We start from the raw sequence: 56,239 nt of genomic DNA on the forward strand, positions 1-56,239 counted from the left end.
TGATTTTGATTGAGAAAGGATTCTAATTCATTTAAATTCATGATTTATTCTAAAAAAATAATTTGATTACTAATAATTTATTAAAACACTTGATATCTTATATTTTAAATTTCCGAATTCTAATTAAATAAAAACTCACTGAAAATCAACACTTTAAATGCTTTTACTAAAAGAGAATTAAATACATATATTCAAATTTCCGAATTGAAATTAAATAAGTATATATTGATTTTGAGTGTGTTATAACTTTTTTCCGTTTTCTAATTAAATAAACTCTTATGCCCAATATGGTACATATAAACTAAACTTTTTAGATATATTATCGGCATCTTTAGCCTTTATTTTACCCGATTCAATAGCGTCTTTAATAAGTAAAGAAATTTGTGGCGCTTGTTTATCATGCATACCAAAACGCTTTCTTAATGATGTATTATTGAAACCACCATTACCATAATATTCTATGATACTATGCTGATAACAAGCTTCTATTCGCTCTTCATTTGTCATATCTGCATACTTTTTAGGCGCATACATTGTAACTTTAAACGAATTTTCTAATTCTTCGAACTTTAAAGGCGGCAAACCAAATAACTCAATAGCTATTACTGCTTTTTCAAAGCCAGATCCTCTTTCTTCACAAATATTATATCTTCTAAATGCTGATGCTAAAATTTCGTTTCTTGATTCTGGTGTTGTTCGTATAAGTCTGTCTATTCTTTTTGATGGTAATAATTTTCCAGGATTACTAAATACAATTCTATCTTCAAATATTTCTATCATTGGCCCAGAACCTCTTATTGTAAAATCTTGGTGAATAAGAATATTTGCTATTAATTCTCTAAGTGCAGTTTCAGGATAAATAGATGTATTTACTCTAAGTGCATTTTTTATAACTTCACTATCTTGTAAAATACCTTGAATAAAAACAATTAAAGATTCAAAACCCACTGCATACCCTTTTCTGCCGGGGTATTCTTTACTTGCACCTGCTTTATTTTTCCCATCATATTTAATAAGCCTTACCACTTTTCTTGCCAAGCCATCAAACTTATTTAAATCTTTGGCTGCAGCAACAGCTCCAAAATTTGTAATATAATAGCCTTTTCCATCTACATCTACCAACATTTTTTCATCTTCTAACCATTTTAGAATTTCTTTAATGTCTGTTGGTATGGGTTTACCAAGTAATTCTAAAATTTTATCGTATTCTAAAAGTGTAATAACTTCTATTTCGTTAAGTAGTTTAGAAGCGTGTAATTCTTCCCAAGTGGGTGTTTTACTGTTTAACATTAAAGCACCTACATCTGTTCTTGATGCTTTGCGTGTTGTGCCACCGCTTCTTATAAAACTATCTTCTATGGTTTTACCTGCTAAATGAACAGGTTTTACTGCACTTTCTAAAATATATACAAATAACAATTCTTCGCCCCTAAAAGTTTCTATACTATGGTCTATTTTAACTAACGGATCTACACCATCTCTACAAAGTGATGCCAAACGCTCTACAATATTATCTGCTTCCTTTCTTTGAATGCCTATAATATTTGCTGTATTATCATTAACACCAAATACTAAAAAACCACCTCCGGGCATATTTGCAAAAGCAGAAATATGCTGACATAATTTTGCGTTTTTAGGCGAAAGTGTTTCTTTCCAATCTATTTCATTGAGTTCTGATGGTACTTTACCTAAAGATTTATCTAAATAGCTTATGGCTTTTGGTATCCAGTTTTTCATAAAAATCTATTTTCTATTTTGTAATATACAATGCTTTGTAATTTAAACTATTACTGTTTTAGTTTCTACTTTTGACATTTTGGAAAGGATTATATTTTTAGTTTTTTCTAATTTTTCTGTAGTTAATTTTATTTGATTAGAATAACCATTAATTTTTTCTATCATATTTCCAAAATTTGATTGAATGCTAAAATTTGGAACTAAAATATTATGAGCTCCCAAATCTCCTGTAGTAATTTGCGATTGTGCTGAACCACTATCTAAAGAACGTAAATTGTCATTCCTTAAATAATAATAACAAAATTCTTTATTTAATAATTTTTCATTTAACCTGACTACGATACTCAAATTTGTTATGTATGAAAAAGGTGGTGACATTTCCACTCGACCTGTTCCACTTACACCTCTACATAGAACTAGAATCTGAGACAATTCATACATAAATTCAGAATAATAACCCCTTATTCCATATCCTGAAAATACAGGATAACCTGAGTCTAAAAATAACTTAGAGTCTAACATTTTCCCATAGGTCAATTTTGAAACCTCATCTATAGTCTGCACTTCCCAACCCTCAGGAATCTCCATATCCAATTCCTCATTATAAACCATCTCACCACCAGAAGATTTGTAGCCGCTTGGTAAATTCCCCTCCTTAGGAGGGGTGCCTGAAAGGCGGGGTGGTAAAAATGCCTCATGCTCTTCTAACCACCTCATAGTTGCTTCCATTTGCTGTTTTACATCATTAGTAGAGATATGAATTACCTGTAAACCCAAACTTATAAGGTAATTGGTACGTTTTGCATCATATTCCTGCTTGTTATCATGGCTGCTGCCATCTATTTCAATAACTGTTTGTGTATTTGCGCAATAAAAATCGACTATATAATTGCCAATTATTTTTTGACGGTCAAAATCTAACCCCTTAAACTGTTTATTTTTTACTTGCTTCCAAAGCAATACTTCGGCAAGATTACCAGCTTTGCGTAATGCTTTTGCTCTTTCTTTTAGTTTTGGATTGTAAGGCAATGATTTGTAATTCTGAGTGTTTCGTTTATGGAATGGATTGGAAGAATTTTCCTTTGACGAGGAAACGACCACCCCGTCCTGCGGACACCCCTCCGAAGGAGGGGAATTAAATGGAAAGTCAAAATCTACAAACCAATGTTTATACAAGGCTTGTGCTGTATCTTCTAGTTTTTGGTTTAGGGTTTCGTTTAATTTAATACGGTTTACAATAGTGTTGTATTCTTTAACTATTTCTCGTTGTTTTTCTATGGATGGGATGGGTAGTTCTATATCACAAACTTCATCCCAATCAAAAATTTCTCTAACTGTTCCATGCGATTTAAAACGTGCATATCTATCAAACTCTGGTCGTCTAAACCACATCATTAAATATTCGGCATTTAAAGCTTCGTCATCAATAATTTCAAAAACAGTATAAGCTTGAGAAACTAATGCCTTGTCATGTGAATCTAACATTGCAATACCAATTTTCTCTCCACGCCTTGAAGTATCAGGTATGTAAACAAACTGATGTTTTTTTACAATTTTGTATTTTTTAAAATCTGTTCCAACAGTATTGGCTATTGAGGGAATAAAGATTTTCTTAACACTAACTCCTAATAAAGTTTTAACTTCAAGATTGATATTCCTTTCGTTTACAACTTGTATGTATTTACCTAAACGTTTATAGTTTAATCTCATAACCTAAGTCTTTAAACACGTTTAGTAATTCGGATTTAGATTTTGCTTCTTCTTTTAATAAGTCTACAAATTCTGTTTGTAAGCTCTTCATTTTATCATCAAAATTGATGTTCTCATCTCTGTTTACAAACTCTACATATTTACTTGGTACTAAAGAGTAATCTTTTTTACGCACTTCCTCAAGGTTTGCAGAATAACAAAGTTCTGGAACATCTTCATAACCTCCTGAGCTTAATTGCCATTTGTGAAACGTTTCACTAATATCTTTTATATTTTCATCTGAAAACTGCGTGTACTTCTTTTCAAAAGGGATACCTGATTGCCTTAAATCCATAAACAGAATTTCATCTTCTCTGTTTCTGTAGTTTTTTTCTACGTCATTCAGTTTTATTTGACGTTCCTTTTTATTGTTATTTATAATCCAAAGTGTTACCGAAATATCTGTAGTATAAAACAAGTTACGTGGTAAAATTAAAATGGCTTCTACCAATTTATTTTCAATTAGTTTTTTACGTATTTCATATTCGGTTCCACCACCAGATAATGCACCATTAGATAATATAAAACCTGCTACTCCATTGTCTGAGAGTTTAGACACCATATTAAGTATCCAACCGTAATTGGCATTTCCTGTTTGTGGCACATCGTAACCTCGCCAACGTGGGTCGTCTAATAACTCGTCTGTAGCTCTCCAATCCTTCTGGTTAAAAGGTGGATTTGCCATAATATAATCTGCCTTTAAATCTGGATGTTGGTCTTTACCAAAAGTGTCTGCAGGTACATCACCTAAATTGGCTGCAATACCACGAATGGCAAGGTTCATTTTTGCTAACTTATAAGTGGTTGCTGTGTATTCTTGCCCATAAATAGAAACGTCTTTTTTGTTACCGTTATGGCTGTCTATAAATTTCATAGACTGTACAAACATACCACCAGAACCACAAGCAGGATCGTAAATTTTACCTTTGTACGGTTCTATTAACTCTGCTATAAGGTTTACAATACTTTTTGGCGTGTAAAATTCTCCTTTTCCTTTTCCTTCTGCTATTGCAAATTTGCTTAAAAAATACTCGTAAACTCTACCAACAATATCTTGTTGTTGGTCTTTTAGCGTGTCTATATTGTTAATGGTGTCTAGTAAAGCTGCTAGTTTACTTACGTCCATATTTAGACGTGAAAAGTAATTGTCTGGTAAAGCGCCTTTAAGTGAGGGGTTGTTTTTTTCTACGGTAAATAAAGCAGTATCTATTTTTAGTGCAATATCGTCTTGTTTGGCATTGGCTATAATGTAGCTCCAACGGGATTCTTCGGTTAAGTAGAATACATTGTCTTGTGCATAAAACTCTACCATGTCTAGAAACTTTTCTTTGCCATCGTCTATTAATTCTTGACGGCGTTTCTGAAATTTATCGCTTGCAAATTTTAGGAATATTAAACCTAGAACGACGTGTTTGTATTCTGAAGATTCAACGGTTCCGCGCAGTTTGTTTGCAGAATCCCACAGCGTTTCTTCTATTGATTTTTGCTTTTTAGCAGTTGCTTTTTTAGCCATATATTAAATATTGTCTTTAATAGTAACGAATTGTGATAGTTTCATCCCTTTACTAATTTCTGTTGCAAAAGATTCTGGAACATTTGCTGCTTTAGCTATTTCTTTTTTATTGAATCCACATTGTTTAATTTCAGAAGCGTATTTAATACCAAATAGATGAATCATAGCAACTGCTTCTCCTTTTGAAGCGTTGTGATACATATCGTTTAAGGTTGAGCCAAGTTCATTGATTGTCATTATAGTTTGTATGTGTAAGTTTTAAAAATTTATTGAATAGGTATTTCATTAACCGAATTCTTATAAAAGTAAACGGAAATAGCATTTTTTTTGTTAAAAATACACAATAAAAAACCTCCAACAAATTTGTTGGAGGTTTAAATTATATGAGTTTTTATTTTTAATAAATTATTTCTTAATAAATATCTGAGACCAATTTTTGTTATCTCCTATTAGGTGTAATAGATATACTCCTTTTGCTAATTTTTCTACATTTATTTGTACTGAATTTTCTTTAATTTCTGTTCGGTGATTAGTAATTACTTTACCATTTATATCATAAAGTTTAAAAACAACATTCTTTTTGTTAATAGTTTCGGGTAGTTTTATGTTTAAAAAATTATCTGTTGGGTTTGGGTATACTGTAATTGTATTTTTAAGTGTTTCACTACTAATACTTAGGGTTTCTATGTTTAAACCAATTCTGTTGCCAAGGTCATCATAAACATAGTTTGTTTCTTTTATGTCATTAAAAACAACCTTTATTAAGCGGTTTAGATTGTCGTACTCGTAGTCATTGGTTATTGTTTCTTGGGCAAAGGTTGTTATACCAAAGAAGATGATGAGGCATTTAAATGTTTTTTTCATATTATTTTTTTGGAAAAGTTTTGTTAATTTCATATTGCAATTGATAGTATGTTAGTGAAAATTCATCTACATTATCAAACAAACTATTTACAAAATAAGTACCTGTTTTTTTCGCTATTTTCCCAACCCAAGATAAATTCTCATTATATTCATCAGAGTTATAACCATATTTGATTCCATAATAATGATCATTTGCTGATTCACCTATGAAATACAATGGAACAGCTACACCAGATGCACCGGCTACACCAGCTGCTGATAATGCTGCAGCATAAGCAGAAACACTTGCTGACCCCGCAAATATTGCTGTAGAAACAGTAATTGATTCCCCTTTTTGATAAAAACTTAAGTTTTGATCAGTAGCTGTAATAAGAGAGGATACTAATAAGAATTGACTACCAGAAATTAGAGATAAATGACCTCCTGCCTGTAGACCTTCAAACGCTAAATCTGTTAATAATGCAGCTCCGTTTACAATTTTTTTAGCTTGTTTCCCATCAGAATCAATATTACTAATCGGATTATTATCAGCATAAGGGTATAAATTTGTAGACCAAACAGGGTCTTCTGTCAAGAATCTACCTGTACTAGGAGTATAATACCTTGCTCGCATATAGTAAAGGTCAGGATCATCAGTTTCTACGCCATTAGTACCTACATATTTATATCTATTAGGTACTGTTTCTGGTTCTTCTTGTTTGGTAACTTTACCAAAATCACTATATCTATATTTGTGAGTTATATCTGCATCTTCATTGGTAATAGCAACAGTACTTCCTCTTACATCTGAATGATAATATGAGAGGTCTCCGCTTGGAGTCATTCTTGCAACTAACTTTCCTGATGGAGTATAGATATAGTAATACTCAACATTGCCATCTACAACATCGATAAGTACATTATCAGTTCTGACATCACGTATGTATTTATGAGATACACCATCCTTAACTTGTTCTACTCTTTGACCATAAGCGTTATATTTATAATAAAAAACTTTCGCATAATTTCGATATTTGGTAAGTCTATCATTAATATCATATTCAATTTCAATATTATTGCTTATTTCAGTTGTATTTCCATCATTATTTACAGTATGGTTTAATCCTGCAATTGTTTCTGCGTGATTAGTGTTGTTATAAGAATAAATACTAGTATCAGTAGGACCCGAAGGATTTCCTCCATAAGTACCTTCAGTTTCTATTTCTGGAACTATTTCTTCAGATCTAATAATATTTCCTCTAATATCTAGGGTAAGATCGTTTCTATAAATAACATCACTTGTATTTCTGTTAAAAATGAGGACTCTATCTAACCTTCCCGCATCATCATAAAAAAGAGAACGTTTAATTTGGTTGTTATAAATAATATCTTCTAATCTGTCATCATCTTTGTAATCATAAACCGCAATTTGTTTACCATCATTTACATCATTGGTATGCAATTCTATAGAACTTACTCTATTTTTTTTATCATAATTATACTCAACAGCGAATTCAACACCATTAATTGTTGGGTACTCTATTTCTTCAATAAGCCCTGTTTTCTCATAGTCATATTTAATTTCATAATTATGGACTGTTGTTACTTCATCTAAACGATTTAAATTATCGTATTTAAACTCCATAGTACCAGTATCATTGGTAATTTCATCAACAAGATTTTTGTTGTTATATTCAATATTTGATATAGTTCCTATTTTTTCTAATCTACCATCGTTATCATATTCGTAATCAATTCTATCTCCAGAAGGTTTGGTAAACCTTTCTAAAGAACCATCATCATTGTAACGGTAATTTTTTTCTAAACCGCCAAAGGTTTCTGAGATAACTTGGTCTTTGTCATTGTAATCAAAAGAAGTCTTAACTCCTTTTGTGTTTTTTATTTCTTTAATATTATCATTCTTATTATAGTTATAACTTGTGGTAAGATTACCCGAATTAGTAAAAGATGTAAGGTTGTCGTTTTTGTCATAGGTATATTCTGATGTTAACCCATTCACTGTTTTAGAAAGTAATCTATTAATACCATCATAATCAAAAGTACTTGAAATTCCTTCAGGTGCTGTAATGGTTGCGACTGCTCCATCATTCTCATAGGTGTATTCTATAGCAATTCCCTCTTGATTTGTAACCGAAAGTAATTGTCCATAGGCATCATAAGTGTAGTAAATTTTATTACCAAGTGCATCTTCTATTTCAATGAGATTTTCATTAGAATCATACGAAAATTTGGTAATATTTCCTTCAGGATCTGTGTATTGTGTAAGATTGTTATCATTATCGTATTCATATTTTTTTACTGAATCTCCGTTTTCAATATCTACCTCTTCTAAGTTACCATCGCTGTCATAGTCATAGTCAATATCAAGACCATTAATAGTTGTACTTGTTGGTAGAAGAGGCACGTTACTTGAAGAAGAAGTTGGGTAGCTTATTGAAACATCATCAACATCGTTTTTATAATTCGTAAGCACTCCGTTTTCGTTATAATCATATTTATATTTTTGGGTTCCTCCTTGTGGCATCGGCATAATTACTTCTGAATGTAGTGGAGTATCAGATCCAAAATCAAAATCAGTTTCTATTTCTATTTCATCATTGTTATTTACTTTATATGATTCTAATTTCCCATTATTATTATCATCATATTCTGCTTTTATTTCATTTCCCTCAGGAAGTTCTATTCTTTTTAAGAGATGGCTATCAAAAGCATTATTTACACCATAATTATAGACAGTACTATTTCCCTTTGCATCATCAAATTCTATTAACACAGGATATTTGTATACCCAACTTCCTGAAACACCAGAGTAATCAAAATAAATTTTTCTTCCTATTGGGTCTTCAATTCTTTCTATTAAATCCGTATCATCTCGATATCTAAATTCAAGTTTTTTTCCTGAAGGAGATTCTACTGTTTCTATTCTTTTTGTATCGTCTTCTTCTGCGTTTTCATACTCAATATTTATTTCGTTATAATTTGAATCTCTAATCTCTACGAGGTAATATATTTGTCTGTCGCTATCGAGTTTTTGATATTTATATCTAACTTGATTTTTTTTAGTAATATAAATTCTAGTTGAACTATCTTCATCAAACTCATCATATACTCCTTTAGTAATATATTCATCTTCGTCTTTATTAAAGATATGAATGGAACCATCAGGCCATACCACATAAAATAAATCATCTTCACCAATAACGTCATCTTCTCGTATAATGTAAGAATTATAGGTATGAGTCCAACCACGACCAAGTGGTTTTATAGGAAAATAAGTCTGTGGCAACTCCACCATTTGAGTCGAGTAGTAGTGTGAGAAATTTAGATTCAGTTTCCTGTCGGGAATTACAAAGCTATTTTTTGCATAATGGCTAAAAACAGCTTGTTCTAATCCCCTAGAAATACCAATATTGTATGGAGAATACGTATTTGGTTCAAAATAATTATTACTATTATTAAGTATTGATGTAGAAATGGGGTGGTAAGATGTATTGTTTATCAGATTTGCCATCCAAAGAACAAATTGATCTTGAGTAATTTCTTCAGCTATTGAAAAAACTGAATTTGAGTTACTAATTATACCAAGGTCAACTGCTTTTTTTGCATATCCAAAAAAAGGACTATTAGTAGGAATATCAGTGAACGGAGAAGAACCTGTCGTTGCAGGCGGAATATTCCATGCTTCCATAATAGCAACAAGTGCTTCTCCTTTGGTAGAATTTATATCTGGAAAGAAAGCTGTTGAATTGTTGGTGTAAAGAAGAGGAGCAATTCCATCACCATAATCTAAATGCGAAATAATTCTTAGTTTTATAAATAAATCACTGTTTTCTTGTAAATCGACAAATGGATTCGGGTAATTTATTGCAGGGTTATCATTTAGGTTATAATTACTTCCATACAAGACTTCAAAAATTAATCCTGCTAAAACACCTTTTGGTACATTTTGGGCAGAAGATAATATTGTAAATGAAAGAAACAGTGTAAGTATAATTTTTCTCATAGCTTTTTATATTAGTAAAGTTTAAGAAGCTAAAAAAAATCAATAAATAATTAAGTTAGTTGTTGTAAACATTTACTCAATTCTCTATTTTTATGATAATAATTTTGTGAAGCAATTTTTAAACTTTCTTTTTCCTGTTAAAAATAAAGAAAAAAAAGATAACCCCAAAATAATTAACAGATAAATAGTTGTAAATTAGTTGACTAGTCAAAAAAAACATCTTTCTTAGTATTGTTAGTTAACTTTTTCTTTTTAAAAAATCCTCCAAATCACAATTGTAATATCCTTTTTCTTTCAATTCGTCATCATTCATTCCTTTTGAAAGATCCCAAATTGATGCATCAATATTAAGACTACTTAATTCTTCAATCTTTTTTTCTGCAATATCTCTTGCATTTTCACTTAAATCAGGTACTATTAAAATTGTTTTCTCAGACAATACTTTCATTTTATTATTTGTCATGCCATTTATTTTTCTGTAATACAGTCAATTATAATCAGGAAAGTTTGCAACACTTACTCTTTATTTAAGGAAGGAAATCTCTTTTAATTATTGCTTGTAGGCCAACAAAAGCAACTTTTAATTCCTTTTAAACTTTATTGTTTGAAAGGAATTTTTTTTTAGCACACTTCCGTGTACCCTTAACTGTACTTTTTAAGTAAATAATTGAATTCTGGAGATTGTTAGAGGGTTAAATTCTATTTGTAATTGATTAGAATTATTAGTGTTTAAGAGCTAGTTGAGGTTACATGAAGTGGCGTAGAAGTTTGTTAAATGAACCTGAGTTGGAGGTAAAATATTCTTAATTTTTATAAAATAAAAGCAGAAAATTTAGTAAATGAAGATATTGATATTCAATTCACTACAATTATTCTGCTTCTGTTTTCTGACGCTAAAATTAGTTTGGGCTGTTAAGTGTTTCTTGTAAAATTGATTTTTATAAAAAGATTTTACATCTCAAAACGGACTAAATAGGCTTCTCCTTTTTTTACTTTCATCGCAATTCCCCAACCGGGTGTTTCAGTATTTACATTGTTTCCTTCCAAATCTGGTCTGTATAAACCTGGTGCTTTGGGTATTTTAGTCAAACTATCTACCAACATGGAAAAATGAACACCATCTTTCGCATAATTTATGGTTTTACTAATAGATGCAAGTGATGCAACTCCATTGTCTTTTTTCCAGATTAAAACTTCATGACTTTTATCTAAGAGAGATCCTTTATGTTTCACAAAAGGACCGTTAGGAGTATCTGCATAAGCGACACTCATTTCTGTAAATTTGGGTCCTTTTGAACCATGAATTATTGATCTTCCTTTATAATACAACCATATTTTGTTGTCTTTTTTTAACATACTAGCATCGTCTATTCTGTAGCTATCAAAATCTTCAGCAGTTTTACTAATAGTTAAAACAGGATTATTTTCAGCTCTCACAAAAGGACCATTAGGGCTATCTGAAACAGCAAGTCCAATGGCTGTAATATCTGTAGTATGGTTGCCTTCAAATTCTGCTTTTGGGTTTCCAGGGGTTGGTTTTACTCCTGTATAATACAAATAATATTTTCCATCTTGAGCTATGATATTTGGTGTAAAAACAGAATGGCTATCAAACGCTCCTTTTTCTCCTAAACCTAATGCCATTCCTTGCTCTTGCCATGTGTAACCTTCATCTGTTGAGGTTGCATACCAAATGGTTGCCCAATATCCTGAAGTTATTGGACTGTCCATTCTTGAATACCAGACATAATACGTGTTGTTAACTTTTATAATATCACTATTGTCTCGTCTGTTGTAAAGACTGTCTTTTCCAATTCCTTTTACATCTTGATAAGTAAATTTTAAAGAAGATTTTTTTACAAGACTAGTTTCTTCTTCTTTTTTATCTTCTTTGTTTTTATAAGCACTACAACTAGTTAAAAAACCAAGAATAATTAATAGGAATAAACTCTGGACTTGAAAATTATGATTCATTATTTTTTTCATTTTTTATTGATAAATTTGTTAAAAACAATACTAATATCTATAGGGTCTTTCATATTGTCTTGAACTATTTTATACTCCTTAAATAAGGTTTCTAAAATTTCTTGATGTTTTTCTTTATCCTCTGCCAAATCATTCATTTCCATAGGATCTTTTTTCATGTCATACAATCTTACCACATTAGCGGTTGGATAGATAATCATTTTATAATCTTTTGTTCTATACATTCTTTGAGAACCAAAATATGCTCCGTAAACAATAGGATAATTACTGGTTTTAACTTTGTCTAATACCAATGGCAACAAACTATTAAAGTCTATATTTGTTGGTTTTTCTATACCTGCAAGTTCTAAAGTAGTGGGCATAATATCTTGTAAGTAAACAAATTCATCTATCACTTTTCCTTTTGGCACGTTAGGACCACAAACAATCATGGGAACTCTCATGCTACTTTCATACATGTTTTGTTTTCCCATAAATCCATGATCTCCTATAGCCAATCCATGATCGGCAGTAAAAAAGATATACGTATTTTCTGCTTTTCCTGAAGCTTCCAAAGCCGCTAAAATCTTACCAACTTGTTCATCCATGTGACTTATACTAGCATAATACTCTTGTCTGTTTACCTGAACTGAATAGGGAGTTCTAGGAAAAGGGGCTAATTTTTCATCTCGCAATCCTCTACCTGCTCCTGCTTGCTGATTATAGGGATATTCAGGAAGAAAATTTGCAGGAACTTTTATTTCATCTGCATCATATAAATCTACAAAACGTTTAGGTGCTTGTTTAGGATCGTGTGGTGCATTAAAAGCCAAATACATAAAAAATGGATTTTCCTTATTCTTTGCTTGTTCTATAAAAGCAACTCCATTATCTGCCAATACTTCGCTCCAATGTTTTCCACCTTTCCAAAAACCACCCAGTTCTTTATTGTATGGAGACCAAGTATCTGGTTTATCTTTTTCAAAAGTACGTGCATATCTTTTTGCTGTTTGCTTTGGCATTCCTGCACGAATATCTTTCGTAAAATCGAAAATGTCTTTTGGAGCTACTTCTCCTACATGCCATTTCCCAGACATATAAGTATCATATCCAACTTTTTTTAGATATTGAGGCCAGTATTGATTTGGCATTTTAAAAGATATCTTGTATTTAGGATTGTTTTTAGGTGCATTAGGATCGTGATTATTATTTCCTTTTTTGGAATAAGAAGCAGCCCTCCAAATATTACCACCTGTAACCAACATAGTTCTACTGGCTACACAAACTGCAGGAGTAAAAGAACCTTGATTGTAAGTATGAGAAAAGGAAACTCCATTGTCCATTAATCTATCTAAATTAGGTGTTTTTACAGGACAATTCTCTAGTGCTCCAATGGTATTAAATGTTTGATCATCGGCAAAAATAAAAAGGATGTTTGGTTTTTTTTCTTGAGCAGAAGTACTAACCAACCAACAGCAAAAACATATATAAATTACTTTTTTAATCATTTCCATCTAAGTCTACTTTTTTTGTTCCCTCTAGAGCTTTGCTAGCATCTGTTTGAATAACATTTGGTTTGTGTTGTTCTTTATTAGTTTCAATTTCAAAAGACCATGCATAATTACTCTTTCCTAAATCTGTTGGAGGAATAATTTCTAATCCATCTATTGTCATTTCCCATTCAATTACAGTTTCAGATCCTAAAAGATTTACCGATTTCACCTCATTTTTAGCCCATCCTTTAGTTCCTTCAATTACTAAAGATTCTATGGGTTTATCTAATGCAATTACATAAAGTTTTGTTCCCTTGGTTGTAAAAGCCAAATTTCCTTTTTCTTGATGATTTATTTTCCAATAACGTGTTGCATATATAGCTTTTCCATTTATGTTTAACCAATCTCCCATACTATGAAGTAAATCTACTTGTAATTCTGGTATCGTTCCATCGGCTTTAGGGCCAATATTTACTAAAAAATTTCCGTTTCTTGAAACCACCTCAACCATTTCAGAAATAATTTCTTTAGCAGTTTTGTATGTATCATTTTCTAAATAGCCAAAAGAGGTTCCGAAAGTGGTACAACTTTGCCATTTAGGACCTATTACTTTTAGTTTTAAATTGTCTTTTTCTAAACAACCAATACCATCTGGCCAATTACGATTTTTCCCTTTATTATTCAAATACACTTCTTGATTTTTCTGACTTCCAGAATTCATAAAATCAGTAATCATAAATTTACATTGATCGTAAAAATATTGAATTTCTGGTTTAAAAACCTTTGGTTCTACTTGGGTATTATTTCCATCTCTAGTAAAAATGGGAATGTCATCAATCCATAAAAAGTCTGGTTCATATTTGTTCTGAATTTCTTTCCATCTTGCTACATATTCATCTACAGCTGTTTTATCAAATCCAAATGGTCCATATAAAGATGCTGCTTCTGGATTTCTTTTGATTTCCTCCAAAATATCGGCATGTGGTTTTGCATTCACAACATATTGTTTTGAAGTAAAAAAGCTCGAATGTCTTTCTCTATGATATGAGGGAGCATATTTTAATCCTTGTTTTTTAACCGCTATTCCTAAATCTCCTACTAAATCTCTTTTAGGTCCCATATTTTTAGCATTCCAAGGAGTTAATTCTGAATCCCAATTGGCCCAGCCATCATGATGTTCAGCAGTTAACACCACATACTTTGCACCAACTTCAGCAAAAAGTTTAGCCCATTTATCCGGATTCCAGTTTTCAGCTTTAAATTCAGGTACAATATCTTTATAACCAAATTCTGGTGGTGCTGCTCCCCAACGTTCTCTCAAATATGGATAATAATAAGTAGTATCTTTATAAATCAATTTAGGAACATGTTCTGCATAACCTCTTCCTCCTTTTTTATGACCTATAACACTATAAGGTCCCCAATGGATAAATATTCCTACTTTGCCATTGTTAAACCAATCTGGAATTGGCATTTTTTGCAAAGCCTCCCAACTACCGTCATAAGGTAATTTTACATTCTCATTTATATTTTGCTTTGTAATACAAGCTCCTAAAGACAATGCTATAACAATATATAATAGATTAGTAATTCTCATTTTTTTTATTTAAATGCCGTTTTTATATCCTTAACAGTTGTTCCAAAAAGTTGTTTAATAATTGGATTTAAACTAGCTTCGTCTCCTTCTATATGATAGGTTAGTTGAATGTGGGTTGCGCTTTTTCCTGCATTTAAAGCCAAAGCTGGTGATGATGTTTCTAATTCATAAAAAGGGCCTAATGGTTTTGCTCCTGGTTCTGGTGCTCCATCATTATAAGCATTTATTACATCACCTTCAAATGGGTTGTCTTGAATTTCCCACATAGAATTTACATAATCTGTTGCACTTTCAGGTTTATTGTATTTTACAATAGTTAAAATGCCTTTTTCAGAATCATAAGAACCTGCAATGTCTTTGGCTCTAGCCGGAGATAATCCTATTTTACTACGATATTCTCCATCACCTTTGAAATAGATAACATTATCATTAACTACTAATCTATCTGAAGGAACTTTACCAAAATAAGTGTCATTAACTACTTTACCTAACTCAGAATCATTACCTTGAACATAAGGAATTAAAATAGTGGTGTTTGGTGAATGATTGTACATGCCTAACATCCAAATAGAAAGCAAACCTGATTCTTTTTTCCAATCAGATTCTCCTAAATTAGTCATGATATTTGTTGTTTGATAGGCTACCGTTTTAATAGTTTCTGAAAGCGAATCAAGCCCCAACGTTTTTTGAATTTCTTGTTTTGAAAGAATACTAACTTCCCGCTGAATACCCATATCAAAAGTAAAACCTGAAAAATTTGTTAACGATGCTTCTTTTGTAAATACAGCTTTATTTGATGACACGCTTTTTACATTAAAAGGTTCTAAATCGATAAGATTTGGTGTGTACCAATCGTCTAAGGTAAATTTTGCTCCTTTTTTAAAGAATATTGAATATTGGCCACCTTCTGGCCCAAGCCAAAAACGTTCTTCACCACCAAATACATTAATATGTTCTAAGGTATCTTTAGATTTGAATAATTCTTTATTAATCCAACCATAGCTTCTTCCTTTTGCACCAAAAGCACTAGAGGTCATTACTCTACCTTGTAAAGCTGCTGCTATTGCTACTTTTGAGTTGTTTGATTGGTCTGTAAGTTCTATGACTTCTATATATTCTTTCATAAAAGCAACATCGTTTGCATAATTTGATGTGCTCTCATTTGCAGGATTAGAATTTAAGGTGTTATTGTCTTTTTCCATTTCAGATTTCTTTTTTGAATTACAGGATATAGTTAATAAAATAATGCATACAAGGATTGTATTTCTTACAAATATAAGTGATTGTTTTTGTTTCATATATTGTTGTTTTTACTTGATATTGAATGTTTTTTACTTCAATTTATTTTCAGAATCTGTTCTAAAAGGATAGGCTGGTAAACCTTCACCATTTATTAAATTTACAGATGGCTTACCTGAAAAGGCGTAACGTATATATAGTGGTTTTTTTATTTCATTTGAATTTAAAATCACTGTTTTTCCTTTAATATTTGCTGTAGCAGGTTTCCATTGCAAAGTGTTGTCTGCTATCCAAAAACCAGAAGGAGATTTACCATCAGTTGTTTTTAATCCATCAGCATTGGTATATTTTACAACTAAACATTCATTTTTAACAACTACTTTTTTCATTATTGGACCTTCAGAAACTATGTTTTTACCCAACGTTTCTTTGGCGGCTTCAAGTGCCAAACGTTGTCCAATAGGAAGTTTATCTTTTGGATGAATATTTTTTATATCACCCAAATCAATCGTATTAATAACACTTGTATGTTTAAGTTTTAAGACTTTAAGCTGCGATTCTCTCATCCAAGCCCATGATTCTTCAGTGGGATCTTGTGGGTCTATGTTTGGCTTTTTTTCTGTGCCCTTTCCATAACCTGGTAACATAACAACCATAAAATGCATGTCTTCTTTATTCCATTCTTTTCGATAGTTTTGAACCCAAGAACTTAGTACATCACCATATTCTTTTATCCCAATAACCTTATGAAACCAATTCTTCTCAGTAACTTCTGGTACTCCAGATAAATACCTTGCATTTCGCTCTCCTTGATACCAAACTAGTCCTCTTACTGCAAAAGGAATCAAAGGTTTCATCATAGCATTGTACAAAATATTGGGTTGTCTGCGTAAAAAAACATCTTCTTTTTTAGTTCGCTTTTCCCCTTTTTCAATAATGGTTTTAATGTTATTTTGAGTATCAGAATCTGCATCAAAATCTTGCATTATGGTTTTATAATAATCAAATTCGGTTGTCATATTTCTGGGCATCCAAGCTTCTATTGATGAACTTCCCCAAGAAGAATGAATAATACCAATAGGCACATCACTCATTTCTTCTAAATGATATGCAAAAGAAAAGGCAACTGCACTAATTGGAGTTTGATTTGTCCAAGTACCTTTAACATTTTCTTCTTCCTTTAATGAAACTGTTCTTTTTACTTCAAAACTTCGTATGTTTTTTGCTTTGGAAACTAATGCTTGAATATTTGGCACTATCTTAACATTCATTTGCATATTCGATTGCCCTGAGCAAATCCAAACTTCACCCACCAAAACATCAGAAATAACAACTTCGTTTTTTCCTTTAACAATTAAATTACTTCCTGTTTTTGAAGTTTTCAAAGGATCTAATTGAATTTTCCATTTTCCAGATTCATCTGCAGTTGTCCTTTTTTGTTGTCCTGCAAATGACACCAAAATTTCTTGACCTGCAGTTTCAGTTCCCCAAACAGGAACTTGCATACCACGTTGTAGTACCATCTGATTACTAAAAATAGGAGAAAGTTTTAATTCAGAATTATTAAATAGAGCTTTTACAAAGGCGTAGCTTTTATCCATTAATTCGTTATAAACTATTTTATCTGCTTTTTTAGCACGAAAAAAAGGCCCATTAAAAAAACCATGATCTTTTCCTGCATAAGATTCTAACTGACAGGTATTTCCAGCTGCATTCATTAACAAATTGAAACGTTCTGCATTTTCAAAAGGTACTGTTTTATCTGCTTTTCCATGAAAAACTAAAGTAGGCACAATGCCTTTTTTTATATGATGATTTGGTGAAATATCTGTTTTTCGTTCTTCACCAACTTTCGCAATTCCATATCCTTTTTCAGTTGTATCTAATACAGGATTGTACAGTATCATAAGATTAGGTTTAGAACTGAAAGACAAATCTTCATTTTCTTCTTCATACCCTTCAATAACACCTGTACATGCTGCAACATGGCCACCTGCAGAACCACCTGCAGCAACTATTTTATTTGGATTGATTCCTAATTTTTTGGCATGTTTACGAACCCATCTAATTGCTGATTTTGCATCAGAAACTGCATCAAAAGGTGTTGTATTGTGTTTATTCTTAACTCTATATTCTGCTGAAATGGCAACAATTCCTTTTTGAGCAAAAAAACGTGATTGCTCGTAAAATTGTTTTGGAGTTCCACTAGTCCAACCACCACCAAAGAAAAACACGATTACTGGAACCTGGTCCGTAACTTTATGTCCTTCAGGATTAAAAATATGAAGTGACAACTTCTTGTTATCCAAAGTTTTGTAAACAACAGATGAATCAGGTTTCATTTTTTCCTTAAAAGCAACTGATTCTGCATGAGCTATGATGTTAGAAAACAATAAAAAAAATGTTACTAAGAAAATCTTCATATATTTTAATTTTAGACGTTTTAAGGCTCTTATATATAGTTTTTATTGTTGTTTATTACTGTTCACTATTTCTTTTAATTTAGTTTCCATAGTTTTCACAACTTCAGGATATTGGTTAAATACATTTGTGGTTTGATTTTTATCATCATCTAAATTATACAATTGTACTAAAGGTGCATCTTTTTTTATTTCACCATTCTCAATATCACTGTTTTTACTACCTACAAAAGCTGTTGCAGGTGCACCTCCCCAAGCATGATGATTTGGTTTGGATCCTTTAAATCCACCACTTCCTTGTGCAGGAATATACATCCATTTTCCTTTTCTTAGAGATAAATGACCTTCTTTTCTTGGCGCTAAAATCAATTCTTCTCTAATTGGTTCTATTGGATTTCCTAATAATGTTGGTAAAATATTTTTACTATCAGTATCATCTAATTCTTTCGAATTTTGATTCGTAATTGCCTTAAATGTAGCCAACATATCTACATTGCAAATCAGTTGATTTGATGTAGTTCCTGCCTCTATTTTTCCTGGCCATTTTGCAATAAAAGGAATTCGATGACCACCTTCCCAAACTCCAAATTTAAAGCCTAATAAATCACCATTTATTTTGTGTCCTGCTTTTATAGCATTTCTTCCTCCTAAATTTAACATTGCTCCATTATCACTGGTGAAAATGACCAAAGTATTGTCACTTACTCCCTGTTTTTTTAGTGTTGATATTATCTCACCAACCATCCAATCTAATTCCTGAATAAAATCGCCATACAATTCTGCATCACTTTTTCCTTGGAAATTTTTACCAGGAGTAAATGGGTGATGAATATGTGTAGTTGCCATATATAAAAAGAACGGATCTTTTTTGTTCTTGGTAGTTTTATCTGTAATCCAATTTACTGCTTTTTCAGCTAAAACAGTTCCTACGGTATAATCATTGTATAATTTATGCGCTTTTACAGCACCTTTAAACCTATTTGTAGTTCTCTGAGAAGCTTCTTTAGGAATTGGTGTAATTGGAGTTACTTCATTGGGTTTTCCTTTACCTATATATATCAAAGGATCATTAGGATCTGACCCTACAATACTCGTATTTTCAACATATACATAAGGAGGTGCACTGTTTACAATTGGCACTCCATAATAATAATCAAACCCTAAATCATTTGGTCCAGGACTTAGTGGTTGTTTCCAATCATTTTCACCTGTTCCAAAGCCTAAATGCCACTTACCAAGCACTGCTGTTGCATAACCTTTGTTCTTTAAAACATCTGCAATTGTTACTTGTTTTGTATCAATAATTAATTCTGAAGTTATAGGTGCAGGTCCCCAAATTCCTTTTCCATTATTTGCTCTTATAGGATATTGACCTGTCATCAATGCATATCTTGAAGGTGTACAAACTGCTGAGGCAGAATGTGCATCTGTAAATCGTTTTCCTTCTTGAGCTAGTTTATCAATATTTGGTGTTTTTACTTTGGTTGCTCCATAACAACCTAAATCTCCATACCCCAAATCATCAGCATTAATTAGAACAATGTTGGGTAATTCTTGTGCCACCGACGTTGATGAGTCACAACTGTAAAACAACATAGATAATAGACCTATTTTAAGAGTAGTTATCGAAATATATTTCAATTTTTTATACATTTTTTTAGTTTTTAACTTGAATATTATTAAAAGGTGGTAGTCTTTGATCTGTGCCTACAATATTTACATCACCCAATTCTTTTTTTATTCTTTCTGATTCTAGCAATAGCTCTTTTACAACATCAGGATGTTTTTTGGAAATATCTGTCAATTCTCCCATATCTGTATCTAAATTAAATAAAAGTGGACGTGTTAATACTTCTAAGCCTTTACAGGAAATATTTTTAAGATTTTTCCCTCCAAAAGGTTTACCCATCATTTTTTTAGACCAAAAAGGTTGATCTTCTAAGGTTCTTGGCAAGTGTAATTTCCATTTACCTTTTCTTACTGCTTGTAGGTTTGCACCATTATAATAATATGCAAATTTATGTGGAGATTTTCCTTTTCCTTGTTCTAAAATAGCAGTGATATTTTTTCCATCTATAACTCTGTCTTTTGGTATTTCTGCCCCTGCTAAGGTGGCTATGGTTGGTAATAAATCCATTGAAGACAAAAAAGTATCATTTACTCCTATAGCAAATTTTCCTTTCCATTTGATAATGGCTGGAATACGAAAACCGCCTTCCATAGTTGTATATTTTCCTCCGTTTAAAGGGCCTGCAGAGCCTCCAAAATAACATAAAGCTGGTCCATTATCTGACAAAAAGATTACAATAGTGTTTTCATCTAATTTATTTTTTGAAAGAGCAGTTGTTAGTTTCCCAACAAAATGATCTAATTCCTGAACATAATCTCCATACAAACTTCCTTTAGATGTGCCAATAAATTCCTTATTTACAATTATTGGTGAATGAACAGAATTATAAGCTAGATACAAAAAAAACGGATTTTTTTTGTTGGTTTCTATAAACTCAATAGCTTTTAGAGTATAATTTTTTATTAGAGATTCATAAGGAACATTTTTTTGAACAATTTCTCTATTATTATACAATTGCATTGATTCTGGATTTTTTTTAGACCAATTAGATTTCAATCCATAAAACTGTTGAAAACCTTTATCCAAAGGCTGTGTGCCTGTATTAAAACCTAAATGCCATTTTCCTATTGCCATAGTTGCATATTGTTGTTTTAAAAGTAAATCTGCAATGGTAATTTCATCAGAATGTAAACCGTAATTTTTATGTTTTTCTCCATTATGTTGTGCTACAGGAAATCCATTTCTCATTGGATAACGTCCTGTTAATAATGCAGCTCTAGAAGGACTACAAACTGATGATGGAACTTGAAAATCGGTAAACCTTATTCCTTGATTTGCCAATTCATCAATATTGGGTGTATTTACATCTTGTGCACCATAACAACTTAAATCTCCATAACCTAAATCATCAGCAAAAAGAATGATGATGTTGGGTTTTTCTTGAGCCTCTAATTTTGATGTACAACTACTAAATAGCAAAGAAATAATACTCCATTTGAGCATTCTAATAAAAATATTTTTATTTATAAAAACCATAGTTAATCTCTTTTCGTTTTTTCTTTTATACTTTCTGGTAAATTCTCCCAATCTCTTGGGTGGCTTATTATTGGAACTTCTGGAAATAAAGTTCCTGTAGAACGTTGCCCTTTTCCTCTTTTATTAAATTCTCCTAATTCTTTACGCGCATTTTTTGCGATCCTTAATAATTTTCGAACAATTTTAGGATGTTCTTTTGATACATCTTTCGATTCTGAAATATCATTTGAAAGATTGTATAATACAGGACATTCTATATCAATAAATTCTGTTTTACTTTTGTCCCAAAAAGGAATTTGTTCTGCGGAACGAGGTAAATGTAATTTCCAGTTTTGGTAAGAAACCGCTTGTAAATTTTCGCAATTGTAATAATAGTAGATTTCTGAATCTCTTTTAATAACCTCATTTTTTAAAAGAGGTAAAATACTTACTCCATCATAAACTCTGTCTTTAGGAATGTCTGCTCCAATTATTTTAGAAAGTGTTGGAAAAACATCCATAGCAAATATGGGTGTATCTAAAATTGCACTTTTTTCAATCCCTTTTGGCCAAGAAATGATAAAAGGAACTTTATGTCCTCCTTCAAGAGAAACAAATTTTGTGCCTCTGTAAGGTTTCGCATATTCGTTTTTTAATGGGCCATTATCGGATGTAAAAATAATGATGGTATTGTCTAATTTCCCTGATTTTTCTAATGATTTTACAATCTCACCAATACTCCAATCAAACTCCTGAATAACATCACCTCTTACACCATCTTTTGAAGAACCAACAAATTTTTTTCCTGCTTTAAATGGCGTGTGTGGATAATTGTGTGAATAGAATAAAAAGAAGGGTTTTTCTGAACTTTCTTCAATATAATGTGTGATTTTTTCTGTGTAAAGACTTGTTAATTTGTCAAGAGGAGTCACTTCATAAACCAACTTTTTACCATCAAAAAATTGTTTACTATGGTGATAATTACAAGGCATTCCATAATAATCATCAAATCCTTGATTGAAATATGAAAACTTTTCTTCTGTTCCTAAATGCCATTTACCAACCATAAAGGTTGCATAATCTTGTTTTTTGAATTGTTCTGGAATGATAATTTCATCAGGATTTAATCCTAAAAACCAATGGGCATCACGCTTTGGATTAATCCCCAAATATAAACCTGTTCTTTGTGGATAAGCTCCTGTTAACAAAGCAGCTCTAGAAGGTGAACAAATAGAAGCACCTGTATGATAATTTGTAAAACGTAAACCTTGGTTAGCTAACTGATCTAAATTTGGTGTTTTTACATTTTTAGATCCATAAGAACTGATATCACTATAGCCCAAATCGTCTGCAAAAATTAAAATAACATTGGGTTTTACTACTTCCTTCTTTTGAAAAGCATTGCAAGAACTTATTAAAAAAATATAACCTGCTATTAAAATGAACTTCATCGTTTTTCTTTTATAATTTTATTTGTAATGATTTAGAACTATCTATTATTTTATTTTTTAGTTTTTTTGTGCCAACACCTTCCAATGAAAACCTATTTAATTCTAATTTTCCTGAAAGAACAGTTAAAACAACAGCCTTTTTCTTAACCTCACAAGTGCCCCAACTGTACCCATTACTCCAGAAATAAGTTCCTGTTTTTGAGGTAAAACGCATAGACTTTTCTACTGCTGAATAATGAAACCCAGAAGTTGCCAAAACACCTCCCCAAGCCATCATACTTCTTGCATAATGATGTCCATATTCTGCCTCATTAAAAGGATTTCGTTTTTTACCATCATAACGATTTCTAACATCTTGAATGGTTTTTAATCCTTCTTTTTCCTGACCTTCATACAACATTCCAACTGCTGCAGTATGCTCAAAACCTGTCATTACCTCAGTAAAATAAGGAAATGGTTGTTTTGGTCTTTTATTAGGATATGCAGCCATTAACAATGCTGATTCATTTCCATAAGCATAGGATCTCATAAAATTTGGATGCTTCATTAAATTTTCTCTGTAATTGTATTTTAAGATTGCATTGTTTGTTTTTTTGATGTTGTCTTTATTTACCAAATAGCCTAAATCTAAAATATGCGCCATCACTTGACCTACTAATTGATCTATAAGTACACCTTCTCCTAATTGATATTGAGGATCATCTGCAACCAATCTTCTTTTTACACGAATTAGTCCTTTTGCAATGCTATCCAAATGCATTGGCGGAACTATTTTTTGAACATAATATTCACCATTAAACAAGTTTTTATCCATCCAACTAGAACCATTTTTATATAAAGTTCTACAAGTATTCGCAAACTTTTTTTCGCCTAAATAGTTCGCCATTTCTTCAGTTGCACGCAAAGCACCTAAGTACCATAAACCCATTTGCGGATTTGGCCCATAATATTCTACATCCATAGTATTGTGTTGACTGCCTTCCATAACACCATCTTTATTAGCATCCCAACCGTTTTTAATCCAACAAAATTCTAGTGCTTTTTTAACATTTTTCCAATTCTTTTTTAGGAATTCATCATCACCAGAAAGTTGCCATTCACGATAATATTTCATAATACTACCCATTTGTCCATCAGCAGCTGCCAACCCAAAACTGGTTGATTTAGTAGCTAAAGGCAAGTGAATTCTGTAAGACATTAATCCATTTTCATCTGTTCCATATCCAAATTCTACTTCGCGCATATTTTGGGCAACATCACCAAATAAAAACGGAATGGTTTGTTCATAATTCCAAACATGGGTACACATTCCAGACCCACTTCCTTCATTATCCTTAATACCTTCCCAACCTAAATAATAACCAGATTTGGTTTTAAATGCGAGTTGTGTTCTAAAATGCGCTAAATTGAACAAAGCAGCTTCTTTTATCACTTCAGGAAAATCACTTTGGATAAAAGCATCCACAAATGTTTTTGTTTGATTTTCTAATTCAGGAATTCTAGCAATATGTTTTTGTGCTACTTCCCAAGAATCTTTAAATTGAGTAGCATAATAGTTACCTACATTTGCTTTTTCTTGAAAACCAAGACGATTTGGGAAATTCCAAGTAATAAAAAAACGAATATCTTTTTCTTCATTTGGCGCTAAAGTTGTTTTAACTGCTAAAGAACCCATATTGTTTTTTTGTACAGAAACACGTTCTTCTAACAATCCATCATCAGTATAATCATCCCAGAATTCAAGTGTACTGTTACCCCAATCTCCGGGTTTCCATGCAGTTCTGTGAGAAATTTCACCTTGATTATTTGTAGCTAAACTAAACGAACCCCATTGAGCACTCTCTTTGTCAATTTTTTCATTCGCTGTAAAGTGTATTCCTTTAAAACCATTTTCTTCTTTATAGGTATTTGTGTTTTTATAAGCTTTCCCTTCTTTACCATCAAAACCTATAAAATTAGGAATGTTACCTGCTATAGAAATTGTAATTGCCTTGTTACTGGTATTTTTAACTTTATAACTCAATATTGCCATTGGAAGACTACTATCTTCTGTGTTTCCTGGAATTAAAGGATTAAATGCACCTACAGTTACTTCTACAGGAACTTTAGAATCACTCAATAAAACTTGTCCAAAAGGATACGCTGTTTGAAAACTAGCTTTATCAAAACGAGGTAATCCGTGATTTGGCGCTTTTGATCCATAATAACCTTCATCGTATTTTACAGGAACTGGACCTTCTAAAAGTAATGCTTGTGCTTCTTTTTGATTTTCCTTAATATAAATTGAAAAAAATGGCGCACGATTTATAACTGCCACTCCTGCATAAATAGGGTTGTATCCTTTTGCAGGACGACTCATAATTTCCCAATCTTCTAATGCACCACGTCCTGTAAGTGAAATGGTTCCTGTTCCAATTCCTCCAACAGGCATTGCTATTCTATCTAGGTGGTTTTGATCGTACCTTTTAAGTACTGGCCAATCATCATTTTTGGTTTGAGAATTTGCTATTCCAACCATTAAAAACAACAAGATAAATGAGTTTATTAATTTTAATGAAGTCTTCATAAATCTTATAATTTAATAATTAATTTTTCGTTTGAAAGAACCTTTTTTCCTTTTAACTTTTTTGATCCTATACCTTTTAAGGTAAAACGATTCAACTCTAAAAATCCTGAAATTACGGTAAGTTCTGCTTGTTTATTTTGTACCAAACAAGTTCCATAACTATAGCCATTGCTCCAAAAATAAGTCCCTGGTTTAGACGTAAAACTCATTGATTTTTCTACAGCAGAATAATGAAATTCTGTGGTTGCTAAAATTCCTGCCCAAGCCATCATACTTCTTGCATAATGATGCCCAGCTTCGGCTTCATTAAAAGGACTTCTTTTTTTGCCATCGTAACGTGCTCTAATATTTCTAATACATAATAATCCGTCTTCAGTTAGTCCTTCTTGTAACATCCCAATAGCTGCAGTGTACTCAAAACCAGTCATTACTTCTGTATAATAAGGAAATGGTTTTTCTGGTCTTCCATTTGGATACGCAGCCATCAATAATGCTGATTCATCTCCCAAAGCATAAGATCTATGAAAATTGGCATGAGAAGCCATATTATCAACATAATTATATTTCTTAATAGACTTCATCGTTTTTTTAATATTTTCTTCTTTTCCTAAATACCCTAAACCTACAATGTGCGAAAAAACCTGTCCTACTAATTGATCTACTAAAACGCCATTTCCTAATTGAAAATCTGGAGATGTTAAGTCAGTTTCTCCTTTTTTAGTAGCAACATCCATCAAACTAGGAGCTACATTATCTCTAGACATTGGTGGTTGAATATGTTGCACATAATATTCGCCATTGAACAAATTTTCATCCATCCAAGTAGACCCTTGATTGTATAGGTTTTTACAAGTTTTTGCAAATTTTTGATCACCTACATAATTTGCCATTTCTGCTGATGCTTTTAATGCCCCTAAATACCAAAATCCCATTTGAGGATTAGGTCCAAAATACTCTACATCCATTGTATTGTGTTGAGAACCTTCCATAACTCCGTTTTTGTCGGCATCCCAACCTCCAGGAATCCAGCAAAATTCTAGTGATTTTTTTACTTTTGCCCAATGTTGTTTTAAAAAGGCATCATCACCAGATAATTGCCAGTCTCGATAAAATTTCATGATACTTCCCATTTGTCCATCTGCAGCAGCTTTTCCCCATTTTTGTCCTTCAGAAAGTGGTAAATACACTCTAAAACTCATCAATCCATCATCATCTGTTGCATATCCATATTCTACATCACGCATTGTTTTAGATAATTCTCCGAATAAAAACGCCAATGTTTGCTCATAGTTCCAAACATGTGTACAAGAACCAAAACAAGAACCACGTGTATCAAACAAACCTTCCCAACCTAATAAGTGTCCACTTTTAATTCGAAAAGCCAATTGTGTTCTTAAATGAGCCAAATTAAATAATGCAGCTTCTTTTACTTCTTCTGCAATATCACTTTCAATAAAAGTAGTAACGAAAGATTTTGTTTCTTTTTCTAATACCTCTAATCTTGGTAAGGTTTTAGAAATCACGTCCCAAGAATCTTTATACTTAGTTGTATAATAATTTCCTACTGTCGCTTTTATTAACTTTTGAAACCCTGGTTTGTCCCAAGTTTGTCTGTTTGGAAAATGCCAACTGATTAAAAATTTAAAATTCTTTTCTTCTCCAGCCTTTAAAGTAGTTTTCACAGCCAAGGATCCCATAGGCGCATTGGCTTTTTTATTTTCTCTTTTTTCTAAAACCCCATCAGCACTAAAATCATCCCAAAAATCCAATCTTTTTTTGTCCCATCTACTGGTTTTAGGTTGCCATGCAGTTCTATAGCTTGTTTCCCCATCATTTAAAGAAACAAAACTCATTGTACCCCATTGTTCACTTTTAGGATCTACGCCATTGCTTGTATAATGAATTCCTTTTACGCCATTTTTTTCAACAATAGTATTTGCATTTTTGATAGCTTTTCCTCTTACACCATCAAAACCTATAAAGTTTTGAATTGTACCTGCAAGTGCTATTTTAATATCTTTATTACTGGTATTCTTTACCTTGTAATTTAAAATTACCATTGGAATACTGCTTTCATCAACTTTACCAGGAATCAAAGGATTAAAAGCACCAACAACAACTTCTACAGGAAGATTTTTATCACTTAAAAAAGTTTGACCAAATGGATAAGCAGTTTTAAATTCTGCCTTACCAAAACGTGGCAAACCATGGTTATTTGAGGTTGCTCCCCATGCACCTTCATAATAAGATTCATCTGGTGTACCTTCCAATAAACGAGTTTGTTTTTCTCCATTTTTATCTTCCATAAAAATGACAAAAAAAGGTCCTTTTACTTTTGCAGGTCCCCAATTTTCTAGAGTAGGATTAAAGCCTTTTGCAGGGCGATTCATAATTTCCCAATCTTCTAATGAACCTCTACCTGTTAAGGAAATTGTTCCTGTTCCAATGCCGCCAACTGGCATTTTAATTTTTTGAATATGATCTTGGTCATACGTTTTTAACACAGGCCAATCACCACTTTTTTCTTGGGCAGTTAATACAAAGATTGAATTCAAAAGTAAAAATATACCAATATATTGTTTAATAGTTTTCATTGTTTTTGATTCTTAATCAATTAATAATTGCTTCAATTTGCTTCCAACCATTCATACCTTCATTTTTTTGAATTGCTCCAGGTGTACTTCTTCCATCTAAAATAATCTTTTTAAGTGCGGCTTTTAATTCCGCAGCTTTTTCAGGAAATTCTGCAATTAAATTTTTGGTTTCTCCTATATCATCCTTTAAATTATATAATTGCAAATCAGGAAAATCCATTTTTTTCTTTTTTACATCGTTTGATGTTGGGGAACTCCATCCTCCAGAATCTGGACAAATAATTAATTTCCAATCTCCTTTTCTTATAGCAAAAGATCCATTTACAGAATGATGTACCGTATAATCTCTAATTTCGATATCCTTTTTTCCAGTGATTAATGGCAACATGCTGTAACTATCTTCGCCTTCAGTATCTTTGGTATTATAACCGCTTAACTCTGCACAGGTTGCAAAAAAATCCGTAGTGCAAATAGCTTTGTTTGACGTTGCATTTTTTAAGGCTTTTGCTGGCCATTCTACTATAAATGGCACTCTATGTCCTCCTTCAAAAATATCTGATTTGGTTCCTCTAAATAAATAACTTGGATCATGATTCACTTTGGCTAGCTCTTCAAAATCTGCCTTAGGAGAACAACCATTATCACTTGTAAACACAACTAAAGTATTTTCTGAAATTCCTTGTTTTTTTAAAGTCTCTCTAATTTGACGAAGCACATCATCTACCTGCATAACAAAATCTCCATACATATTGGTATTACTTTTTCCTAAAAACTCTGTAGTTGGTAAAATAGGTGTATGTGGTGCTGGCAACGGAAAATATAAAAAGAAAGGTTCTTTTTCATTGGCTTGCTTTTTAATATAATTTACAGCTCTATCTGTTAAATCTTGAAGAACATTGGTATGGTTAAAATCATCAGAAGTTAGCCCTTTTCTCCAGATTCCTTTTTCATCAACAGAAACGGTTGTTTTAGTAGGAACTTGAGTTGGCTTATCATTCTCTACATAAACATAGGGTGCCATGTCAAGCGAACCACAAAAACCAAAAGAATAATCGAAACCATGAGTAGAAGGTCCATTTTGAATAGGTGCTGTAAAATCTACCTTAGGCTTTGCCTTTAATTTATTTAGATTGACTTTCTTTCCTTTATTGATGATTTTCCAGTCCCAACCTAAATGCCATTTACCAATATAAGCAGTAGAATACCCTTGCGTTTTTAATAGATTGGCAACGGTAGTTCTTTCTTTTTTTATCAACGATTTTGAATATCCTCCTAAGACAAAACTTTTTAAAGAAGTTCTCCAATTATAACGCCCTGTTATAATTCCGTAACGTGTTGGTGTACATACAGAAGATGAGGTATGAGCATCTGTAAACTTAATACCATTCGCCGCCATTTTATCCATATTGGGTGTTGGAATTTTCCCATTAGGATTAAAACATTTTACATCTCCATAGCCTAAATCATCTGCTAATATGTAAACAATATTTGGTTTTTTATTTTGTGATTGAGTTCCTAGTAATGTTAATGATAAAAAAGCTGTTATTATGTATTTCATTATTATATGTTTATTTCTGTTATCTCTCTAATATTTTTTATTGATTGTATAACCCTGAATGATTTTTTAATGCTAATTAGGTCTTATCCACATACAATGACCACCTCCTGCAACCATATTCGCTTTTACAATAGCTCCTTTTTTTACGGTTGATGATCTTACTATGTATGCTTCTGGGTTTGTTTTACTATCTGTATTTTCAGCATCTTCATAATAGGTGATTTTGTAGGGTTTATTTTCTTTAAGAAAATCTAAAGCAATCTCTAAAGTTCCTCCATCTGCATGAACAGAACCAATATACCAATTTTCACCATTTCGTCTTGCAGTGCTAATATACTTATCCATTTTAGCTTGTAAAACTTTTGTTTCATCCCATTTACCAATAGGTAATTCTTTAATAAACTCAAACAAATCTGATTTTGCTGCATAAGCTTCTGGTGGATCAGGAATACAAACTAAACCGCTAAAAATAATAAGTGTACGTGCAGCTTCTGCAGCAACAGTTGTGTTTAATGAATTTAACTTTCTAGGTCCTTTTTCTCTAGTACCAGCATTCACTCCAGAAATATCGAAAATTCCATTATTCATATCTAAAGGACCTTGAATTGCATTAATTAGTGCCATTCTAATAAAGGTTTTAGGTGTAAAAGCACTTCTAGAATCTTGTTGTGCATGGCAATATTCTCTAGTAATGGCGTTTGGGTAGGTTCTAGTTACTCCGGTAAAAGGCACAGGACTATCATGAAAATCAATCAATAAATTATTATCTGCACTCGTTTGAATTGCTTCTCTAGTAAAAGGTACCTTTTCACCCATAAATCCATATTTTATCCCTTTCATTTCTAGAGATTTATAATATGGAAACAGAGCTTTATCGCCATAATCTCCTTGTCTTCTATCATAATATAAAAGCAATGAAACACCCTTTTTTTTAGCGTACTTAGTAACTTTATCTAAATCTAATTTATCTGACATTTCCATGTAACCAGGTTTTACATCGGTGTACCAAGCATCATCTATCATGAAATATTCAATATTATTTTCAGCAGCAAAATCTATAAAACGATAATAACTTTCGTTGTTAATACCGTATTTAAATCCGTCTTCTGCTGTGTACCCATGTACTCTCCAATCCCAAAGCGTTTTACCAGGTTTAATCCAAGATGGATTTTCAATTTTGTTAGGAGCAGCTACATTTAAGGGCACTGTATTGGTCAATAAATTTCCTATTTTATCTCCAAGAAGTATAATTCTCCATGGAGTTATTAAATTCTTTTCCTCAGAAATAAAATCATTTTTTGATGTTAATTTATTTCTCTCTGTATCAAATTTAAAATTGATAACATTAAAGCCTGGTGCACTTACCAAATCTGATTCTAAAAGCGACAAAAATTTGTGTTCCTTATTTTCAATAACCAATGGCATTTTTAATTGATCCTTTAGAGGGTTCAACTTATTTAAATCAGCAATAGCTATAGGTTCAATAGGGTTTTTTATACCAGCAGGAGAAAACAGTTTGCTAGTTTCGGCCAATCCATATTCCATAAAAAATGAAGGATTCAAATTATTTGAAACCTCATTCATCTTAAATCGAAAAGCTACACCGTTATCATACATTCTTACAAAAAGAGTTGCAGACGTGCCTTGGTAGCTTAAAGCTACTTCTAATTCGTTATAATTATTTTTAATTTCACTAAACTGTCCCCAAACCGGATTCCAAGTTTTATTGGCTTCTTTTGCTTTAGTTTTTAAAACATCTACTTTTAATCCTTGTAGCATTGAAATTTCAGAATTTGAAATAATTTCTTTTTCATTTTCTAAAACCCGATAAGTAAATACCTTATTTTCATTTTCTAAAACGATTTTAATTATACCATTAGGTGATATTATTTCCGTTTGAATAAAATGATTATTGCAGCTAAAAAAGAGCAACATGATACAGACAAATCCTATTATTTTTTTTAGCTCAATTTTTAAGTAGGGCATAACTATTATGATAATTTACGTGTTAAGACAGTTCCTTTTTTAAATTTGAAGGTATTAGCACCTTTCAACTCTAATCTTGATAGTTTTAATGCTACGTGTAATACGTTTTTAAAACTTGCCATTGTTCAATGTTGTTTTGAACATTAATTTGTGTTGCAATAATCGAAAAATAAATAGCATTAAAAATAATGTATATATATCTTTTCTATTCTAAATTTTTAGATAATATCAATCTAATTAATAGTCTGTAACAGTTGGAAAGTTTAAAAGTAATGGCCTAATATCCACAAAAGACCATTACTTAGAAAACACATTAACTTAACTCAAATAAGTATCTTTATTCTCTTTCTTTAGAAAAGGTATTTGCTGGTGGATTTTTTGGTAAGGTCTTCTGAAACAATTCTAATTTTTCTATTAAAGCTTTTACTTTCTCTGGATGATCAACAGACACATCATTTTGTTCAGTCCAATCTTTACTGATGTCGTATAATTCTGTGCGATTCATTTTTTTATTAATCAACAATTTCCAGTTTTGATCTTGTATTCCTGCACTTGGCCAAAAATATGGACGCTTACTAGAAAAACGCCAATCCCAATAAATAGGTTTTTCACGATTGTATTTTTCTCCTTTTATAGCTGCAACAATGCTTTCACCATCTGGTTTGTAACCTTCAGGATAATGTGCGCCAGCTAACTCCATAAAAGTGGGTAATAAATCTACTGCCGACATTTGAGTTGTTTTATCCACTTTTCCTGCAGGCACTTGACCTGGCCAACGCACAATAAAAGGAATACGAACGCCACCTGCAAATAAAGAACGCTTGCGCCCTTTAAGTCCACCATCTTCACCAACTGAATAATACTCTCCCATACCAGGTCCTGTAGAATTATCTTCTGTCATCTTTTTGGTACCTGTTATTTCTGGACCGTTATCAGAAGAAAATAAAACTAGGGTATTATCATCTATTCCCAATTCTTTTAAAGTAGCAAAAAGTTCTCCTATTCGTGCATCGTACTCAGCAACAACAGCAGCATAAACTTGTTTTTGATCATCTAAATGTGCATATTTATCCATATATTTTGTTTTTGGATAATGTGGTGTATGTGTTGCGTGAATCCAAGCATTTATAAAAAACGGTTTGTCTTTATTGCGTTTTGCAAAATCTATTGTTTTATGTAATGTTGAGTCTACTTGCATTTGATGTAATCTACCAGCAATATTAAATGCACCATACTCATCATACCCATATTCTAATGGAGTAGGAGCGTCTTCTACATGTGTATTTGTAAGGTGCCATTTACCAAAATGAGCGGTTGTATAACCAGCGGTCTTTAGCATACGTGGCAACATTGGTGCGTTGGTATCTAACCAATCTGGCATGTTTCTTTTGGCATGAGATGCTACAGAGGCAAAATGCCCATGAACAGATTGTCTTGCTGGAAATTGGCCTGTAACCATGCCAACTCTACTTGGCGAACACACAGGATTTACCACAGAAAAATTTTGAAAATCTAATCCATCGGCAGCCATTTTATCTAAATTGGGGGTGTCGCAAAACGAACTGCCGTGGATTCCTAAATCGCCATAACCCCAATCATCAGCAAAAATAAAAATGATATTTGGCTGTTTTTTTGAAGTGGTTTTTGTGGTTTCAGCCACTGTTTTGGTTTCTTTTTTATTCTTGCAACTTTGAAAAGCTAGCGTTACGATGAAAAAGAGTGTAATTAATTTAATAATTTTCATGATGTATATTTTTATAAAAGGATTCAAATTTTTATTTTTTCTTCTATGCTCTATAATCCTAAATTTTGTCTCTTAGCTGTCAATTGACATATTGATACTAAAAAAGTATTTTGCAAAAATTTATGTAAAAAAAAATATCAAATAAAACCTGCATCATAAAATACAGGTTTTATAAAAGCTATTTTTTAATGATACGAATTGTTTTTTGTTCGTGAGCGCTTAAAATTTTCATAAAGTAAATTCCAGCTTTAAAAGAACTCATGTTAATATTTGAATTGTATTTTTCATGTTGTAACAATTGTCCTAAATTATTATAGATGTATATTGTTGTGTCTTCATTCTTTAAACCTTGTATATTTACTTTACCCGTTGTTGGGTTAGGATATACTGACAAGTTAGAAGTATTTATAGCATCATTAATAGATAATGTTTCACCAGTAGATGTAATTACTATTCTTGGTTTATCAATATCTGTAACTGCTACTTCTTTACTATAAATACCATTAGTGATTTCCATATCTTTAGAAATAACTTTAATAGACAACCATTCATTTTCTTGCATTTGTGAAAGGACTGTACTTGTAACATCCCATTCAATTAGTTGCCCAGAATTAGAAACTACACCTAAAGAAACGCCATTTGTAGGGGCATTATTCCATGTAATAGTATTCTCTGTCCAGCTATCATCAACCAAGAAAGCTTCAAAACTTCTAGTATCTTCTGTGGCTTCATCTAAAGTAAGTCTAAATTTAGCTGTTTCTACATCTGAAAGCATGCTTAAATCGAATTTCACATAGGAATGACGATTTAAATCTGCAGGGTCATCTCTAACAATTAATTTTACTCCGCCATAATTTTTTGTAGCAAATCTATCCCATGTATAAGCATCTTCTGTTAGATAAATGGTTACATCAGTATCTATTGCATCTTCTTGAACAGTCATTTCTAGTTGACCGTAAACTGCAGAGCCATCAACAGCTGTTGCTTTTACTGTAACTGTTCCTAAAGCATTTCCTGTTAAATATCCTTCAGTTGTAATAGATGCAGAACCTGTTCCATCAATCACAGACCAAGTAACACTAGCATCATCAGCATCCGCAGGTAATACTGATACTTTCATTGGGAAAGTTGTTCCTAATTGAATTGCATTAACTCCATTTAAGCCATACACATCAATGGATTGTACAAGCGGATGCGTAACTACCTGAATAGAGACCACTCCTGAAATTCCTGAATTGTCTGTTGCTGTTGCATATATAGTAACAGCACCATCATTATCTCCTACAAACACACCGTTTTCATCAATAGTACCTAAACCTCCTACTGGATCTAATGACCAAACCACATTTTTTATAGAGGCATCTTCTGGTAAAATAAATGCTTCCATTTGCAATTCTGTTCCTACTTCAATAGTTGTAATTCCTCCTATTCCTTGAACCGTTATAGAAGTAACAGGATTTATTGCACTAACGGTAACTTCTGTTTGAGAAGTAACTTCTGAACCGTCTTTAGCAGTTGCAGTAACGGTTACAGTTCCAATAGCAGTTCCTGTTAACAGGCCATTATCATCTATAGTTGCAGATCCAGAACCATTTGCTACTGACCAAGAAACACTTTTATCAGCTGTATCTTCTGGTAAAACAGAGACTGTCATTTGAATTGAATTGTTCTCATAAACCACTAAATCATCTTCAAAAGACAAGGAACTAACCAATATAGGACCATGTATTACTGTATATATTTCTGAAGCATCTAAAGCTGTATTGTAAATTCTAAAATCATCTAAAGTACCATTGTATGCAGCACCTATAACAGCAAAGCTATCGCCGGTATTAATACTTCTTACAGCTCCTGCAAGTCTTGCAGCCGTAATTAATTCACCATCTAGATATAATAATAAATCATCTGATTGCGGATCTGCTATACTTGGTAAAACCACTGCAAAATGATGCCAATCTGAAGAAAGTGATAAATTATCTACTCCCCATTTAAAACCACTCACAGCCACGCTAAACTCATTAAGGTTTCCTATAATTTCAAAACGTTCACCTGTTGCTTCTGTACCATAATTAAAGATACTTCCTGTTGTAGATGTTGTGTTAAACCACCCTGTAATTGTACGTGCAGCTCCTCCTTTTGGGAAATCTTCAACATGATTTATTAAATCGATTTGATCATTATCTCCATCTAATAACAATGAATAGTCTCCTTCTTTTACACCTGAATTAACAAAAGTTGGTTCACCAACTAAAGTTCCATGATTGTCTCCAATTTCATCATTCAAATTATTTTCAAAAAGATATTGAGAAACAATTCCTGGTACTGGAGCTGGAGCTATAGATTCTAGATAGTTAATTGTACCTCTTACATTACCATAAATTTGAAAATTAATTTCTTTTGAAACATTTAAACTAGCACCTTCTTCTATCAAAAGATCTCTAACACTTGAGTCTGATGCTACAAGAATAGAATCTCCTGCTTTGATAACCACATCTGATGTTGATGATGGTAACTGACCACTTGACCAATTTGCAGCGTTGTCCCAGTAATTTGTATTAAAAGAACCATCAAACCTGTATTCTTGTTTAAAATAAGCTCCTATTGGTCTAGTATATGGCTCGTAATCTGGTTTTTGCGCTTGTTGCATGCGCGCATCAATAACCTTAAACATTTCAAATTCTTCTTGTGTAATTGACCCCAAACTAATTGTGTTGGCAAAACTATGAGCTGCACCAGCATCGGTTAAGGTTCTTACAAAACGGTAAGCTTGTTCTGTATCAAACAAAACAGGAAAGTTATCTGAGTTTGGACTTGTCCAGTTTTGACGTACAGGTGTCCAAAAATGTCTCAGTATTTTTTTATCATTCAATGCTACCCAAGGAGCATTTTTGGTTTCTTCTAAAGTTAATTCTTCATACGCCCAAGAATTTGGAGCTGCTCCTGTAGCAAGTGGAGTAGGGTGACCTGCGGTAAAATCATTGTAATCACCACCTGTAGGCCATAAATTTACCACTTTATGATTTGTAGGCATATCAATACCGTTTGAAGCTACTGTCTTGTCAAAATATTTTTTTCCATAATTTACGGTAATTGCAAAATCAGGATTTACTTCTCTTAACATGTTTACAAAGTTGCTAGGTCCTCCAGGAAGCGCAACTGCATGGTCTACCCAAAAACCGTCTACCAAACCTAAATCATTAAATCTTTCTACAAATCCTTTCACTAGGTGTTTCCATGCTGTAGCCTCTTCACCATTAAAATTCTCGTTATAATAAGCTTCCCAAGCAGCTTTGTATTCTGCATTGTTTGGCGTACCACCACTAGCAGAAGGCCCATCTGATGCTATGTATAAAATAACTTTTTTACCACTGTCTTTAATAGCCTTTAAAACATCTAAAGTAATTTGTTCATTCTCTTTGGAAGGAACAAAATCTGGGTGAATCTCATTGGCAATGTCTATGTATGGATGATCTCTTAAAGTAAAATGATATCCATGAGCATTGTTGGTTAAATTGGAAATTACATACCCCACTGTTTTTAAAGTATCGGCTATTTGTTTTATTCCATTGTAATAGTTTGCTCCTGCTGCAACTGCTGCATCTAGTTTAGTACCTCCTTGTATTGCAAATCTTACTCCCCATTTTCCAGACATCCAAGAGGCAGAACTTTCTGAACTAGAAGGTGTTGCTTGTTGTACTGTAAATTTTTCAGAATACGTTTTAACTTCATTACCATTTAAATCTTTGATACTTCCTATAATACTTATATGATGACTTTCTTCAGTATCACGACTTTGCAATACTACATCATAGCCAGTACCGTTTTGAGAAAGGGTAAGATAAGTTGCGTCTGTTGCATTTTCTAATGATAAATCTAATTGATATGAACCATCAACTGAAATTGAAAAATCATTTTTTATTGAATTTTGAGTGTCGCCATCAGCATAGGTTTCTATAACAGTTTGACTAAAAATTGCCGTATGAAGAAGCAATAAAGTCAGTATCCAAAACTGGGTCAAATTCTTGTTTTTTATTATTTTATTTTTCATGGTTTAGTTTGCTATTTGTTCAATTTCAATCAATTATTTTTTAATAATCCTATGTATTTTTTGTTCTTGTTGATTTAAGATTTTTACATAATAAATCCCTGGTTTTAATGCACTCAAATCTATATTGGATTTGTACATTTCTTGTTGTAATAGTTGCCCAACGTTGTTATATACAGACACAAGAGTTTGTGTGTTGTCTAATCCGTTTATATAAACATGACTTGTTGCAGGGTTAGGATAAACAACAATGTTATTGATATCAACAGGGTTGTTGTCTGTTGATAATGTCATTTCATTGGTTATTATTCTAGGTTTATCAACGTCAATTAACGCAGCTTCCTTACTGTAGATATTATTAGTAATACTCAAATCTTTAGCAACAATCATAATTGATATAATATCATTACCATCCATTTCCGTAAGAACAGCATCGGTAATATCCCATTCTATAATCTGTCCGCTGTTAGTAGCTGTGCCTAAAGATGTTCCACTTGTTGGCGCATTATCCCAATGAATACCATTTTCTGTCCAATTATCATTATTCACTAGAAAAGCTTCATAATTTCTTGTAGTTCCTGGGTCAGTAAACAACGTTAATCTAAACTTAGCTGTAATGACATTAGAAAGTGAGCTCAAATCAAATTTTACAAATGAATGACGATTCAAATCTGAAGGATCATCTCTAACTAGTAATTTTTCATCGCCATAATTTAAAGTAGGAAACCTGTCCCATACATAAGCATCTGCAATTGTATAAATAGTTGCTGGTCCATTAGTAGAACCCTCTTCTATAGTAATTTCTTTTTCTCCAAAAACACCAGAACCATCGTTAGCTGTTGCTGTAATTGTAACTGTACCAGCCGTTACACCTGTTAACAATCCTGTGGTATTTATTGTTGCTGAACCAGAACCGTCTGTAACAGACCAAGTTACACTTGAGTTATCTGCATCGGCTGGTAATACAACAGTTTCCATTTGAAGTGTAGCATCTGTTTCAACTGTACTAGCACCGTTTGCACCATCAACTTCAATTGAAGTTACAAGCGTAGAAGAAGAGGCCATTGTTGTGCAAAATAATTGCGGTTTACCTGCGTCAGAAAGAGCTGTTTCTTTACTATAAATATTACTTGAAGTACTCAAATCTGTTGCAACAATTTTAATTGATAAAACATCATCTCCAGACATTTCTGATAGTACAGTATTGGTAATTTCCCATTCTATAATCTGTCCAATATTAGTTACTGTTCCTAAAGAAACACCACTATTTGGTGTATTGTTCCAAGTAATATTGTTTTCTGTCCAGTTATCATTTGTAACCAAGAAAGCTTCATAATTTCTAGTATCTCCAGGGGTTTGCTCTAAGGTTAGTCTGAACTTAGCTGTTTCTATAGATGAAAGTGTACTTACATCAAATTTTACAAATGAAACACGATTAAGATCATCAGGATCGTCTCTTACTATTAATCTAACTGCGCCATAATTATTTGTTGGAAATCTATCCCATACATACGCATCTGCCGTGGTATAAAGAGTTACATCAGTATCAATAGCATCTTCTTGTACAGTAATTTCTTGTTCTCCATAAATTGCAGAACCATCAGTAGCAGTTGCTCTTACGGTAACAGTTCCTAGTGTTTGGCCTGTTAAAATTCCTTCGGAATTTATTGTTGCTGAACCGGTTCCTTCTTCAACTGACCACACAATACTTGGGTCGTTAGCATTCTCAGGTAATATAAATGCTTCCATTTGAAGAGTAGCCCCTGTTTGCACAGCATTAATTCCGTTAGTACCTTGTATTTCAATAGATTTTACCAGAGGTTTTGTAACAACGGTAATAGATACTAGTCCTGATATTCCAGAATTATCTGCCGCATTTGCATGGATATAAACTGTACCGTCATTATTACCTATAAATACACCGTTTGCATCTATAATTCCGTTTCCGCCTTCTGGTTCTACTTCCCATATAACTTCTTTTATAGATGCATCTTCTGGTGAAATAAATGCTTCCATTTGCAATTCTTCTCCAAGTTCAACAGCTGTAATACCTCCAATTCCTTGTACAGATATAGAAGTAATCGGATTTAATTCACTCACGGTAACTTCGGTTTCAGCGGTTACTTGAGAACCATCATTTGAGGTAGCGGAAACTGTTACCTTACCAATAGTAATACCAGTTAATATTCCGTATTCATCTATAGTTGCTGAGCCTGTACCATTTTGAACAGACCAAGTTACACTTTGGTTTTCTGCATTTTCAGGTAAAATAGACACTTCCATTTGAATGGTATTGTTCTCAAAAACTTCTATTGAATCATCTTCAAAAGATATGGAAGAAACTAAAATTGGACCGGTAAATATTGAGGTAATTTTTGATGATTCTAAAGCCGTATTATAAATTCTAAAATCGTCTAAATATCCATTATAACCTCCTCCTATAATTGCAAAAGTATCTCCTGTAATAACATCTTTAGGATTTCCTGCAAGTGTAGTTGATGTAATTAATGCTCCATCTATATATAATAATAAATCATCAGACATAGGTGTTTGTACACCTGGTAAAACCACAGCAAAATGATGCCAATCTGAAGAAAGGGACAAACTGTTGTTACCCCATTTATGACCATTTACAGATACACTTAATTCATTAAGATTTCCAATAATTTGAAAACGTTCACCTGTTGCTTGTGTTCCATAATTAAAGATACTTCCTGTGCTTGATGTTGTATTAAACCAGCCCATAATAGTACGAGCAGAACCTTCTTTCGGAAAATCATTAATGTGATCTACTAAATTTATTTGATCATCTGTTCCGTCGAACAATAAAGAATAGTCTCCTTCTTTTACAACTGAATTATTATAAGTTGGATCTCCAACTAAAGTTCCATGATTATCGCTTATTTCATCATTCAAATTATTCTCAAAAAGATACTGAGAAACAATTCCTGGTTCTGATGGCACTGGTATAGATTCTAGATAATTAATGGTTCCTCTGACTTTACCAAAAATTTGGAAATCAATTTGATTTGAAACATTTAAACTAGCTCCTTCTTCAATTAAAATATCTCTTACACTACCATCTAACGCTACAAGAACAGAATCTCCTGCTTTAATAACTACATCGCTTATTGAAGTTGGTACTTGACCGCTTGACCAATTAGCATCATGACTCCAATAACTTGTATTAAATGAACCATCAAATCTATATTCCTCATTAAAATATGCTCCAATTGGTCTTGCATAAGCTTCATAATCTGGCTTTTGAGACTGTTGCATACGAGCATCTATTATCTTAAATATTTCAAATTCTTCCTGAGTGATAGACCCTGAAGAAACTGTATTTGCCCAAGAATGAGCCCCACCAGCATCTGTTAAAGATCTTACAAATCTATATGCTTGTTCAGCTTCAAATAAAACAGGAAACGAAGGATTTGTACTCGTCCAGTTTTGTCTAATAGGTGTCCAAAAATGTCTTACTATTTTCTTATCATTAAATGTTACCCATGGCAAATTTTTAGTTTCTTCTAAAGTCAATTCTTCATATCCCCAAGAATTTGGAGCTGCACCTGTAGCAAGAGGTGTAGGATGTCCTGCAGTAAAATCATTAAAAGTTCCACCTGAAGGCCATAAATCAACTACTTTGTGATTTGCGGCCATATTTGTACCATTTGAGCCTACTGTTTTGTCAAAATATTTTTTTCCATAATTAACTGTAATTGCAAAATTTGGATTTACCTCCTTTAACATATTTACAAAATTTGTAGGGCCACCTGGAAGTGACGTAGCATGGTCTACCCAAAAACCGTCTACCAAACCTAAATCATTGAATCTTTCTACAAATCCTTGAACCAGTTTTCTCCAAGCAGGTCCTTCTTGTCCATCAAAATTAGTGTTATAATATGCTTGCCATGCGGCTTTATATTCTGCATTGTTAGGTGTACCTCCAGTAGCAGAAGGTCCGTCTGATGCAATGTATAAAATTACTTTTTTCCCACTATCTTTAAAAGCTTGTAAGGCATCAATAATAATTTGTTCATTTTCTAGAGATGGAACAAAATCTGGGTGTATTTCATTTGCAATATCAATATAAGGATGATTTCTTAAGGTGTAATGATAACCGTGAGCGTTGTTTGTTAAGTTAGAAATTACATAACCAACAGTTTTAAGAGTGTCTGCTATTTGTTTTATTCCATTGTAGTAGTTTGCTCCTGCTGTAACCGCTGCATCTAGTTTAGAACCTCCTTGTACTGTAAATCGTACTCCCCATTTTCCAGACATCCAAGAAGCTGTACTTTCTGAACTAGAAGGGGTTGCTTGTTGTACTGTAAACTTTTCAGAATAGGTTTTAACTTCATTTCCTCCTGTATCTTTTATACTACCAACAATACTAATATGATGGCTTTCTTCTGTATCACGACTTTGTAATGTTACATCATAGCCTGTACCGTTTTGAGAAATTGTAAGATAGGTTGCATCTGTTGCATTTTCCAATGCTAAGTCTAATTGATACGCAGCATCAATATGTATTGAAAAATTGTTTTTTATTGAATTTTGAGTATCTCCAGAAGCATAACTATATGTTATATTTTGACTATATACTACACAATGGAAAAAAGACAGTATTAATAAAAAACATAATTTGTTTGTTTTCATAATTGTAATTCTTTACGATCTATTTGTTGATGTTTTTACAAGTAGATATGTGTTAATTTTATTTAATAGGCGTAATTAAAACCGCTTTTAAACTAGATGTTTCAGGATTTCCTTCAACTAAATTTACAGTAATTGTATGCTTTCCAGAAGTTTTAAATTCTAGAATTCCCATATTGTAAAAATTGTATTTTTCTGTAGCTGCTTGTTGATTTTGCACCATAACACCTTCATCTGTAGTGGTTTTCCATACCAAACGCTTTTCACCTTTATAATTTAAATCTAAATAGTAATAACCTGGTTTTTGCACATTTACGGTCCAAGTTACTTTACTTGTATCTGTCCAATTACTCACTTGGTTTACGTGTTTCCATTCGCCAAACTTCTCCATCCATTTAATTTCATTTTCTTCAGCATTCGTTACTTCAGCAAATTCGGCACGTAAAAGAACTTCTGAATTTGGGTAGACACCTAATGTGGTATCTACTTTTACATTTTCTGCTTTTGTATCTAATTTTACTTCAATCACTGAAACAATTGATTCTGAAGGTTGAAAAGGCAATTCAAAAAGAGTCCAATCTTTATTTTTAGAGAAAGCAATTTTCTGAGTTTCATTTCCATTTAATAAGGAAGCAGATAAAATTTTTGCAGAAAGTCCTGGTAAATACAATTTTCCATCTTTTGGCCAATCTAAAACAGAAAGAAATAATGAGTTTCCTTTTGTGGTAACGTCTCCCCAAGGCAAAGCATGTTGCCAAGGTGAAGCCCCTGCATCATACACTACTTGTGGATATTTTTGAATCCAATCTCCTGCTTCTTTTAGAAATTTTACTCCAATTTCTGGAATTTCACCATCTTGATTTGGCCCTACATTAAATAAATAAGTTCCTCCTCTAGCTACGGTTGAAATAAGACGATTCAATATTTCTTTTGGACTTTTAAAATTGTTATCGTACCAAGCATACGACCAAGAATCGTTATTAGTATCGCAAGTTTCCCAAAGCCCTTCTATGTTTTTAGTAGGCACTTCCATATCTCCATTACTAGAATAGTCTCCCATTCCATGACCAACTCTACTACTCATCATAGCATTGGGTTGTAATTCTCTAACCATAGTTGCTAGTTCTACAACGTATTCTTTTTTCATGTCACCTGGTGTATCAAACCATACAAAATCTAAATCGCCATAATTGGTACATATTTCTTTAACTTGTGGTTTGCATTTGTTGTAGAAATACTCTTTAAAGCTAGCTTCTTTTCCGTTGTTATCAAGTTTTGGCCCGCCTGTAGCACCAGGGGAAGTCCAATCTTGGTTATGTGAATAATAAAAACCAAAACCCAAACCAAGTTCATGGCATGCAGCAGATAATTCTTTCATAGGATCTCTGCCAAAAGGCGTAGCATCTACAATATTAAAATCGCTTACTTTAGAGTCGAACATTGCAAACCCCTCATGATGTTTGCTGGTAATAATGATGTATTTCATCCCAGCATCTTTTGCTAATTGAGCTATTTTTTTTGCATCGAAATTTTGCGGATTAAAATCATCAGCAATTTTCATGTATTCTGATGGAGGAATATTAGCCACTCTAGGATTCATAATCCATTCGCCAATACCGTAATATGATTTTTGGTTCCATACTCCTGCCAATTTTGAATACAATCCCCAATGGATAAACATTCCGAAATTACCTTGATCAAATAATTTAGATTTATCAGGATTAACCGTGTGTACAGAGACATCTTTTGCTCCCCACATCTCATCCATATTGGTATTTTTTGTTTCTTTTGTAACTGTTTCTTTTTTATCTTGACAAGATGAAAAATTGGCTATTGAAAGTACCGTTAAACAGGTAATTAGGATGTATTTTTTTAATTTCAAAATCTTGTAAATTTTATAGATGAAGGTTGTTCTTAAGTAATAATAATCTACCCCAATTTTAAAGATTGGAGTAGATTATAGAATGGGGGTTTATAATTTAAATCTAGCTCCTATTGTATATACAGCTCCTTGTCTGGTTAATTGTGTAAACAAAGAAGGATCATTGTTAATGTAGTCTCTTCTATCACTAGCAGTAAGGTTTTGACAGCTTACAGATAATTGTAATTTTTTAGTAACTTCATAGTTTGCACGTACATCTAATCTATCAAAACCATCTGTATAAGTTACATTTGAACGAATATCACTACCACCACCAATATTTCTAAGGAAGCTACTTCTAGTGTTATAAGCCAAACGGATTCCAAAAACATCACCATCATAGTATAAAACAGAATTAAGGTTGTGTTTTGAAGAACCTGGAAAACTATTGTCTACTTCATTAATTTCTTCATCAAACTTACTATCTACATAGGTATAGTTTGCTTGTATACCAAAGCTTTTAAAAGCATCGCTAATAAAACTTAATGGTTGTCTAAAACCAACTTCAAAACCATATAATTGCACACCTGTAAAATTTACTGGAGTTGTAGCATCGAATAATTGACCGTTAAGACCTGATGGATTCGCATCAAAATTAATATCACCAAAATCAGATAATGATGATCCAAAAGTTGTTTCATCTATAATAAAATCGTCTATTAATTTAAGAAAACCACTAACAACAAAAGCACCACCAGCTTTGTTATACCATTCAGCTGTAGCATCAAATTGCCAGCTACTAAAAGGTTTTAAGTTAGGATTAGATAAGGTTGCTGTTCCGTTTTGTGAACCTGCATCAGGAGAATCTGGATTGATATAACTAAGTGTATTTGTAGGTCGTAAATCTAAGTAATCTGGTCTAGAAACAGTGTTTACCCCAGAGAAACGTAAGTTAAAATTCTCTTTTAAAGCAAAGTTTAAATTTAAAGAAGGTAATATATCCCATCTACTAGAAGAAGCAGTTGTTGGTACTCCTGTGAAATTTACTGGTCCAACAGTGTCTGAAGGATCTGTTAGTGTAATGGTAGAAAATGCACGTCCGTCAACTTTCCAATTCACAGCTCTTACACCAAAATTACCAGAAACAGGTACGCCAACAAAATTTGATTTAAAATCTAATTGCCCATAAACAGAGGTTGTTTTTTCATCTAAATCCCAAGAGTTTTGGGTAAGTAATGGTAAGTCTCCATTGGTTACATTAAATAAATCTCCTTGAAAAGAAGAACCTGCAGTTCTGTTAAAAACATCTGGGTTGTTAGCTCTTAATAAATCTTGATTGATCATTAAAAAACGATTGTTACCAATATTTCTACCGGCAGCAAAATCTGAATTAGAAACGCCTGTTACATAGGTGTTATAATAGTAATCTCCATCTAAGTAGTTTGCTTCCCAAGGTTGACCTCCACCTGCTAATTGTGCTTGTCTACTATCTAAATTTGTTGCACTATAACGCCCACCAAATCTTAGTTTTAATTTTTCACTTATTGTATTTTCAAAATCTATACGGATAGCTTGATTATCACCTTCTAGCATAATATCTCTTAAAAAAGCATAGTTTCTTACATTGGTATTTGCAATGTCTGTAGATGCAGCTTGATCAAAATTAAAAACAGCATAATCACTTGTTAAATCAAAACTTAAAGAAGGTACATTAAACCAAGCTTGAGTTAAGGTAAGTCTTTGATCAAAATTGATGTTAGAAAGGGAAAGATCTCCTGTAATTGTCCAGTTGTCTTTTTGCCATTTTAAATTTAAACCGGTCATAAAACTTGTCTGAAAATTATCATATTGTGTAGGCGCAATTGCTGTTCTAGCAACAGGATTGCTAGAGTTTACCGTATTAAATCCTCTTAACACATTATTTTCATCAATATTTAAGTCTGCACTAGGAAATGTAATATTGTTGGTTTCTAACTGAGGAAACAATCTAAATTGGTTTCTTGAAGAACGGTTTTCAAATTTTGTATATAAAACATCTGCATTTAACTCAAGATTGTCATTAATTTTCCATTGAAATGCTGATGAAATTCCAATTCTATCTACAGAATTACGTACTGGATTAAATCTGGTTAAGTTGGGTGATAACACGCCAGAATGTGTAACATCTGCTACGCCATCTCCGTCTACATCTTCTCTAATATTTCTAGAAATATACCCCATATTGTAAGAGTCAAAAGCTCTTGCAGAACTACTTGTTATTGAAGAAAGTACAAAACCTACTTTTTCATTCTTAGATTTTACACCAAAAATAGCACTTAAACGTGGTTTTAACGCTTTATTGTCTCCGTAGTCATTTACACTACCACGCGCATTAATAGCTACATAATGATTTTTATCACCATACCGTAAAGAAAGAGGTTTTATTGTTTGAAAATCTACAGCGCCTCCTAAACCAGGCTCAATAAGGTGTGCTTCAGACGATTTATATACCATAGCGCCACCAACAACTTCTGTTGGAAGAACATCTAAATTAAATTGTCTTAATTGATCAATACCCTCAGAACCTGCAGAAAGTGGCGTTCTACCATTAATAGTAATTTTTACAAACTGCGGACCCACACCTCTTACAGAAACACGGTCTCCACCACCATTACCAGAATCGTCACGTTCTACTTGAATACCTGGTACACGTTGCAAAGCATCTGCAATGTTTTCATCAGAATAGTTCCCTATATCTTCAGGAGTAATTGCCTCTACAATACTTGCCGCTTTTCTTTTTACAGCAATTGCTCTTTGCTCTGCACCTCTAAAACCGGTGATAACAATTTCGTCTAATTGAGCAGCACTTTCTTTTAAAGTAACGTTAATTGTAGTTTGATCTGCAATTGGTATTTCTAAAGTTTGAAAACCGATATAAGAAAATCTAAGTGTAGTAGCACTACTAGGAACGCTAAGATTATAGTTTCCGTCAAAATCTGTGGTGGTACCAATAGAGGCTCCTTTAACGAGAACGGTAACACCAAAAATAGGTTGCTTTGTTTCATCTATTACTTTACCAGTAAATTGTTTTTCTTGGGAAAAAGCAAAAAAGCACTGAAAAATAAATAGTAAAAACAATAAATTGTTAAGTTTAATTTTTTTCATTTTAATCTAGTTTTTAATTTGTTAATTGTTGTAACAAAGGAACCTTAAAGCCGTTGAATCGACTTACTGTAATCGATTTTATTCTTTCTAATTTCAATCTTTCTAATAAAAACAAATACTTAACTAGTTAAATTACAGTTATTTGTGTTTTTGTAGGTTAATTCAGCTTTTATTTTAAAGTAATAAAGGGTATGTTTTATTAATTCGCTTGAGGTGAATTGTTTTATGGCACAAAAAAGAATAAATAGGGTAGAAGATGGTTTTAAAATGATTTGATCTTTATGATTTAGGTAGCTATAAATAGCGTAATGAACTAAAAGCAGAGCACTTGATTTTTTTACGTAAATAACCTTGAACGCAGTTGATTTTAATAATATTTATCCTAAGTGATTTTCTGTAATTTTACTGCCAAGCCATATAAAATAAATGTTGTTTTAGAAGAGGTAACTGATCTTGTTTATAGATCTTAAAATGAATTGCAAAAAAAAGACTGCCTTTTCAGACAGTCTCAATTAATTATATACCAATTTTTACTTCATTATTTTAAAAATCAAGTCCTGGAGCTGCAGGGCTTGAAGCCTGTGCTTTTTGTGGATTAAGAATTAAATAGGTTCCTAACGCAGTTAAAGCTGCATATTTACCATAATTACCAATCTTTTTAAGAGCCTCTTTACGAGAAATATCTTGGGTATTTTTTGCTTGTTTTTTCATCTTTCTATGTTTTTAGAAGTCTGGTTAATTAGTCTAAAATTATTTTCTTGTTTACAGTACCTGATGTTGCTTTTAAACTTACAATGTAAACACCAGTTGCTAACTTTGGTAAAGAAATATCCTGTACGTTAGCTGCATCAAAAGAACTTGTCATTACTTTTTTACCTAAAAGGTTATATAAAGATAGGGAAGCTTTTCCTTCACTTAAACCTGTAATTCTTAAGTTTCTATTACTTGTGTTAAAGATATGTATACTGTTTAAGATAGCATCATCAGAAACACTTAAAGCACTTTGTGCTGTATGTAAATAAAATCTTCCAACACCATTTAAAGCTTCTGTTAAAGTGATTTTATAATTAGCATTTTCTTCATCTAAACGTGTAAACGTATTTGCAACTCTATCTTCTAAAAACACTTTTATTCCTTCAGGTAAATTTAATGCGTCTGCAGTAAAAGAAAGTTCTTTACCAGCTGCAGCTTTTACACCAACAGACACAATCATGTTTTCGTAATCTGAATTTGGTAATGCTTGACGCATAAAACCTACACCTTTATAATCAGAAACTAATTGTGTATAAACACTAAAATCAGTTGCTACACCTGTAAATGCTCCAATATCAAAACGAGCATCTAAACCAGTTGTTTTAGCTTCTGAATACGTAATTTCTGTGGATTTAAAAGTTGCTCCATCATTCATCATTAATGTAAGAGAAACGTCTGAGTTTGTTGTTCTATAAAATGTAGCCGTTGTTTGATGACTTAACATATCTTCATTTAAAGCAAAAGTTGTACTTGCTGCATTAGAATTTACAAAGAAAGCTTGACCTGGATATACATAACCTGTAGTAATACCTACATAAGCAGAACCATTCCAAACATACAATGCTTCACTACTATCTTCTAATGCTGTAGCATTTGCAGTTAAGGTTAACAAATCTTCTACACTTAAATATGATGAAAAAGGATTTCCTAAAAGATTCCATCTATTTTCATTTGCACCACCTAAATCATTTGTTGTAATTGTTGGTGTTAAACTTGCTGTTTGTACAGCACCTGTAAAAACATAATCTCCTACAGCTGTTCTTTTCAAAGAATACCCTTGACCAGTATTAAAAGTAGCATCACTAGCACCATTTGTAAAGTAATTCCAACTTCCAGCGGCAGCTGAAGTATTAGTATATGTACTCACAGCAGCAAGAGTATTAGATTGCCCTGTTTGATCTACATTATTTGCAGAATTCCATGCATCACCATACGTTGCACCAACAACTGGTGAAGAAATTAAATGCCAATTTGTATCTGCTACATTTACATTGTACGTAATGTTTCCAGTAGAAGTACCTTCAACAATTAAAGAACCTCCTGCATTTACAGTTAAAGAACCAGCTCCGTCAACTGTTAAATTATTAACTTTTGCACCTGTTGATGAACTAATAACAGGATTTTTACCTGTTGGTATTGAAACATTAAATAAAGAGTTTGGTGTAGTATTTATATCCCAATTTGCACCTGTTGCCCAATCTGTGTCTGTACTTCCGGTCCAAGTTGCAGTTGACGCAGGTACTTGAAAAGCATCTATATAATAAACAGCACCATTTGCACCTGGTTGATCGTCAACATTAAAGAAGAGTAAAGAATCATCAAAAATAGTGGCTGCAGACCCACCACCAGTTAAAGTAGATAAATCTATAGTTATTTCATTCCAAATATTTGCAGTTAAACTTATGTCTGATGATGATCTTTGCGTTGAACCTAAATTATTTTTCCTGATAAAATATTTAACTGAAGGTGTTACTGTACCTGTATTTATACATGCCGGAAAAATTCTAAATTTTACAGATCCTGCTGTATTATAGTTTAGATCTCCATGATCAAATTTTACGCTAGAAAACTTAGTAGTACCTCTTGTAACTCTTAATGCTTTTTCAGTAGCATTACCAGAAGTGGTTGGTGTAGTTATATTTTCATCAGCAGTACTATTAATCTCAGTAATTGAAGTTTTTAAATTACCAACTCTGTTGTCATATAACCAAACATTACCTGCTAATAAATCTGCTGTATCATCTGCTATTACTATGTCTGGATTTATACTAAACTGTAGGTCGTCAAAATACAAATCTTCAAAAGAAGTACCGCCGGTTGATATTAAAATATTAATACCATCAAATTTTGTAATACTTGCATGTGTAGCTGTTACTTCCATGGTACCCGATAAAGTTTGCCACACACCACCAGTTTTTGAAAATGTTCCAAGATTTGAAATGTAATCAGTACCTAAATTATTAGCAGATTTTTGGAATAATCTTAAACTTACTGAACCTGTGTTACCAGCAGCTGTTCCGTTTGCTGAATAAATACGAATACTCCAACTTATTGTTGAAGGTTCAGTTATATTAAATGGTAAATTGAATCTTACTTGCCCATTGGACGCTGTAGCCTTAAGTTTAGATACATTAGGGTTTGCAGTATCTCCTGCATCTGGGTTGGTTGCTAACTTTGTGTAAGTACCATTTAGTTGCGAATACTCTGTTAATGATTTACAATCGTCTAGGTCATGAATATCATACAGCTGCGCATAGCTAAAAATTGAACTTGCTAAAAATAATAATGTAATAATAATTTTTTTCATAATTAATTGTTTTTAAAAAATTTTTAATAGTACTTTTTTGATTTAAAAAAGCTGGTTTTACTCTTTAAGGTAAGTTGAGTGTTTACTGCAACAGATGTAATTTATTTACATTATTAGGGATTTTGTGCCCTACATCTGTTTTGCTTAGAAAAGATTGTTGTAAATGCTTTTCCATAGAAAAGCGATAATAAAGTTTTTTTCATATCTGAATTGGTGTATAATTAATTTGAGGTAAAATTAATATGGCAACACCTATTCTCTTTTCTCTAATCGTTTTTTTTCTTGCTGAAACCTTTTTTATGAAGAAATAAAAGGCTGAAATTTAGTTAATTACGATTTTTAGAACAGAAGTGGTTACTTTTTTTTCAAATATTCTGAAGGAGAAACTCCATGTAATTTCTTAAATGAAGTGGAAAAATGGGAAGGTGATTCTATACCTATTTGATACATCACTTCGGTAACATTATAACCTTTATTGCTCTTTAGTAAATCTGCTGCATATTGAAGTCTAAAATTTCTTAAATACACATTTGGTATCTGACCGGTAAGTTGTTTTAATCGTTTGTAAAAATAAGAGGTACTTAAACCTATTTCTTTTGATAATTCTTCAACCCCAAAACCAGAGTCGGAAATATTTTTTTCAATAGCTGTAATTATGTCATTTAAAAAGGCCTTATCTCTTTTAGATATTTCAATATCTTCTTCTTTCGGAATTGAGCTGCTTTTAGAAAAATGCTCTTTTAATTTAATACTATTTTGTATCAGGCGTTCTGCACGTATGGCCAAATGTTTTAAGGAGAATGGTTTGCCAATATACTCATCAGCGCCAAATTCTAATCCTTTTATTAAATTATCATCATCATCAAGCGCTGTTAAAAGTAATACAGGAATATGGCAAGTTTCTGGGTTCGATTTAATTTTTTCGCAGAATACAAATCCATCCATTATTGGCATCATTACATCACTTATTACCAAATTTGGTTCTTGAGACTCCATTTTTTTTAATCCTTCAACTCCATTTTTAGCCACTAAAACATGGTATTGGTTAGATAAAAAGTTTCTTAAAAAGATTTGTAAATCCTCTTCATCTTCAACAATAAGGATGGTATATTTGGCTGTTTCACTACCTTTTTCTTTGTTAATAATTTCTGTTTTATATTCACTTGGTAAAGGTACCCAGTCTTTAATATAAGACTTGCTTGTTATATCTATTTTAGAAGTATTATGCTCTTTATGAGGGGTTGAAGGAATTATAATTGAAAATTTTGTTTCAACATTTGGTTCACTTTGTACCGTAATTTCTCCTTTAAAAAGTTCTACTAAAGATTTGCAAAATGCCAAACCAATACCACCGCCACTAACGTTGTCTTTTTTATTACCTAATTGATAAAAACGTTCAAAAATATTATCTAAATCTTTTGCCGGAATTCCTTTTCCTGTATCAATTACATCTATTTTTATCTTTTTAGTATTATCAATAGTTATAATATCTGCTGCTATACTAATATTGCCATTTGGTGGTGTGTTTTTAAAAGAGTTTGATAAAAGATTAAATAAGATTCGTTCTGTTTTTTCAACATCAATAACAATTTCTTCATTAGGAGAATTCACCTTATAAAAAAAGTTTATGTTTTTTTCTATTGCATAATTCTCAAAAGCTTCTGTGGTAGGATAAATGAAATTACCTAGTGTAATTTTATTAAGATTTAAGCTGATAAAACCTTGTTCGGCTTGCCGAAACGTAATTAATTGATCTACCAAACTTAATAATCTTTTTGTGTTTTTCTGAATAATAGCTAAGTATTTTGACTGCGCTGCGTCTTTATTTATAGTGATAACTTGTTCTAAAGGGCTGGCTATAAGTGTTAAAGGTGTTCTAAATTCATGAGAAATATTTGTAAAATATCTAAATTTACCTTGGTTAATGGTGTCTATTCGCTCTTTATCTAATTTTTCATAAATCAATTTTTGTTTTAACTTTTCATGTTGGATAAAATAAATCATGATACCCACAACTATTAATATTGTAACTATTGTAAATAACAAATAACTCCACCAAGTTTGATACCATGGCGGCAATATTTTAAGTTTAAAATTTTTAATTTCTGTGTTCCAAAGCCCATCGCCATTGGCTGCTTTTATTTTTAATGTATAATCTCCTGCAGAAAGATTTGTATAGGTTACGGTATTTTTTCCACTCTCAGATGCTATCCAATCAGTATTAAATCCTTCTAATTTATACGCTAATTTGTTTTTTGATGGTGTGGCTGTATGTTGTACAATCAACTGAAATGCTATGGATTGTTCATTTTGGCTTACGGCGATACTTTCGGTTTCAGAAATTGACTTTTCAAGGATGGTTTTCTTATTTAATGCTTCGCCTATTTTAACTTCTTTATTATTAATAAATAAAGAGGTAATTATTATTTTAGGAGGTGTGCTGTTTTGCTTTATATTTTCTGGTTTAAAAATGGTTAACCCATTTAGTCCTCCAAAATAATAATATCCAGATTTACCTTTAAAATAAGCGCCTTGTCTAAAATTGTTTTGCGCCAAACCATCTCTAACATCAAAAACATTAGTGGTATTGGTTTCCATATTAAACTTCACCAATCCCATATCTGTACTTACCCAAAGATTGGTTTCGTTTTGTTGTAAAATTCCATAAATAGCGTCATCCGGAAGCACATCGTTTTTTCTATAATAATCTATTTTCTCAGGATTGCCAGCTGTATTTAAAGTAATTCTATTTAATCCACCTCCAAATGTTCCGGCCCAAATGTAACCTTGATGGTCTGCGTGTAAAGAAAAGACGTTAGAGTTGCTTAATTTTAATGCATTACTGGTTTCATCAGACAATTTTCCATTTATGGTTAGTTTTTCACCATTAAAAGTTCCAAACAATAAACCTTTATTTGTACCAATCCAAAGTGTGTTTTTATGGTCTTTTATTATTGAATGACAAAAAGTTCTTCCATGTAAATTTATAAATGATTTAACATTTAATTCTACTACTTTTTGTTTTTGAATGGTAGACCATGGGTTTTCAATTACTGTAATTTTACTACCTACAAATACTAAGTTATTATCATCTATTTGAAGGATATTTCTATATATAAGATTCTCGTATGTTTTTCCATCTTTTTTTAAATTAACTTTTATAAAACGCTCATTATACGGATTGTAAACAAATATATTAGATTGAGTTCCAAACCAAACATAGCCCTTTTTGTCTTCGTAAATGCATCTAATTGTTTTATTTATTGGAAAAGGAATTTTATTTTTTAAATTTTCAAATTTGAGATTGTAAACGTTTGTATTATTAATTTCAGTGGTACTTCTTAACAAATCGTTATTATTATAAACAGATATCCAGAGCTTACCTTTATTATCTTCTATTATAGATGTTATTAAGTTATCTGTAATTGCAAAGCTATCATAAGGGTTTTTGGAGTAATTTATAAATTGTTTTTGCGAAAGATTTAATTTATTAATACCTCCTTGAGCTGTTCCTATCCATAATACGCCATAATTATCTTGAAAAACAGTATTAATAAAGTTACTACTTAGCCCAAGGTTGTTTTTTGGATTGTATAGATAGTTTAAAAAACGGGTCTCTTTTTCTAAATATTTTAAAAGCCCATTATTTTCTGTTCCAACCCAAACAATACCATTATTATCTTCAAATATTGTGTTTATAATTAGGGGGAAAGTTGATTCTTTTGTCTTATTAATATGGTCAATAATAAGTACTTTATTTTCTACAAGTGTGGTTTTAAATAAACCGTTTCTAGTGCCAACCCAAAAAATATTTCTAAACTTTTTTATAACATTAACATAGGTGTTTTCAAAATTTTCAAAACTTGTAAATGTTTTAACTTTGTAATTTTGTGATTTATCATATTCAACCCTTATTTTTTTAAGACCATTATCGGTTGCTAACATCAATTCGTTAGCCTCAACAAAACTAAAATCATTAATCGTAAAAATGCTTGGGTAGTCTATTAGAAGATTTTCAGAAACGTTGAAAATACCTTTTTCTACATTCTTTAATTTACATTTAAATAATTTGTTTTCTCCAGAAAACCAGATATCTCCATTAGGACTAGAAGTAATATGGCTAACATCTAATTTTGAGTTAAGTGGCAGTGTATAAAACCTTTCTAACCAAGGGATATATACATTAATTCCAACATTTGTACCAATCCATAAAACTCCATTAGAGTCGTTATATAAACTTGTTAAATTATTACTAGAAATAGTTCCATTGGTATTAGACTGTGTTGTATAAGTTTCAAATTCATAACCATCATATTTAATCAATCCATTGGGTGTGCCAAACCACAGAAAACCATATTTATCTTGTTCTATGGTGTTTATTGTATTTTGATTGAAGCCTTCCTTATTAGAAAATCTTTCGAAATTTTGACCAAAAGTGATACAAACATTTAAAAGTAAGAGATGAAGAATGTATTTACGTTTGAAGTATTTCATTATACTCCCAAATTTAATTTAATTTTCTTCTTATCAAATAAATTTTCATAAAAAAATCTCTGTCAAGGTTTAAGTGTGAAGGTTTCTTATCTAGAAGTTGCGGTATTCTAGTGATGATTTATAATGAAGATAATGTTAGATTTTGCTAAAAAGAAACATTTTATTAGGGTATAGAATTTGTAATTGAATGTGGTAAGTTTTCTAAAAAAATACTAATACAAAACACAAAGTGCATTGTTGAAATTTTTTTATATTTGATGAAAGCTGCATCGTAATTATTCCCTTGTTGTGCCCAAGCTAATTGTACTAAAATTCTTTGATTATTATAAGTTGGTGGTAATTGTCCAGAAAGCGCATTAAATTTTAATTAGATTAACAAAATGAATAAAAAAATATTGAATTTAGTTTTGCTACTTATTTTATTAAGTTGTAATTCAAATAAACCTGAAATTATTCAAGTGAATCATTATTTTGGCGGAACTGGATTTCATTTGAAATATGAAATTGGTAATAATAATCTAATAATAAAGACAAATTGTGATTTTGAAGATTGCTCTGAAAAAATCGTGTATGAAAGAAAACTATCAAAAACCGAAACAAAAGAATTGATAAATAAGATTAATTTTTTGCAACCAGATACTTTAAAGAATGAATACATTAATGAATATATTCTTGATGGAATTTATACGGAAATCAATTTTGGAAAACTAATTGACACGAATAAAAATAAAGTTATAATTCAAAACGAAAATGTTTCTTCTTTAGACAGTTTGAATAAATATATAGATAAGTTAATTCTTGAGAATAAATATAAATTTAAACCTTTATAGCTAATATTTAATCTAACTCTGTTAGAAATTCCAAAGTCTGTATCTGTTGCATCAGGAATTAAATTTCTAAACCCATTTCAATATTCTGTACATGGTATAAACTCTCCGTCTACAATAAATTGTGCATTTACAAATTGAAAACCTGTTAAAAGAAATACGTAATTTTAGTATTGCTTTTTCATTTTTTTCTTATTTATTTTATTGATTTTTTTTGATGAATCTACATCCTTTATAGTTTAGCCCCTTAATAGTTCGGAGTGATATTTTAAATTTCAAAACTAATATATTTGAGATATGAAATACAAGAA

At 32.0% G+C, this 56,239-nt stretch carries 29 protein-coding genes (1 of these 29 only partly in view); 1 reads left to right on the plus strand and 28 read right to left on the minus strand.

All coding sequences use genetic code 11. The annotated features are described in order from the left end of the window. From ACSHW5_RS03455 to ACSHW5_RS03590, 28 genes are all read right to left on the minus strand, one after another. On the minus strand, positions 1–41 hold the 5' portion of the coding sequence (locus tag ACSHW5_RS03455) for a PD-(D/E)XK nuclease family protein (protein WP_435674717.1). It extends 1,105 nt beyond the left edge of the window; the window shows 41 of its 1,146 coding nt (coding positions 1–41); its start codon is at positions 39–41; its stop codon lies beyond the left edge, outside the window. Positions 42–276: 235 nt separating this feature from the next. Beyond that, positions 277–1,737 (minus strand): ATP-binding protein, encoded by a 1,461-nt coding sequence (locus tag ACSHW5_RS03460; RefSeq protein WP_435674718.1) that lies wholly within the window; start codon positions 1,735–1,737, stop codon positions 277–279. A 42-nt stretch (positions 1,738–1,779) separates the two neighbouring features. Beyond that, the gene (locus tag ACSHW5_RS03465; RefSeq protein ID WP_435674719.1) at positions 1,780–3,447 is read right to left on the minus strand and encodes a DUF559 domain-containing protein; all 1,668 of its coding nucleotides are present in this window, start codon (positions 3,445–3,447) and stop codon (positions 1,780–1,782) included. Continuing rightward, positions 3,431–4,999: an N-6 DNA methylase gene (locus tag ACSHW5_RS03470; protein ID WP_435674720.1), complete on the minus strand. Its 1,569-nt coding sequence runs from the start codon at positions 4,997–4,999 to the stop codon at positions 3,431–3,433. Before ACSHW5_RS03470 ends, ACSHW5_RS03465 begins: the two co-directional genes overlap by 17 nt. A gap of 3 nt (positions 5,000–5,002) precedes the next feature. After that, the gene (locus tag ACSHW5_RS03475) at positions 5,003–5,236 is read right to left on the minus strand and encodes an HTH-like domain-containing protein (RefSeq protein ID WP_435674721.1); all 234 of its coding nucleotides are present in this window, start codon (positions 5,234–5,236) and stop codon (positions 5,003–5,005) included. Between the two features lie 168 nt (positions 5,237–5,404). Beyond that, on the minus strand, positions 5,405–5,863 hold the full coding sequence (locus ACSHW5_RS03480; protein WP_435674722.1) for a T9SS type A sorting domain-containing protein: 459 nt from the start codon (positions 5,861–5,863) through the stop codon (positions 5,405–5,407). A gap of 1 nt (position 5,864) precedes the next feature. Further along, on the minus strand, positions 5,865–9,866 hold the full coding sequence (locus ACSHW5_RS03485) for an RHS repeat-associated core domain-containing protein (protein WP_435674723.1): 4,002 nt from the start codon (positions 9,864–9,866) through the stop codon (positions 5,865–5,867). Positions 9,867–10,104: 238 nt separating this feature from the next. Further along, positions 10,105–10,329, minus strand: a complete 225-nt coding sequence (locus ACSHW5_RS03490) for a hypothetical protein (protein WP_435674724.1) — start codon at positions 10,327–10,329, stop codon at positions 10,105–10,107. 488 nt (positions 10,330–10,817) lie between these two features. Further along, positions 10,818–11,852 (minus strand): family 43 glycosylhydrolase, encoded by a 1,035-nt coding sequence (locus ACSHW5_RS03495; RefSeq protein ID WP_435674725.1) that lies wholly within the window; start codon positions 11,850–11,852, stop codon positions 10,818–10,820. After that, a complete protein-coding gene (locus tag ACSHW5_RS03500) occupies positions 11,849–13,339 on the minus strand; it encodes a sulfatase-like hydrolase/transferase (protein ID WP_435674726.1) in 1,491 nt (496 codons plus the stop codon). Before ACSHW5_RS03500 ends, ACSHW5_RS03495 begins: the two co-directional genes overlap by 4 nt. Next, on the minus strand, positions 13,332–14,921 hold the full coding sequence (locus ACSHW5_RS03505) for an alpha-L-fucosidase (RefSeq protein ID WP_435674727.1): 1,590 nt from the start codon (positions 14,919–14,921) through the stop codon (positions 13,332–13,334). Before ACSHW5_RS03505 ends, ACSHW5_RS03500 begins: the two co-directional genes overlap by 8 nt. Before the next feature lie 5 nt (positions 14,922–14,926). Next, entirely contained in the window at positions 14,927–16,123 is a 1,197-nt protein-coding gene (locus ACSHW5_RS03510; protein ID WP_435674728.1) for a DUF6786 family protein, read from the minus strand. A gap of 129 nt (positions 16,124–16,252) precedes the next feature. After that, complete coding sequence (locus ACSHW5_RS03515; protein ID WP_435674729.1) at positions 16,253–18,583, minus strand: alpha/beta hydrolase fold domain-containing protein; 2,331 nt, start codon at positions 18,581–18,583, stop codon at positions 16,253–16,255. Between the two features lie 42 nt (positions 18,584–18,625). Beyond that, positions 18,626–20,221: a sulfatase family protein gene (locus ACSHW5_RS03520; RefSeq protein WP_435674730.1), complete on the minus strand. Its 1,596-nt coding sequence runs from the start codon at positions 20,219–20,221 to the stop codon at positions 18,626–18,628. A gap of 16 nt (positions 20,222–20,237) precedes the next feature. Beyond that, the gene (locus ACSHW5_RS03525) at positions 20,238–21,686 is read right to left on the minus strand and encodes a sulfatase family protein (protein ID WP_435674731.1); all 1,449 of its coding nucleotides are present in this window, start codon (positions 21,684–21,686) and stop codon (positions 20,238–20,240) included. 2 nt (positions 21,687–21,688) lie between these two features. After that, entirely contained in the window at positions 21,689–23,116 is a 1,428-nt protein-coding gene (locus ACSHW5_RS03530; RefSeq protein WP_435674732.1) for a sulfatase-like hydrolase/transferase, read from the minus strand. 10 nt (positions 23,117–23,126) lie between these two features. Then, the gene (locus ACSHW5_RS03535) at positions 23,127–25,682 is read right to left on the minus strand and encodes a GH116 family glycosyl-hydrolase (RefSeq protein ID WP_435674733.1); all 2,556 of its coding nucleotides are present in this window, start codon (positions 25,680–25,682) and stop codon (positions 23,127–23,129) included. A 5-nt stretch (positions 25,683–25,687) separates the two neighbouring features. Next, positions 25,688–28,276 (minus strand): GH116 family glycosyl-hydrolase, encoded by a 2,589-nt coding sequence (locus tag ACSHW5_RS03540; RefSeq protein WP_435674734.1) that lies wholly within the window; start codon positions 28,274–28,276, stop codon positions 25,688–25,690. A 16-nt stretch (positions 28,277–28,292) separates the two neighbouring features. After that, the gene (locus tag ACSHW5_RS03545; protein ID WP_435674735.1) at positions 28,293–29,834 is read right to left on the minus strand and encodes a sulfatase family protein; all 1,542 of its coding nucleotides are present in this window, start codon (positions 29,832–29,834) and stop codon (positions 28,293–28,295) included. 72 nt (positions 29,835–29,906) lie between these two features. After that, on the minus strand, positions 29,907–31,820 hold the full coding sequence (locus ACSHW5_RS03550; protein WP_435674736.1) for a glycoside hydrolase family 97 catalytic domain-containing protein: 1,914 nt from the start codon (positions 31,818–31,820) through the stop codon (positions 29,907–29,909). Between the two features lie 337 nt (positions 31,821–32,157). Next, positions 32,158–33,564 carry a sulfatase family protein gene (locus ACSHW5_RS03555; protein ID WP_435674737.1) on the minus strand — a complete coding sequence of 469 codons (1,407 nt, stop codon included), beginning with the start codon at positions 33,562–33,564 and terminating at the stop codon, positions 32,158–32,160. Between the two features lie 178 nt (positions 33,565–33,742). After that, on the minus strand, positions 33,743–37,612 hold the full coding sequence (locus ACSHW5_RS03560; protein WP_435674738.1) for a CBM96 family carbohydrate-binding protein: 3,870 nt from the start codon (positions 37,610–37,612) through the stop codon (positions 33,743–33,745). A gap of 33 nt (positions 37,613–37,645) precedes the next feature. Then, a complete protein-coding gene (locus ACSHW5_RS03565; RefSeq protein ID WP_435674739.1) occupies positions 37,646–42,265 on the minus strand; it encodes a CBM96 family carbohydrate-binding protein in 4,620 nt (1,539 codons plus the stop codon). Positions 42,266–42,323: 58 nt separating this feature from the next. Continuing rightward, a complete protein-coding gene (locus ACSHW5_RS03570) occupies positions 42,324–44,144 on the minus strand; it encodes an alpha-L-fucosidase (RefSeq protein WP_435674740.1) in 1,821 nt (606 codons plus the stop codon). Positions 44,145–44,234: 90 nt separating this feature from the next. After that, positions 44,235–47,267: a TonB-dependent receptor gene (locus ACSHW5_RS03575; RefSeq protein WP_435674741.1), complete on the minus strand. Its 3,033-nt coding sequence runs from the start codon at positions 47,265–47,267 to the stop codon at positions 44,235–44,237. A gap of 543 nt (positions 47,268–47,810) precedes the next feature. Then, on the minus strand, positions 47,811–47,978 hold the full coding sequence (locus tag ACSHW5_RS03580; RefSeq protein ID WP_435674742.1) for a hypothetical protein: 168 nt from the start codon (positions 47,976–47,978) through the stop codon (positions 47,811–47,813). Between the two features lie 28 nt (positions 47,979–48,006). Beyond that, positions 48,007–50,607 (minus strand): T9SS type A sorting domain-containing protein, encoded by a 2,601-nt coding sequence (locus ACSHW5_RS03585; RefSeq protein ID WP_435674743.1) that lies wholly within the window; start codon positions 50,605–50,607, stop codon positions 48,007–48,009. Between the two features lie 354 nt (positions 50,608–50,961). After that, positions 50,962–55,101, minus strand: a complete 4,140-nt coding sequence (locus ACSHW5_RS03590) for a two-component regulator propeller domain-containing protein (RefSeq protein ID WP_435674744.1) — start codon at positions 55,099–55,101, stop codon at positions 50,962–50,964. Between the two features lie 380 nt (positions 55,102–55,481). On the opposite strand from ACSHW5_RS03590, the gene ACSHW5_RS03595 reads away from it, so the two are divergent. Next, positions 55,482–55,931, plus strand: a complete 450-nt coding sequence (locus ACSHW5_RS03595; RefSeq protein WP_435674745.1) for a hypothetical protein — start codon at positions 55,482–55,484, stop codon at positions 55,929–55,931. Positions 55,932–56,239 lie beyond the last annotated feature (308 nt).

This window comes from Polaribacter sp., assembly GCF_051251875.1.
GTDB lineage: Bacteria > Bacteroidota > Bacteroidia > Flavobacteriales > Flavobacteriaceae > Polaribacter.

Excerpts from the sequence above, each read along its gene's own strand:
- ACSHW5_RS03460 (WP_435674718.1), bottom strand. The coding sequence starts at position 1,737 with ATGAAAAACTGGATACCAAAAGCCATAAGCTATTTAGATAAATCTTTA.
- ACSHW5_RS03465 (WP_435674719.1), bottom strand. The coding sequence starts at position 3,447 with ATGAGATTAAACTATAAACGTTTAGGTAAATACATACAAGTTGTAAAC.
- ACSHW5_RS03470 (WP_435674720.1), bottom strand. The coding sequence starts at position 4,999 with ATGGCTAAAAAAGCAACTGCTAAAAAGCAAAAATCAATAGAAGAAACG.
- ACSHW5_RS03475 (WP_435674721.1), bottom strand. The coding sequence starts at position 5,236 with ATGACAATCAATGAACTTGGCTCAACCTTAAACGATATGTATCACAAC.
- ACSHW5_RS03480 (WP_435674722.1), bottom strand. The coding sequence starts at position 5,863 with ATGAAAAAAACATTTAAATGCCTCATCATCTTCTTTGGTATAACAACC.
- ACSHW5_RS03485 (WP_435674723.1), bottom strand. The coding sequence starts at position 9,866 with ATGAGAAAAATTATACTTACACTGTTTCTTTCATTTACAATATTATCT.
- ACSHW5_RS03490 (WP_435674724.1), bottom strand. The coding sequence starts at position 10,329 with ATGACAAATAATAAAATGAAAGTATTGTCTGAGAAAACAATTTTAATA.
- ACSHW5_RS03495 (WP_435674725.1), bottom strand. The coding sequence starts at position 11,852 with ATGAAAAAAATAATGAATCATAATTTTCAAGTCCAGAGTTTATTCCTA.
- ACSHW5_RS03500 (WP_435674726.1), bottom strand. The coding sequence starts at position 13,339 with ATGATTAAAAAAGTAATTTATATATGTTTTTGCTGTTGGTTGGTTAGT.
- ACSHW5_RS03505 (WP_435674727.1), bottom strand. The coding sequence starts at position 14,921 with ATGAGAATTACTAATCTATTATATATTGTTATAGCATTGTCTTTAGGA.
- ACSHW5_RS03510 (WP_435674728.1), bottom strand. The coding sequence starts at position 16,123 with ATGGAAAAAGACAATAACACCTTAAATTCTAATCCTGCAAATGAGAGC.
- ACSHW5_RS03515 (WP_435674729.1), bottom strand. The coding sequence starts at position 18,583 with ATGAAGATTTTCTTAGTAACATTTTTTTTATTGTTTTCTAACATCATA.
- ACSHW5_RS03525 (WP_435674731.1), bottom strand. The coding sequence starts at position 21,686 with ATGGTTTTTATAAATAAAAATATTTTTATTAGAATGCTCAAATGGAGT.
- ACSHW5_RS03530 (WP_435674732.1), bottom strand. The coding sequence starts at position 23,116 with ATGAAGTTCATTTTAATAGCAGGTTATATTTTTTTAATAAGTTCTTGC.
- ACSHW5_RS03535 (WP_435674733.1), bottom strand. The coding sequence starts at position 25,682 with ATGAAGACTTCATTAAAATTAATAAACTCATTTATCTTGTTGTTTTTA.
- ACSHW5_RS03540 (WP_435674734.1), bottom strand. The coding sequence starts at position 28,276 with ATGAAAACTATTAAACAATATATTGGTATATTTTTACTTTTGAATTCA.
- ACSHW5_RS03545 (WP_435674735.1), bottom strand. The coding sequence starts at position 29,834 with ATGAAATACATAATAACAGCTTTTTTATCATTAACATTACTAGGAACT.
- ACSHW5_RS03550 (WP_435674736.1), bottom strand. The coding sequence starts at position 31,820 with ATGCCCTACTTAAAAATTGAGCTAAAAAAAATAATAGGATTTGTCTGT.
- ACSHW5_RS03555 (WP_435674737.1), bottom strand. The coding sequence starts at position 33,564 with ATGAAAATTATTAAATTAATTACACTCTTTTTCATCGTAACGCTAGCT.
- ACSHW5_RS03560 (WP_435674738.1), bottom strand. The coding sequence starts at position 37,612 with ATGAAAAATAAAATAATAAAAAACAAGAATTTGACCCAGTTTTGGATA.
- ACSHW5_RS03565 (WP_435674739.1), bottom strand. The coding sequence starts at position 42,265 with ATGAAAACAAACAAATTATGTTTTTTATTAATACTGTCTTTTTTCCAT.
- ACSHW5_RS03575 (WP_435674741.1), bottom strand. The coding sequence starts at position 47,267 with ATGAAAAAAATTAAACTTAACAATTTATTGTTTTTACTATTTATTTTT.
- ACSHW5_RS03580 (WP_435674742.1), bottom strand. The coding sequence starts at position 47,978 with ATGAAAAAACAAGCAAAAAATACCCAAGATATTTCTCGTAAAGAGGCT.
- ACSHW5_RS03585 (WP_435674743.1), bottom strand. The coding sequence starts at position 50,607 with ATGAAAAAAATTATTATTACATTATTATTTTTAGCAAGTTCAATTTTT.
- ACSHW5_RS03590 (WP_435674744.1), bottom strand. The coding sequence starts at position 55,101 with ATGAAATACTTCAAACGTAAATACATTCTTCATCTCTTACTTTTAAAT.
- ACSHW5_RS03595 (WP_435674745.1), top strand. The coding sequence starts at position 55,482 with ATGAATAAAAAAATATTGAATTTAGTTTTGCTACTTATTTTATTAAGT.